A 57671-nucleotide genomic window follows, 5' to 3' on the forward strand; every position below is an offset into this window, starting at 1 on the left:
GTGGCCAACCTATCGGCTGTCGCTGCCGGGCCCCACACTGGAATCCGTCCGCGGTGCCAGCCGTTCGGGCTCCACCGGAGTTGCTGTAGAACCTCTACAGCAACACCAACCGCCCTTCATGCAGCAACTCAACTACCGTAAAGTAGCGCGAGTATTAGCCCAGGGTCAGTCCTAGTTAGATCAGGACTAGCCTTCGCCGCCAGCGTTACCGGTGGTGCCGGCATTGACGTTGAGCAGATCGTACTTGGCGATCGCCTGACGGGGTGCGTCGGCGTCGACCTTGCCGTCCTTGGCCAACATCTGCAAGGTGCGAACAACCACTGAGTGGCTGTCGATCTTGAAGAAGCGGCGGGCCGCGGCGCGGGTATCGGAGAACCCGAATCCATCGGCGCCCAAGGTGGCGAAGTCGTTGGGCAGGAACTGACGAACCTGATCCGGCACAGCCTTCATGTAATCGGTCACGGCAATGACCGGACCGTGTGCGTCTGCCATCTTGGCGGTGATGTACGGAACACGAGGCTCATTTTCCGGGTGCAGGAACGCGTCCTCTTCGGCGGCAACTGCGTCGCGGCGCAGCTCGTTCCATGAGGTGACGGACCAAACATCGGCGGCCACACCCCACTCGTCAGCGAGGATCTGCGCAGCTTCCAAAGCCCACGGCACAGAGACACCAGAAGCCAGCAACTGCGTGCGCGGTCCCTCGTGCTCGCTCTTCTTGAGCAGGTAGAGGCCCTTGACGATGCCTTCGACGTCCATGTTCTCCGGAGCCTTGGGTTGCACAATCGGCTCGTTGTACACAGTGATGTAGTACATGACGTTAGGATCCGTAGAATCCGGCCCGTACATGCGCTCCAGACCTGACTTGATAATGGCGCCAATTTCGTAACCGTACGCGGGGTCATAGGTGACCACGGCAGGGTTGGTGGAGGCAAGGAGCGGGGAGTGACCGTCAGCGTGCTGCAGGCCCTCACCGGTCAAGGTTGTGCGGCCGGCCGTGGCGCCAATGATGAAGCCACGGGTCATCTGGTCACCGGCGGCCCAGAAGCTGTCGCCGGTGCGCTGGAAACCGAACATGGAGTAGAACACGTAGATCGGGATCAACGGTTCGCCATGGGTTGCGTAGGCGGTTCCGGCTGCGGTGAACGCAGCTACGGAACCGGCCTCGTTGATGCCTGCGTGCACAATTTGTCCGGAGATGGACTCCTTGTAGGCCAGCACCAGATCGCGGTCCACGGACAAGTAGTTCTGACCGTTGGGGTTGTAGATCTTCGCGGTCGGGAAGAAGGCGTCAATACCGAAGGTACGTGCCTCATCCGGGATGATCGGGACAATGCGCTGCCCGATTTCCTTGTCTCGCATCAAATCCTTGAGCAAACGCACAAACGCCATGGTGGTAGCTGCCTGCTGCTTGCCGGAACCGCGGTTAGCGACCTCGTAGGTCTTCTCGCCCGGCAGGGTCAGCTCGGTGTGTTTGCTGCGACGCTGCGGAACAGAGCCGCCCAATTCGCGACGGCGATCCATCATGTACTGGATCTCCGGTGTGTCCATACCCGGGTGGTAGTACGGCGGACGGTACGGATCGGCTTCCAAAACCTCATCAGAGATGGGCAGGCGCAGGTGCGTCCGGAAGTCCTTCAAGTCCTGCAAGGTCAGCTTCTTCATCTGGTGCGTAGAGTTACGCGCCTCGAAGTGTGTGCCCAGGCCATAGCCCTTGACCGTGTGGGCCAAGATGACTGTCGGCTTGCCCTTGAAGTCCATGGCTGCCTTGTAGGCGGCGTAAACCTTGTGGTAATCGTGGCCACCGCGCTTGAGGTTCCAGACCTGATCGTCGCTCAGGTGAGCGGCGAGTTCCTTGGTCTGCGGCGTCTGGCCGAAGAAGTGCTCGCGCACAAATCCGCCGGACTCGGCCTTGTAAGTCTGGTAATCGCCGTCGCGCGTGGTGTTCATGACGTCCACGAGTGAACCGTCGGTGTCACGCTCGAGCAGGTCATCCCACTCGCGGCCCCAGAGGACCTTGATGACGTTCCAGCCGGCACCGCGGAAGAACGCTTCGAGTTCCTGAACGATCTTGCCGTTACCACGCACCGGACCGTCGAGGCGCTGCAGGTTGCAGTTGATCACGAAGGTCAGGTTGTCCAGCTTGTCGTTGGCGGCAAGCTGGAGCAGGCCGCGTGATTCGGGCTCGTCCATTTCGCCATCGCCCAAGAAGGCCCAGACGTGCTGGTCGGAGGTGTCCTTGATGCCGCGGTTGTGCAGGTAGCGGTTGGACTGCGCCTGGTAGATGGCGTTCATGGGGCCAATGCCCATGGAAACCGTGGGGAATTCCCAGAACTCCGGCATGAGGCGCGGGTGCGGGTAGGAGGACAGCGCGTGTCCTTCCTTGGACTTTTCCTGACGGAATCCGTCCAAGTCCTCCTCGCTGAGGCGACCTTCTAGGAACGCGCGTGCGTACATGCCGGGGGAGGCGTGGCCCTGGAAGAAGACCTGGTCACCGCCGCCAGCATGGTCCTTGCCGCGGAAGAAGTGGTTGAAGCCCACTTCGTACAGGGTTGCCGCACCGGCATAGGTGGAGATATGTCCACCGACGCCAATGTCAGGATGCTGTGCACGGTGCACCAAGATCGCGGCATTCCAGCGCAGCCATGCGCGGTATTTACGCTCGATCTCTTCGTTGCCGGGGAACTCAGGTTCCTGATCGACTGGGATGGTGTTCACGTAGTCGGTGGTCGTGACCATAGGCACGCCGACGCTCTGCGCGCCGGCCCGCTGCAGCAGGCTACGCATGATGAACTGGGCACGTTCAGTGCCCCGTTCCTGAATCAACGTATCCAGGGACTCAAGCCATTCGGCTGTCTCTTCCGGATCGCGATCAGGCAGCTGGTTTGTCAACCCGCTGAGGATATGGGAGCTTTCGTCTCCTGCAGCCACGTCCAACCTCTCTTAAAAGCAGTGTGGGGCGCCCAAAGCTGTGGCCATGGGCGTGTTCTAACACTGTAGACCGGAGGAAGCGCTTGTGCGTAGCTGTGGCTCTTGCATGAAGTTGCTTCGGCGCACTTGCCTGTGTCGTCGGTGCGCCCAATGTGGGGAACCGTGAACAAACCCTGAACAAAGTAGGTAAGGTAAATCACAACATTCCCCAAGGGGGGTGAGTTCGGTAGCCGCCAGCAACACGTTAAGTGGAGGCAAGGTGGGCTCACCCCCTAGACTGGGGTTCATTGACCAACAATCCAGCGCGCAAGCGTTGACCGCAGGAGGAAATAACGTGAGTGAGGCCGACGCCGGCACTGTTGCCAAGGTGGCAGGCAGTTTAGGGTTCAAGGATGGCGATCTCATCCAGGAGCTCGGATACGACGACGACGTTGATTTTGACCTACGTGACAGCATTGAGGCCCTCATTGGGTCGGAAATGTTTGATGAGCAGGATCATGACGTCGTAGATTCAGTCATCTTCTGGTGGCGAGAGGACGACGGCGATCTCGTGGACGCCCTCGTCGACTCGTTGACCACCTTGGATGAAGGCGGGGTGGTGTGGATTCTGACACCGAAGCAAGGCCGCGATGGTTACGTCCCGCCGTCGGACATTCAGGAAGCTGCCCCCACCGCTGGCCTCCATGTCACCACCACCGCTGGCGTGTCCACGGACTGGGCTGCAACGCGGCTTGCTCCGCGCAAACGCCAGTAGGTCCGTGTCACTGTCACGAGGCGAGTTCAGACAGGATTCTCCATGATGGACGACGGCGTCGGGCACCTAGGAGTGAAGCTCGGGGACATTGCCCCTGAGTTTTGTTTACCCAACCAGTTTGGGGAGCCAGTTTCGCTGGCTGGGTTGCGTGGCGCCGCTGTCATGGTGGTGTTCTATCCCTTTGCGTTCTCCGGTATTTGCACAGGGGAATTAGCTGCGTTGCAGGAAAGTCTGGGCGACTTTGATGACGCCGGAGTGCGCCTGCTGGCCGTCTCGATCGACACCAAATACACACTTCGGGCCTACGCGGCAGCGCAGGGCTACACCTTTGACCTGCTGGCTGATTTTTGGCCGCACGGCAAGGTGGCGCAGGAGTACGGCGTGTTTGATGCTGCTCGAGGCATGGCGGGGAGAAGCAGTTTTTTGGTCACCGCCGACGGAATTATCGCCGATATATTCAGCACTTCCACGGGAGAAGCCCGTCCTTTGGCTCGGTATCGAGCGTCACTGGAGCGGTTGTAACGATGGATAGTGTGCGCCCGGGCATTGGCCAAACTGGGTTTGTGCAGGAGTCGGTGGACGGTAGAGCGCGCGAGAGTAACGCGACCCCGTTGAGCCGTGCTGATATGAGCGCCTTGGACGGTGTTGCCGCAATGCTGAGTAACAAACCGTTCGCTCTGCTCACCGGTGCCGGCATCAGCACCGATTCCGGTATTCCTGACTATCGCGGGCCGGCCGCGCCGCCCCGAAATCCACTGACGTACCAAGAGTTTATGGGGGATCCCCAGCTCCGACGCCGGTATTGGGCCAGGAACCACGTGGGCTGGGCGAAAATGCGCTCAGCCACCCCCAACACCGGGCATCTTGCCGCTGCAGCGCTGGAACGCGCTGGGCTGCTAAGCGGCATTGTGACCCAAAATGTGGACCGGCTTCACGAAGCTGCCGGGGCCGAAAACGTGTTGGACCTCCACGGTCGCTTCGATCAGGTGCTGTGCACCGATTGTGGCACAAGCTATTCACGGTCTTTTCTGGCCATCATTCTCAAGGAGCTCAACCCCGGATTTTTGGATGCCGTCGAAGCTGCGGGTGGGGTTTCTGCGGCGCCAGATGCGGACGCCGATCTGGCCAGTGAGCAGCTCATTGCAGAGTTCAACGTAGCCAAATGCCCACTATGTGGTGGGCTGCTCAAACCGGACTTTGTCTTCTTCGGTGAAAATGTTCCCAAGGATAGAGTGGCGCGGGCCTTCAGCATGGTCGATGCCGCAGAGGCGTTAGTGGTTGCCGGTTCTTCCCTGACGGTCCTCTCGGGCCTGCGATTCGCCAAGAAAGCTGCCAAGGATGGCAAACCCGTCATCATCATCAACAGGGGTGAAACCCGTGGGGATTCGCTGGCAACAGTAAAGCTGGAGCTTGGCGTAGGGGAGACTATGAGCCATCTCACACGGCTACTGGGGGCTCGATTGGCGTAAACGGTAAAACGTCGTGTAAAGTAGTTTCTCGTTGGTCAGGCCAACAAGCGCAAAGCTTGAAAGTCTGAACAGTGAATGGGTCTTTAGCTCAGCTGGTAGAGCGCCACGTTTACACCGTGGATGTCATCGGTTCGATCCCGGTAGGACCCACCAAGGAAATGCCCGTTATTCCCTGCCAATCTGGCAAGGTATAGCGGGCATTTTGTTGTCTGGGGTTAGCGGCCAGAATGTGTGTATGGCCCGGGCGTGTCATCGGCTTCTTCCGCCCCATCCTTGTTGGATTCCGTTTCCGTCTTCGGGGCTGAAGGCTGTGTCGTAGAGGGCTGGCCCGATGGGCTCTTCGATGGTTTTGGTCTGTTTTCTTTGGGGCTGCCAGTGGCTGGGTTTCACGAACGTCCAGGGGTCTTTCGGGGACTCGCTGTGGAGGTAGAGGTACCAGTCAACGGCTCGTTTGGCGTGGTGGTCTGTGAGACCACGGTGATCGCGTAGAAGGTGCTTGAGGCCGGCATTGATTCCGCCTTCCAAGGGGCTGGTGGTGCGGTCGATCTTGTGCTCGTTAGCGGCGGCGGTGAGCCAGGTGAACAGGTGCCCATTTTTCAATACCGTGGCCAGTGTTCCGCGGGCCCGACGCAGGCGTAGATGTGTAAACCACCATTGCTGGTTCGTGCCGATATGGGAGGGCCTCTCGCCGTTCTTCTTCGCGTAGGTTCGGGTCTTCAAGAAGGACTCCCAGCGTGCTTCCCAGGAAGCGAATTCCCCGGCCCAGACAGCGGCTTGGTCAAGGTCTTGGATCGGTGTCAGGGCCTTGGCTAATGCCAGTAATTCCTTGCCGGCATCGAGGTTTGGGCGCATCGTGAGGTGTGTTCGAATGTTCTGCTGGATATGAAAAAGACACCGTTGCACCTTCGTCTCTGGCCAGTGCTCGCGCAGCGCACTTTCCAGGCCTTTATGCCCGTCAACGATGGCGACCGCAGGCGCCGGGATTTGTTGCAGCAGGGCAGACCAGGACGCATGTTTTTCTCTGTCGCACCACTGCCAGGCGATGACGTGGTTGCCGGTGTAGGCGACCAGCACGCACCAGTCGTTGAAGTACGTTCCGTCGAGCATGATCTGGGGGTGTATTTCACCGCTCAGGACGGCTGTAGGGGACACGTCCCAGCACCATGCACTCTGACGCCTAAAGGTGCGTGCGGAGCCTGCATGGGCTTCCTGACGGTCCTTGCCGGTGATCCAGGACAGGAACGCTGTGAACTCTGCTTTCTTGCTGACATCGACACGTGACTGGGTGCTGGAAGCACCACAGGACTTGCACCGCCACCTAGTTCTTCCCGCGCTGGTCTTGCCATTCTTTACGAGCTTCTTGGTACATACACCACACCTGGGGTGATTCTTGGGAACTGTCACCATACATGCTTTCAAAGCATGTACAGGGCCCTGCATCCCATATGATTACTGGCCGAAAGCCACTTTTCATACACACATTCTGGCCGCTAACCCGTTGTCTGCGTCGATCCTTGGTTAGCGGCCAAAATGTGTGTACAGTCCGGGCGTGTCAGTGGGTTCCACGATCGCCATCTTCGAGTCGCCATGTCTGGCCCCGAAAATGCGATTAAACGGGCCATATCTGGGGACTCGAGTGCGGCCAAGGTCATGCAGCCACAGAATAGATTCCGAGTGGATGCTATCCCTTAGCGCGAACACGTTCGATGAGATCCACGATAGCGTCAGCGACGATGCGCGGTTGTTCCTGGTGCACGATGTGACCGCTGTCGGTGTCGCCGATAATCACGGTATCCGGTAGGAGCGCGGCAACTGCTGCCCGCGACTTGACTAAAACTGCGTCGAGTTTGTACCCAAAGTCAGCAGGCACCTCAGGCGGTTGTCCGCCGGCCGCGACGGACTCCTCGACGAGCGGCCCCCATGGGTGGTCTGCAGAGATGACGGTAAACGGCATGGGCTGCATCGGCGGAGCTTGCCGAACCTGATCGAAGCTAGCCTGGATATCGAATCGTTCGATATCAGGGTACTCCACGAGCATCTCGCTGGTGTCACCATTGATAAGCGCAAGTTGAATCGCCCAGTCCTCAGGGCTGTACGCATCCTGCATCTCGATCGAGGTGGCGTCCACGAGCACGAGCCCGAGCACCTGATCGGGGTGGGTTGAGGCATATAGGCGCGCTACGAGTCCACCGATCGAGTGCGCGACGAGCGCGAACTGCTCGCTTTCTCCCGCTGCGGCGAGGAGCGCATGCAGGTCATCGACGGCCGCGCGGGCGTTCGTCGGCATTGGTGCGGGGTCGCTTCGGCTGAAGCTTTCTCCGACAGGAGTTCCTGGACGGTCGAAGGCGCACACCCGAGTGTGCTGCTGGACATCTTCGAACACGGCTGGCCCATCGACACCGTCGGCGACCTCCATCCAGTCCTGAGCCGACGCTCTTTGCCCCGAGACCAGCACGACAGTTGGGGACCCCGTTCCCCGGCATTCGAGATACATTTGCCGACCATTACCGACATTGAAGAGGCCCGCCACCTCTGTACTTGGGTTGGCTGGCTCGGGCGACGTCGGCGCGTCAGTCAGGGGCGGCGCACATGAAGTCAGCAAGGTAGAACTCAATAAGGCAGCGAGGCACGCCGCGTAAAGTGTGTGGATGTATCGTCGCTGCATCGACATGGAAAGTCCCGTTCGTCAGGGAGCAACCGCCTCACCGTGTTCAGTACATGTCACCCGTGACAGCGGAAGCCTCCAATGTCGAGACCACTACCTCGTCATCGTACGCTCATGGACGAAAATTTACAGCCCACCGCGACGAGACTCAACAGACCCAGCACGAGACTCATCTAAAAAGTCCGGGAACTCTCACGCTTGCCTCACGAAGAAATATCCGCGTGAAATTTCGGGGTACCTGGCAGAGTGAGCAAGGAACTTGGGATGGCCACGCGCCGCGATATGACGAACAAGTGGCAATCCATGTTGCTGCCGTGATTACGCGGGTCCGGCATGGTTCCGCACGCCAAATTGGCGCGAGATCCGTACCGGACAACAATCAGGCGCAGTTCTTTTTGGGTGCGGGGGTTGTCGTGGACAGTCGCCCCGGTGTACCGTGCGCGACTGGTAATAGCTACCCCCATCAGGGGTGTCCGCAATGGCAGCGAATGACCACAACGCACCCCTGCCCGACACCTCGACGAGCCCGACACCTTGACGAGCCCCTCACCTTGAGGAGGTCAGGTGCACCCACCAGGCGACGAGCACGCCAACCCCACCCCAGGAAAACTGCATGACCTGCTCGACGTGCGATCACGCACGCCGTTGCACGGTGAATCTTGAAGCTCGCCTCCAACTCACGCACAGGCACACCGTCTGCGTAACCGGAGGGCAGTTCAGCACAATTCGAGGCACTCAAAAGGGATTGAGAAGCACCTACGGAGGCCCACCAAAGAAGAACCCCGCCATTCAACACCGTCACGGTGAAGAACAGCGGGGTTCCTTGCCTTGGCAGACACTAGGATTGTCTGGACCACACGCTTAATAGGGGAGTGCATGCAGGACATCTCGTTCACCGCAATCGACTTTGAAACCGCCAACAACTTCCGGGCCTCCGCTTGTGCCGTCGGCATGACAAAGGTGCGCGCCGGCGTCGTGGTTGAACAGGTTTCCTGGCTCATGAAGCCGCTGCCTGGCTACGACGACTTCCACCCTGTTAACGTTGGCATCCACGGCATCACCGCAGCCCAAGTGCGCAACATGCCCGACTGGCGCCGCATCCACGGACCGATGATGGACTTCATCGGCAGTGATGCGCTGGTTGGCCACAATGTCAGCTTTGAGAAATCCGTGATTTCCAAGGCGAACGAGGCGTGCGGGCTCCCGGCCCCGGCAGCGGACTTTCATTGCACCCTGCAGTTGGCCAGGACGCACCTTGAGCTGGGCCACTACACGTTGTCTGACGTGGTCGGTGCCCTGGAACTTCCCGCCTTCAACCACCACGACGCCGGAGACGACGCGCGTGCCAGCGCGCTCATCGCGATTGAACTCGCCAAACGCAATGGCGCATCGAACCTTGCCGCCCTATGGCCTGCCACAGCGAAATCAACCCTGCCCAACTATTATTCAGCGGGCTACACACGCAAGCTGGCGGACCTGCCGCAGGCCAACATGCAGGCCAACCCCTATGGGCCGCTTTATGGGCAGACCATTGTTTTTAGTGGTGACCTGGTGGCCATGCCACGTGCGGAGGCCCAGAACGCTGCCGCAGCCAAGGGCGCAACCATCGCCAACGGCACCACGAAGAAGGTCACCCTGGTGGTCAGCGCCGACGGAGCTGCTGTTGCCCGTCCCAGCGCCAAGATCAAGAGGGCGCAGGAGCTTGCGGCTGCCGGCCAGGAAATCATGGTCATCAATGAAGTGCAGTTCCTGCGCCTCATGGCATTCAAATAACACGGAGCGCCATGTGTAGGCGGAGCAACGCGTCTGGGCGGCGTACGGAGTGCCGGAGGTGAGCCTGTGCGCGAGTGACAAGCCTGTGCGCGCGGCGTGCCAGCGCTGGGCGTTGCCAAAGCTGACATTCACGGCGTAAATGTGGCGCTCCCGCTTGGGGCCGCCGTCGCACTTGGCGTGCACAAGATGGACAGTCACAAAAGGACGGCGTTTGCGGAAACGGCGGGTGTTAGCCCGGAGCCCGCCGTTTTCGCGAACGCCGTCCTTTCGCCGTCTGAGACAGGCTGGCACCGTCTGAGGCGAGAGGCTGCCAGAATGTCACACCCACTCCATAGCGTCCTTCCCATGATTGAACTTGCGGAACAAGTGTTGGTGGAAACCACGAGTGAGGGGGCCTGTGACGGTGCGGCGCAATGGCAGGGTGTGGACGGTGGATGCCGAACCCCTGCGCTGGTATGAACGCACGCCATGGTGGAACCAAGTACAGCGGATGCCCGAGGGGCAGGGGCGTGTGGATGTGCAGGTTTGGCGGGTGCAGGCGCGATGGCGGCGCAATCAGCGCAACGAACTTGTCACCATGGACCTTGAACGTGACCATCATGGTGGGACGTGGCGCATGGGGGATGGTTAACGTGAAAGGTTCCCCGCCACAGCTATTGGGGGACGCTGTGGTGGGGAACCAGTACTAAAAATATAACGCTTGTTTCGATGGGATGCAAACTGACACGCAGAATTTCCAGATCGTTTCTGATCGGAGTTTGCGACGGCGTTAACCGCCATCGAGTGGACTAAACGCGCTGAGTTGAAAACGCAGATGATGCGATGAAAATCGCGAATTTGTCGCGTCTTCTGCAGCCTCGAACAGGTTCAGCGCATCATCTGCTGTTTCCAAGCAGAAGCCACTGACACGCCCGGACGGTACACACATTTTGACTGCTAACCCGGATCTCGAATTTTGGCCGCTAGCCCCTGTACTCGAGTCCCCAGATATGGCCCGTTTAATCGCATTCTCGGGGCCAGATATGGCGACTCGAAGATGGCGATCGTGGAAGCCACTGACACGCCCGGACGGTACGCACATTTTGGCTGCTAACCCACTAACCCCTGAGAATGCAGAGTTAACGTGGAGGACCTTCCACTGTGGCTATTGGGGGACGCCACAGTGGAAGGTCTGCAAACGAATATACCGGCATGCCGGAAAAAACACAAGAGTGGACGTTCTACCTCTTTGCCTGAACAGTATGATGAAAACTGTCCACTTCAATGTACTGTAAGTGAGCGGTAGAGCACCGCTCCGGGCTCTCCCGGGAACCTTCAGCGTCGAGGATAACTACGTGAGCGAAATTCAGGCCATACCCAGCAGGAACAGTGAAGTGCGAGGCCATGGATCTCCTGCCCCTGCCGTGACCCGCGCTTCCGCAGTGCTTGACGCCTTGGCACAGTCGGTCACGGGCCGGTTGACGCTCAGTGATCTTGCCCGCGAGCTGGGCATCCCCAAATCCTCCACGTCCAACTTGTTGCAGGCGCTTGAGGATGCCGAGCTCATTACCCGCGTCGGTTCCGACTATGCCCTGGGTGTGAAGCTGGTGGAGCTCGGGGCTGCCTACCTGAGCCGCCGCGACGAGGTCAGGGAGTTTTACCGCTTTTGTGAAGCCGCCCCAGTGCTCAAGGGCGAGACGGTGCGCATTGCCATGCTCGACGGCGAGAATGTCATTTACTTGGCCCGCTATGAAGGGCATCCTGCCGTGCGGCTGACCTCAAACATTGGGGACAAAATGCCCGTCTCTTTGTGTGCCGTGGGGAAGGCCCTTATTGCCAGGCTGCATGACCATGACCTGGATCGGCTGTACCCCGACGAGTCTGCGCTCCCTGTTCTGACACCCAAGTCACTGCGGACCGGTGCAGAGCTCAAGGCCGAGATCGCAGCCATCCGCGCCCAGGGTTATGCCTTTGAGGATGAGGAGTCCACCTTGGGCGTGGTGAGCCTTGGCGTAGCCGTTCCTACTCGTGGCTCGCACGGCCCCAGCCTCGGCGTGTCAGTGACGGCTCTGCAGGCCACGTTCTCCGATGTGCAGCGCGCAGCAATGGTCCAAGAGCTCGTGGAGCTGTCCAAGATGTTGGGCAATCCCATGGGCTAGTGAGCCACATAACATTTTCCTCTTGGCCTTCCGTTCAACATGTTGTACGCTGTTCAACATAGTGATCGACCTTAGGGTCGTTGTCGCCTGCCTGAATCAATGGTGGTTCGGTAAGTTTCAAGGGAGAATCAGTGACTACACAACCGCTACGCCCAGCCCACGGCGCCGCCTCGACAGTAGACGAGAAGGTGGATCCGGATCAGCTGCGCCGGGCCACCCTCGCCAGCTCCGTTGGTTCGGCGCTCGAGTACTACGATTTCTACATCTACGGCCTTGCCTCGGCACTGATCTTCGGCCCCCTCTTCTTCGCTCCTCTGGGCGACACGGGCGCCTTGATTGCATCCTTCGCCACCTACGGCGTTGGCTTTGCGGCCCGACCCTTCGGCGGCCTGGTATTCGGCTACATTGGCGACCGCTTCGGCCGCAAGCAGGTACTCCTGCTAACCATCGCGCTCATGGGTGGCGCATCCTTCGCCATCGGCCTGCTGCCCACCTATGAACAGGCGGGAATGGTGGGCGCCGTGCTGCTGGTACTCATGCGCATCCTGCAAGGTCTGGGCGCCGGAGCCGAGCAGGCCGGTGCCACAACCCTCATCTCCGAAGTTGCTCCGCGCAAACGCCGCGGCTTCTTCGCCGCCCTGCCGTTCGTCGGCATCCAGGTGGGCACCCTGCTGGGTGCCGGAACCTTCGCGCTCCTCGGCCTGGCCCATCCCGAAGTGCTTGAAGGATGGCTGTGGCGTGTGCCGTTCCTGGCCAGCATCCTGCTGATCGGCGTTGCCGTGTACATCCGCCTCCAGCTCAAGGAAACCCCGGTCTTCCAGGAGCTGGAAAAGCACAAGAACGTCACCAAGAACCCGCTCGGCACGCTGTGGCGCACCTCCAAGAAGAACGTCCTGATCGGCATTGGCTTGCGCATGGGCGAAAACGGCAACTCCAGCATCTACTCCACCCTCCTGGTCGGCTTCATGGCTGCCAAGGGCGGCGTCTTTGAAGGGGACAAATTCATCGGTCCCGTGGGCCTGCTGATCGCGGCTGGATTCGCCGCGGTCATGGTCATTTCCTTCGGTGCGATCTCCGACCGCGTTGGCCGCGTCAAGGTCTACCGCTACGGTGCACTGTTCCAGCTGCTCTTTGCCTTCCCGGCGTTCTATCTGATCACCTTGGGTAACGTCTGGCTTGTCTGGGCTGTCATGGTGGTGGGTATTTCCATCGGCGTGCAGTCCATGCTTGGCCCGCAGTGTGCCATGCTTCCCGAGCTCTTCGGGGCCACCCACCGCTTCACAGGCGTCGCCATGAGCCGTGAAATCTCCGCCGTGTTTGCCGGTGGCATTGCGCCGATCGTTGGAGTCGCCCTGTTGGCTGTCACCAACCACTCCTGGCTGGTGCTCGCCGTGTACTCAGCGGTCTTGGCCGGTATCTCCTTCGTGACCACGTTCTTCACACCGGAAACCGCGGCCCGCGACCTGAACCTGGTTGAGGACGCCTCCTAGCCTTCCGTTGACCAAGTGGCACCTGCTCCGGCGGGTGCCACTTGGCGTTTAACCGAGTTTGGTGATGGACGACGCCGGTCCCGTCCGGCGCTGGCAGCCAGCCTGTCGCCGTCGTACTTTAAGAGGGCAAGTCACCACCAGGGTGCGGGCAAAACAGGGTGCGGGCACGCAAAAGGGGAGCCTTCCGCGAACGGAAGGCTCCCCTTGAGCAAGTGCGGTTAGTAGAAGTGGACGGGATCCACGGTGTGCAGCAACTCGGTGCCGGTCTGGAAGCGCGCCAGGTTCTCCATGAAGCGCTCGGCGATCAGGCGGTTCTCGGCGGAGCTCAGGGCCGAGGTGTGGGGGGAGACCATGACGCGCGGGTGCTCCCAGAGCGGGCTTGCCTCCGGCAGCGGCTCGACGGCAAACACGTCCAGGCAGGCGTAGGAAACCTGGCCGTTGTTGAGAGCCTCAAGGAGCGCATCCTCGTCAATGACCGTGCCGCGGCCCACGTTGACCACGATGGTGCCCGGCTTCATGGCGGCGAAGATCTCGGCGTTGATCATTTTTTCCGTGTAGGGGGTGCCGGGGAGGGTGTTGATGAGGATGTCGGCCGTGGCGACGAGGCCGGGCAGCCCGGCGGTGTCGGTGACAGTCTCGATTCCCTCGATGGGCTCCACGGTGCGCTTGGTGCCGCTGACGTTCATGCCAAGGGCGCGGGCCAGACGGGCGGTTTCGAGGCCGATCTCGCCCAGGCCGGTGATGACCACGTTGGAGCCGCGGGCCAGGCGGGTGGGGGTGCGCAGTTCGGGCCAGTGCTTGGCGGCCTGGTCAGCAGCCAATTCGGCGCTGCGCTTGAGGCCGTTGAGGGCGCCCATCATGGCGAACTCACCCAGCGGCAGGCCGTGCACGCCGGCTGAGCTGGTGATCTTGATGCGGGCAAGGTCCACATCGGAGAGTTTGGCTGCCTTGACGGCTCCGCCGGCACCTGCGGCCATGGCCTGGATCCACTGGAGCTTCTCGCTGGAGGCAATTTCGGCCAACCCGGCCGGGCTCTCGTTGGGGAAGCCGTAGAGCACGTCGGCACTGCGGAGCATCTCCCAGTAGCGAGCTTCCTGCTCCTGCGTGCGCTTGAACGCCGGATCGCCGGCGTGATCGGCGGGGAAGCGCTCCTGGGGGAGCAGCTCGGGTTCGTACAATACGGTCACGGACGGATTGGCGGCACGGATGGCCTCCACATGCTCGGCTTCGAGCGGTACGGCAATCGCAACGGTGAGATTATTAGGCGTCATGATGTTCATCATACTGAATTGCGGATAGAATACTGAACAAATGTGGCGATGAGTCACTTTAAGAACCAAACCACAAAGTTGTGAGGACTGGTGTTCAATGACGCAAACCACTGATTCCCCCCGTCAGGCCCCGCCCGCCATTGGCTTTGTCGGCCTGGGCCACATGGGTGCCCCCATGGCCGCCAATCTGCTCCGCGCCGACTGGGACGTGACGGTGTGGAACCGTTCGGCTGCAGCGCTCGAATGGCTAGCCGCAGAGGGTGCCCGGACCGCGTCCGGCGTGGCCGAACTGCGAGATGCCAACGTCATCATCTTCATGCTCCCGGACTTGGGCTTTATTGAAGAAGCTGCGGAGCCGCTGCTAGCCGCATGGCGAGAAGCGCCCCCGACACAGGGAACCGTCGTGGTGATCATGAGCAGTGTCTCCCCGCAGGCCGTCCAAGTTTTTGGTGCCCGGGTAGCGGAGGCCTCCGGTGGCCGGGCGACCGTCATCGATGCTCCCGTCAGCGGAGGCACGGTCGGTGCCGAAAAAGGCACCCTGGCCATCATGGCCGGAGGAGACGCTGCCGACTTTGAGCGCATCGCCCCAGTACTGGACAGCATGGGCACCACCGTGCGCCTGCTGGGTCCACTCGGCAGCGGATCCCTAGCCAAGGCCTGCAACCAGTTGTTGGTGGGAACCACCATGGCAGCCCTCGCCGAGGCGGCGGAGCTCGCCGAATCCTCAGGCATGGACGTTCCGGCGCTCTTTGAGGTGTTGGCCGGCGGTCTGGCCGGCAGCAACGTCTTGCGGCTCGGCGGGCCAAAGATCGCGGCCAAGGACTACACACCCACCGGCCCGGCGAAATTCATGCACAAGGACTTGGGATTCGTGCTGGAAAGTGCCGCCGCAGTTGGTTCCGCGACCCCCATGGCTAGTGCGGGACACGCCTTGTACGGCACCCTGAAGGATCAGGGCTTGGGGGACCAGGACCTGACAGTGGTGCGGGAAACCATCGCGCGGCTCGGCACCGGGAACAAGCCTTCGCCGCGATGACACGTGCGCGGTGACATGCTCGTGTGCCGGTGACACGTGCGCGGTGACCACCGCTTGGGTGAGCCGTACGCCGTCGGACCTTTGAAAGTCTTCAAAATCATTGAAGCCCGAGATCGACTAAGACTAGAAAACCATTAAGGACAGAATTGATGAGTGGATTGTTTGACTTGACCGGCCGGGTGGCCCTGGTGACTGGTTCAAGCCGCGGAATTGGCAACGCCTTGGCGCGTGGACTGGCTCAGGCCGGGGCAACCGTGGTGCTTCACGGAATTGATCCGACGCGTCTGGCAGCAGCCGAGGCCGTCATGGCCGCGGATTTTGCCGAGGGGCAGATTCGCTCCGTCGCCTTCGATGTGACTGACGGTGTGGCGGCCGCGGAAGGCATTGCCTGGGTGGAGGAGAATGTGGGGCCGCTGGAGATCCTGGTCAACAACGCCGGAATTCAGCACCGGGTTCCGTTGCTTGAGCTAGATGTGAAGGACTGGGATCGGGTCATCAGCACCGACCTGACCAGCGCCTTCCTCGTGGGCCGCGAAGCTGCCCGCGGCATGCTGGCACGCGGACACGGAAAGATCATCAACATTTGCTCGGTGCAGACAGATCTGGCCCGCCCCACCATCGCTGCCTACACCGCGGCCAAGGGTGGACTGCGAAACCTGACCCGTGCCATGACGGCAGAATGGGCCAGCGGTGGCCTGCAGATCAATGGCATCGCGCCCGGATACATTCACACCGAGATGACGCAAAACCTGGTCGATGACGAGACGTTCAACTCCTGGATCCTGGGCCGCACCCCGGCCAACAGATGGGGCACCGTGGAAGACCTGGTGGGGCCGGCCGTCTGGTTGTCCTCCGATGCCTCCAACTTTGTCAACGGCCAGACCATCTTCATCGATGGCGGCATGACGGTGGTGGTCTAAATGGCGAACGAACAACTCCCGCTTCCCGTGACAGCTGCGGCCGTCGTGGCTCACGGCAAGGACGATCTGCGGATTGACCAGGTGACGTTGGGTGAACCGCGTGCCGACGAGGCCGTCATTGAAATTGCCTACGGCGGCATCTGCGGCTCTGATCTGCACTACTGGCTGCACGGAGCTGCCGGGGAATCCATTTTGAAGGACCCCATGGTGCTGGGCCACGAGGTGGTTGGCGTCGTGGCCCGTGCGGCCGCGGATGGCACCGGACCTGGCGTAGGAACCCCCGTCGCCGTGCATCCGGCCACCCCGGCCCCGGGTGCGGCGAGGTACCCGGCTGATCGGCCCAACCTTTCCCCGGGTTGCACCTATCTGGGGAGCGCTGCACGCCATCCGCACACCGATGGTGCGTTCCTGCGCTACGCGAACTTGCCTACTCGCATGCTGCGGGTGCTGCCGGATTCCTTGCCCTTGCGCTTGGCAGCCTTGATCGAACCGGCCAGCGTGGCCTGGCATGCCGTCTCTCGGGCCGGTGACGTGCGTGGAAAATCGGCGCTCGTAGTGGGCTGTGGCCCCATTGGAACCCTCGCAATTGCCGTTCTCAAGCGCGCTGGGGCTAGCCATATCACTGCTGTCGATATGCATCAGAGGCCGTTGGACATTGCTGCGGCCGTGGGCGCTGATGTGTTGCTGCTGGCACCGGATGCCGAGAGAATTGCCGCAATCGAGGCCGATGTGGTGATTGAATCCTCCGGAAACCATTTTGGTTTGGGAACGGCCATCAATGGCGCAACGCGCGGTGGTCGAGTTGTCATGGTGGGCTTGCTCCCATCCGGTGCGCAACCGGTTGCCATCTCACTGGCGATCACGCGCGAGCTTGAGCTCCTGGGGTCATTCCGCTTCAATGAGGAAATTGCCGAGGTGATTGCCGCTTTGGCTGACGGTTCCCTTTTTGTGGAACCCGTGATTACGCATGAATTCGCACTCAGCGACGCCTTGGCTGCATTTGATATGGCTAAGAACTCGGCTCAGTCGGGGAAAGTTCTGCTCAACTTCGCCGATTGAGTCTGAATTTTGGCATCCGATTGCCAGCTTGCCCATGTGGCTTGCGTAATGTTACGTATCCAAATCATGGAATGAGGTGGGGAACTGGACCCATTACCGATAAGCTGTAGGAAACTATTCAATTCACCCTGGAGGTAGTATGTCTGAACTAACTGGCACTGCACAGATCGGTGTTACAGGTCTGGCCGTTATGGGCGCCAACCTGGCACGCAACTTGGCTCGCAACGGATACACCGTTGCGCTGCACAACCGCTCGGTCGCCAAGACTGACGCACTGCTCGAAGCCCACGGCAGCGAAGGCGAATTCGTTCGCACGGAGACCTTGGCCGAACTCGTTGACTCCCTCGAAAAGCCGCGCCGCGTGCTCATCATGGTCAAGGCTGGCGGCCCCGTTGACTCCGTCATCGATCAGCTCGTTCCGCTCATGGAAGCTGGCGACATCATCATCGATGGCGGCAACTCGCACTACCAGGACACTCGCCGCCGCGAAGCCGCACTGGCCGAGAAGGACCTCCACTTTGTAGGCGTTGGCGTTTCCGGTGGTGAGGAAGGTGCTCTTCTGGGCCCATCCATCATGCCCGGTGGTTCCAAGGAATCCTACGATGCTCTTGGCCCGCTGCTGGAAAAGATTTCCGCGAAGGTTGATGGCCAGCCGTGCTGCGCTTGGATCGGCACCGATGGCGCCGGCCACTTCGTCAAGATGGTTCACAACGGCATCGAATATGCCGACATGCAGGTTATTGGTGAAGCTTTCGACCTCCTGCGTAGCGCCGCTGGCATCGAGCCGGCCGAGCAGGCAGAGATCTTCGGCAAGTGGAACGAAGGCCAGCTGGCCTCCTTCCTGATCGAAATCACCGCTGAAGTTTTGGGCCACGTTGACGCCAAGACCGGCAAGCCGTTGGTTGACGTCATCGTTGACTCCGCAGGTCAGAAGGGCACGGGCCGCTGGACGGTTCAGTCCGGCCTGGACTTGGGTTCGCCCATCTCCGCCATCGCCGAGTCTGTTTTTGCTCGCGGTCTCTCCTCACAGCGTGATCAGCGTGCCATCGGCCAGGAAGTTCTGGCCGGCCACGAGGTTGCTGTTGAACTGGGCGCCGACTTCGTTGAAGACGTACGCCAGGCACTCTACGCTTCCAAGCTCATCAGCTACGCACAGGGCATCGACATGCTCACCAGCGCAGCTACCGAGTACAACTGGGATCTGAAGCTGGATGAGATTGCTTCGCTGTGGCGTGGTGGTTGCATCATCCGTGCCGAGCTCCTCAAGGACATCACCAAGGCTTACGCTGCTGATGAGAAGCCGGCCAACCTGTTGTTCGCTCCGGCGTTCCAGGCAGAAATCGCCGAAGTCCTCCCGGCTTGGCGTCGCGTGGTTGCAACCGCCGTTCAGCTGGGTATTCCGGTTCCGGTGTTCTCCTCCTCGCTGGCTTACTACGACGGCCTGCGCCGCCCGCGCCTGCCCGCCGCACTGACCCAGGGCCTGCGCGACCTCTTCGGCGCCCACACGTACAGCCGTGTTGACGTTGAAGGTACCTTCCACACCCAGTGGAGTGGCGACAAGTCCGAGATCGAAGCAGTCGACACACACTAGTCCCCACCCGCTCCCAAGTTGAAGACGCTGGCGCGTCTTTAACTTGGGGCCCTCGCGGGCGTGGGCCCATTGGTTCGGGGGTTCTTTGAGCCTGTGGGCCCATCTGGCTGAGAACGACGGCGGCCGGTGACCTTCCCTAGGAAGGTCACCGGCCGCCGTCGAACTTTAAAACGAAGTTAGATCCACATAGCAGGGTCAATGTACTCGGCAGGATCTACAGCCGGGGCCATTTCCTTGCGGGCGTCGCGATGCCGAATGGTGGCAGGGATGCCGGTCAAGATTGAAGCGGCTGGCGCGTCCTTGACCACGACGGAGTTGGCGCCCACGGCAGAGTCGTCGCCGATGTTGATAGGGCCCAAGACCTTGGCACCGGCACCAATGGTGACCCGGTTGCCGATAGTGGGGTGGCGCTTGGTTTTCTCCAAGGAGCGCCCGCCCAAGGTGACACCGTGGTAGATCATGACGTCGTCGCCAATTTCACTGGTTTCACCAATGACCACACCCATACCGTGGTCGATAAAGAAACGCCGGCCGATCGTGGCGCCGGGATGGATCTCAATACCGGTGAGGGAGCGGGTGATCTGCGAGAGGAGCCGTGCGGGGAAACGCAGGGCAGGAACGGCCCACATTTTGTGTGTCAGCCGATGCACCCAGATGGCGTGCAGGCCGGAATAGACAAACAAGTTCTCCATGGAGCCTCGGGCCGCCGGGTCATGTGACCGGGCCGATTCGAGGTCTTCACGCATTCTGCCGAAAAATCCCACAGACTTCTTTCAGTTTATCGCCGTCACCATGTGAGGGCGGAGCTTGCATGTATTTGGGGCCACAGACCAGAAGACCCGCATTACCGACATAGCGTCAGTAATGCGGGAAAAATTCCGGCTAACCACAATGTGGACACTTGGGTCCACAATTTGGGCCTACAGCCCGGGCCCAATGTTCCGGCGCGCCAGCGGCAGAACAAAAGAACATCGGGAGACGTTAGGAGGCTAGCCCCGGATGTCGTCGTAGAGCACCGTGGAAATGTAGCGTTCGCCGAAGTCGGGGACCACGGCGACAATGAGCTTACCGGCGTTTTCTTCACGCTTGGCGAGCTCGATGGCAGCCCATACTGCGGCACCGGCGGAGATGCCGCCGAGGATGCCTTCCTGATTGCCCAGTGCGCGGGAGAAAGCCACGGAATCTTCCAGTGTGGCGTCCAAAACCTCGTCGTAGATGTCCTGGTCCAGGATTTCGGGGATGAAGTTGGCGCCCAAGCCCTGGATCTTGTGCGGGCCGGGTGCGCCACCGTTGAGGATTGCTGAATCGATGGGCTCAACAGCCACAACCTTCAGGCCCGGCTTGCGGGACTTCAGGTACTGGCCTGCGCCGGTGATGGTGCCGCCGGTGCCGATGCCGGCAACGAGGATGTCTACGGCGCCGTCGGTGTCTTCCCAAATTTCCACACCGGTGGTGGTGCGGTGGATGTCAGAGTTGGCCTGGTTGGCGAACTGCTGGGCCCAGATGGCGTTCTCGGTGGTGGCGACGATTTCCTTCGCCTTTTCCACAGCGCCGCGCATGCCCTCAGAACCCGGTGTCAGGACGATCTCGGCCCCGTAGGCGCGCAGCATGACGCGACGCTCAGTGGACATGGTCTCCGGCATGGTCAAAATGACCTTGTAGCCGCGTGCGGCGCCGACCATCGCCAAGGCGATTCCGGTGTTGCCGGAGGTGCCTTCAACAATGGTTCCGCCGGGCGTGAGTTCGCCGGAGGCTTCGGCGGCGTCGACAATGGCGACACCGATCCGGTCCTTGACGCTGTTGGCCGGGTTGTAGAATTCCAGCTTCACAGCGACCGTGGCGGCAAGGCCCTCGGTCAGGCGGTTCAGGCGCACCAACGGTGTGCCGCCAACCAGCTGGGTGACATTGTCATAAATACGTGCCATGTGTGGTCCTTAATCAGTCTGTGAAGCGGGGGAGTGCGTGAGTTCGATGCAAGAAACTCGACGCTGTGCTTAGTCGTCAGCGTATCGAGTACCTTAGTTTGGTTCTAGGCGGTGAGCCACTTCGCGTAATGTTTTCTAACTTTCGCAATTTTTGGGTTGATAATGACCTGGCAATATCCAACCTCGGGCCGCTGAGCGTAAAAGTCCTGATGGTAGTGCTCGGCCTCATAGATCACACCGAGTCGGCTGACTTCGGTGACGATCGGGTGCGAGAACAGCGGCTGGTTACGCTCAATCGCAGCCCGGAACTCCGCCTCCTCGGTCTCATCGCGGTAGTACATGACCGAGCGGTACTGAGTGCCGACGTCGTATCCCTGGCGGTTCAAGGTGGTGGGGTCATGCTGGATAAAGAACATGTCCAAAATGACGTCCGCCGGGATGATGGTCTCGTCAAAAGTGACGGAGACAATCTCGGCGTGGCCGGTCATTCCTGTGCAAATTTGTTCATAACTCGGGTTGGGAATGGCGCCGCCGGTATAGCCGGACACCACAGATTCCACGCCGCGGGTCATCTGATATACGGCATCGAGGCACCAAAAGCAGCCGCCGCCCAATACAAAAGTCTTCATGGTTATTTATAAGTCATTAATGGCTCTCAAGATTCCCGGGCGGCGCTGATGTGTGCTGCAGCTCCTGCCCGACAGTAAGGTAGAAGTATGAGCAAGGAACCAACTTTTCCCACGTCCGACGCCGGAAGTGATGCAGGTGCCCACGTCGCCGACATTCCGGAACAGCCGGTAGTTGGCGCAGACGCCGCTTTTTCAGGCGCGGAATCCTCTGGTGAAGATGGCTTCGCTGATCAGGCTGGCGATGGCACTGGCATGGACGGCACTGGCATCATCGGTGACGATGAGGGTGGCACGGACGTACTGGAATCGGAAGAAGACGTAACGGACGATTCTTTCGTCACTGAACGCGTCACTGAACTCCTCACTGTGCCCGAGCCTGGAGTAGAGGCGGATTCGGAACTCAACGCTGAGCCTGTGAATCCTTTACAGAGCCCTGTCCTTTCCGATGTCCTCCTGGCGGCAGAAGAACTGTGGCCGGAATCGCTCGCCGAGGACTGGGACCGTGTGGGCTTGGTGGTGGGGCGCCTCGAAGCCAGAGTGGACCGGATCATGTTTGCTGTGGACCCCACGCTTGAGGTCATTGAAGAAGCGCTGGAGTGGGGAGCGCAACTCCTCATCACCCACCACCCGTTATTGCTCAAGGGTGTTAATTCAGTGGCCGCCACCACCGGGAAGGGTCGGGCCATCCATAGCCTGATTGAGGGCGGCTGCGCTCTGTTGACGGTGCACACCAACGGCGACAGTGCCGTGGGCGGTGTCTCTGATGTCCTGGCCGACATCCTGAAACTCGACGACGTTCTGCCGCTCATGCCGGCACCCAATGGATTGGCTGAAGAGGGGATTGGCCGGGTGGGTTTCCTGCCGACTCCAGAAAAGCTCGGTGACCTTGCCGCTAAGGTGTTCTTGACCCTGCCCGCCGTGGCCGGGGGCGTGCGCGTCTCAGGGGACAAAGACGCACTCGTTCGCAAGGTTGCTGTTTGCGGTGGCGCCGGGGACAGCCTCTTTGATGCGGTGCGAGCCAGTGATGCGGAGGTGTTTGTCACCGCAGACCTGCGCCACCACCCAGCTTCTGAAGCCCGCGAGGCACGGCTTGATGGACGTCCATACCTGATTGATCTTTCACACTTTGCCAGCGAATGGTTGTGGCTACCTAACGCCATGGTGGCTCTTGGCAATGTACTCGGTGACCAGGGGTTTGCCGCGGAACTAGCACTAAGCCAGACCAACACGGACCCCTGGGACTTTATTCTGACTCCCGGGAACTAGGCTCTTACCAAGAACAATCACAGCACTTGATGCAGCAGGAGGAGTTACATGGCTAAGGCAGCACCGGCCGAACAAATGCGTTTGCTGGAGGTCCAGGTATTGGATGGCAAATTGCGGGCACTAGATGTCCAGGCGAAGGCTTTGAAGGAAGACCCCAGACTTCCGGACCTGCACGCGGGCGTCACCGTGGCCAAGAGCGATCTGGTGGTCTTAGACACGGCCGTCAGCGACTGCCAGCGGGCCCTGACCAAGTCTGAAGATGATGTGGCCGCCGTGGTGGCCCGGATTGAGCGCGACGAAGCCAAGTTGAACAGTGGCACCGGCCTGTCCAAGGACCTCATGGCGTTGCAGAGTGAAGTCGAGTCGCTGACACGGCGTCGCAGTGAGCTTGAGGATACTGAGCTCGAAGCCATGGAAGCCTTTGAGGAAGCCACCGCTAAGGCTCAGGCCGAGCGGGATCTGGTGACCCAGATGCAGAGCGTCCTCGACGAGGTTCTGGATGAGGTGCGCAGCAAGCTAGGCGGCCTCAAGATGGAACGCGATGCCATCCTGGCAGAACGTGCCGAGCTGGCAGCTACCTTTGACCCGGCGCTCATGGCCATCTACAACCGTTCGCTGGCCAAATACGGTGTGGGCGCAGCGCGTTTGTTCCATGGGAAGTCTGAAGGCTCCGGCATGCACATTAGCGCCGGTGACTTGGCTGAGATCAAGAAGGCTAGCCCCGACACCATCGTGATGTGCCCGGATTCCGGTGCCATCTTGGTCCGCTCGGAGGAATGGAGCTAACTAGCTCCTCAGGTGCGGGCGCTCAGGAGCGAGCGCTGCGACAGCAACTAAAAGCTGCGGCCGGTCCGGCATATGCCAGGACCGGCCGCAGCTTTTCGCGCTACTAGTTCAGAATCAGTCGGTCAGGATGATATTCAAGGTATGGGCCTTGCGCGCCGTCCCTGGAACAAGCTCCACCACCCACTTTTCCGCGGCTGCCTTCGCCAGCTGAGCGGGTGTCTCTGGCGCCTTGCCGCGACGGGTCAGCAAATGCCGGGACAGTTCTCCACGAGTATGTTTGGCGAAGTGCGAGACTACTTTACGGACGCCGTCGCGCTCGGTGAAGACGTTAACCGCCACGGTGTGGGCCGGATCCGGAACCCAAGCGGCTGCATACGTGCTGGAACGGCAATCGACCATCAAATGCCCCTCCGTGTGGCTGTTGATGGCTTCGGCGAGTTTAGGCTTCCAATAACTGGCCAGCTTGCCTAGGCCAGGCAGACCTACCGACATGGACAGCCTGTACGCCGGAATTCTGTCGGCAAAGCCCACTGCACCCCACAGCCCCGAGACAACCACGACGGCGGCGTCGGCCTTGCGCTGTTGCGTTGCGCTCATGTTCTGATATCCCAGAGCGTCGAACAGCACGCCCGTGTAGATGCTGTGGGCTGGTGCGGCAGGCTCGTGGGCCAACCGGGTATTTCGGCTGACTTCATGCACCAAGGTGGCACCCACGCCCAGCTGTTTCAGCGCGTCGTCTTGACCCGAAACGGTGGCCAAGGCTTCGGCAACTTCCTGTCGGGCGGCGTTGAGCTCAGGAAAACTCAGCTCGGCCAGATCAACGGGAGCGCCGGCGTCGGGCGGGGTCTTACCTTCAGAGGGGGGAAGCAAAATTAGCACCGTTCGAGCTTATCGGTTCGGTGGGCCCGACATTTCCGCTCCGCCCTTTGCTCGCCTTTGCTCGAAATGTGAGTAGATGACAATCCTGGACATCAGCATTGTCATCTACTCACCCTTCGCGGGGCAGAAGCGGGCGAAGTCTAGACCGGTCTAGTGAGAGCGCTCACTGAACTCGCCGGTAATATGTGCCTCCTGAGACACTGGGGGTGGCTTAAACCAAGGGTGTTTTAAGCTAGAAGAGGGTAACTACAGTGGTGCAAGAACTCGTGGCTAACAACTCCGACGCCGTCCTGGATTCCTGGATCGGACGCGAGACCATGGCCGAGGCCATGATCCCGCTCATCGGCAAGCTCTACCGGGAAAACAATGTCCTAACCAACATTCACGGCCGTTCATTGATCAACCAATCGGTGATCAGTCTCTTGAAGGCTCACCGCTTTGCCCGTCAGATTGACGAGGTTGAACTGCCCCTGGAGGAGACCCTGCCACTGCTGCGTGCCCTAGTGACTTTGCAACTGGGCGCCGCTTCACTGGATCTGGCCCGACTCAACGCCTGCTTCAAAGCCTCCGGACAAGCCGATCTCGAAGCCTTCCTGCGTACCGAATTGGCCGACATCGTTGACCGATTCGGCGCCGACGAACGCACCAGCACCGACGTTGTCCTGTACGGCTTTGGCCGCATCGGCCGCCTCCTGGCCCGCATCCTCATTGAACACTCCGGCGGTGGCCACGGCCTGCGACTGCGCGCCATTGTGGTCCGCAACGGTGGCGACATGGACCTGACCAAACGTGCCAGCCTGCTGCGCCGCGACTCCGTCCACGGCCCGTTCAACGGCACCATCACGGTTGACCACGAGAACAACATCATCCAAGCCAACGGTACCGCCATCCAGGTCATTTACTCGGACAGTCCGGCCACCATTGACTACACCAGCTTCGGCATCAACAACGCCCTGATCGTGGACAACACGGGCCGCTGGCGCGATGAGGAAGGCCTGTCCCAGCATCTTAAGAGCACGGGTGTGGCACGGGTACTGCTCACCGCTCCGGGCAAGGGCACGCTGAAGAACGTGGTGCACGGCATCAACCATGGCACCATCACCGCCGAAGACAAGATCGTCACCGCCGCTTCTTGCACCACCAACGCCATCACCCCGGTGCTGAAGGTTCTCAACGACAAGTACGGCATTGTGCACGGGCATGTGGAGACGGTTCACTCGTTCACCAATGACCAGAACCTGACGGACAACTTCCACAAGGGAGATCGCCGTGGCCGCTCGGCAGCCCTGAACATGGTGCTGACCGAAACCGGCGCCGCCAAGGCAGTAGCCAAGGCCCTGCCCGAACTCGAGGGCAAGCTGACCGGTAACTCCATCCGCGTCCCCACCCCCAACGTCTCCATGGCGATCCTGAACCTGACACTGGAGAACGCCACCACCCAGGACGAGGTCAACACCTACCTGCGCGAGATTTCGCTGCACTCGGGCCTGCGCAAGCAGATCGACTACATCGATTCTCCCGAGGTGGTCTCCAGCGACTTCGTGGGCTCGCGCCGCGCCGGTATTGTCGATGGCCTGGCCACCATCAGCACCAACAAAAACCTGGTCCTCTACGTCTGGTACGACAACGAGTTCGGCTACAGCTGCCAGGTAGTGCGCGTCATGGAGGAAATGGCCGGGGTCCACCCACGCGCATTCCCCACACTTGATGCGTCGGCCGAGCTGGCCACAGCGCAGGCCTAGCCTCGGCACCCAAAGCAGGCTCCGGCGTCGAACATTAATGTCCGACGCCGGAGCCTTAGCTTTTGTACCGAGCGCCACCTTCGCTCCGCTCGCTCGGGGCCGCTCGCCCTGTACACTTGATAACTGGATAGGGCAGCTAGGCAACCGCGCGTCACGCAAGTGGCTCGAGGAACGTCCGGGCTCCACAGGACAGGGTGGTGGGTAACGCCCACTCGGGGTAACCCGCAGGACAGTGCCGCAGAGAATAGACCGCCCGCACGGCTTCGGCTGGAGCGGGTAAGGGTGAAACGGTGGTGTAAGAGACCACCAGTTCCCTAGGTGACTAGGGAAGCTAGGTAAACCCCACCCGGAGCAAGGCCAGACAGGGCATGTTTGAGGGCTGTTCGCCCGAGTGCCTGGGTAGGCTGCTAGAGGGCGTCGGCAACGGCGTTCGTAGATGGATGGTTGCCTCTCCGCCACGGGTAACTGTGACGGATGACAAAACCCGGCGTAACGGCTGCCCTATCCAACACACATCACCTTTATGGAAAATGCCGCAGTTTGACGTTGATGCCAGGGTTTGAGCTATGGCATTTGCGTCAAACGGTGGCATTCTTGGGTCTCGAAGACTTTTGGGTCTCGAACGCCTGTGGATAACCGGGCGCACGTTTGCCCGCCAGTCCCTAGACTTAAGCCCATTGCGATTCACCGTTTCTTAGAACACCCAACAGGTGGATCAGAACCCACGGTGGGTCAGGGGCGGGGTGGTTGATGTCACGGCATGCGCAACAGCTCCCTGTGCGCCCGCTACCCCCAGCGCGTCCGCCCCTCACAGCCGCTGCTGTGCTTTTTGTTCTCGTTGCGGTGATCCTTCTTGGCTGGCTCCATACCTCCGGCCGTTGGCCATTTACGCCCGACGCCGGTCCGCCGCCTGCCGTGGGCATCTCACCTCCGGGTTTGGGACAGCCGGTGGCCGTGGTGGGCCCAGGAACTGCGCTGGCGTTGTTGGAAACGCTTGTGGTGAAGGGTAAGGCGCCCCGTAGTGACTACCAGCGCAGTGCGTTCGGTGAGGCGTGGCTGGATGCCGATGCTAACGGCTGCGACACCCGCAACGACATCTTGCGCAGGGACATGCAGGGCCTCACTTTCACGGACGGTTCCCTGTGCTTGGTAGCTTCCGGAACACTGCAAGAGCCCTACACGGGGCATGGGGTTTCTTTTCAACGTGGCAAGGACAGTAGCGGGGCGGTGCAGATCGACCACGTGGTGGCACTCGGCAACACCTGGCAGACAGGAGCCGCGGCGCTGACGCCCATCCAGCGGCAGAGTCTGGCCAACGATCCGCTAAATTTGCTGGCCGTTGACGGTCAGGCGAATCAAGACAAGTCCGACGGCGACGCCGCGACGTGGCTGCCGCCGTCCAAAAAGTTTCGGTGCCATTATGTGGCCCGCCAGATTTCCGTCAAGGCCGCCTACCGGCTGTGGGTCACCCCTGCCGAGAAGTCCGCCATGGTGCGTGTTTTGGGCCTGTGCCCGAAACAGCAAAGCCTGCCCTCTGGCTACCTCCCGTAGGGGAGGAGGCGTGAGGGCAGGCTCAGGGCCGGAGTGATCCGGGGTTGCTACATCGTGGTGCCGATTTCGCTCAGCGGCAGGTCCGGGTGGTTCTTTTCCACGCGGCGCATGGCCCAAATGTCATTGAACAGAGCCAGGAATTCGCCGTCACTGCGCTCCAGTACCTCAGCGCCGTGGACATTGGCCAACACGGCTGTTGCCTCCGGCGTCGTCAATCTCGCGAGCGAATAGCTGAGGCGTTCCAGACGCATGGGGGCGTTGAAGTCGTGGTGCATGCGGTCTTCGACCACCTCGAACTGCATGGGTCCGACGGCGGCCAGCACCGGTGCTTGATCACCACGCAGATCCGAGCGCAGCACCTGGATGACGCCTTCGTGTTCGAGCTGTTCGATGCCGCGGCGGAACTGCTTGTACTTGCTGGGGTCTTTGGACCGCGCTACCTGGAAGTGCTCGGGTGCGAACAGCGGGATGGCCGGGTATTCCACGGGTTCCTCGACAAATAAGGAATCGCCAACGCGCAGCGCCGAAGCGTTGACGAGGCCCACCACGTCGCCAGGGAAAGCCGTATCGATGACTTCGCGGTCGCGGCCAAAGACCTGCTGCGCATACTTGGTGGCGAAGGACTTGCCGGTGCGGGTCTGGGTGACCACCATGCCGCGCTCAAACATGCCTGAGCACACGCGCACAAAGGCCACGTGGTCGCGGTGGGCCTGGTTCATGCCGGCCTGGACCTTGAACACAAAGCCGGAGAACGGGGCGTCAATGGCGCGGTCGCTGCCATCAACATCGGGTCGGGGTGCGGCCGGCGGCGCGAAGTCCACCAGGGTGTCCAGAATCTGCTTGACACCAAAGTTCAGCGCCGCCGAGGAGAACAGCAGGGGGGTGGCCTTGCCGGCGTAGAACGCTTCCAAATCTAGGGGTTTGTCCTCGTCGATGACCAGGGACGCCTCGTCGATGGAATCGCTCCACGCAACACCTTCAGACGCGGCAGCTTCCTCGGGGGTCATGATTTCGGTCAGGGCGATCTGGGCGCCGGAGCTGTTACGGGCAAACTTCGCGAACTCATTGCGGCGAACATCCCACACGCCACGGAAATCACCGGCGATGCCAATGGCCCACGTCAACGGCATGGGGGTCAGGCCCGTGCGCTCGGTGATCTCATCCATCAGTTCCAACGGGTCAAGTCCCGGGCGGTCCCACTTGTTGATCACGGTGATGATGGGCAGGTTGCGCTGACGGCACACCTCGAACAACTTCATGGTCTGTGTTTCCAGGCCCTTACCGGCATCCACGAGCATGACGGCGCAGTCCACAGCCGCCAGCACGCGGTACGTATCTTCGGAGAAGTCGGCGTGGCCGGGGGTGTCGAGCAAGTTGATGACGGTGTCGCGGTAGGAGAACTGCAGCGCAGCCGAGCTGATCGAGATGCCGCGGTCCTTTTCCATCTGCTGCCAGTCAGAAACCGTGTCCTTACGGTTGGACTTGCCGTTCGTGGCACCGGCCGTACCGATCACTTTGGCGTGCAGCGCCAGCGCTTCGGTCAGCGTGGACTTACCGGCATCGGGGTGGGAGATGACGGCGAACGTTCGCCGGCGCTCGGCCTGGCCGGAAATTTCGGTGGCACGGGCGGGGGACTGGGCCGGAGAGGACACAAGACTACTTTCTAGCGGTGAAGAATTTGTGCAAGCAAGATAAAAGGTAAAGAGGGCGCAACTACCTAGTTTACCGCAGCCCGCGGCTCCCTTTGGTGGTGCGCACGACGGCGGCTTCCCTGGCTTGGGTGCGTGGGCTCAGCGTGGGCTAGTCACAGCTCAGGCGATGCTCAAGTGCGCGCTTTTCATGGAGGGTGAGGCTGCCAAAGCCCAGCTGCCAAGCACCTCCGCCATCGATGCGGTTAAGGACAATTTGTTGCAACGCCGTCGTCCGGGGGAGGGAAGTGAGGTTCTCCATGCTGCGGGTGCGGAAGGTGAAGTACACGGCGTCGGTGGGCTCGGTGCGCGGTTCGCCATAGGGAGTGAAGAGGGCAGCAAAGGTGGCGATGTTGGAGGCAGGGGCCAAGTGGGATGACAGGTATGGATCCAGTAGCCAGGACTCGCAATTGGCGGTCCGGACGGGTTTTTCGGGGAAGTGTTTGGCAAAGAAAGGGGCCGCTAATGACAAGCTGTGGGCCACCGCGTCTGCAGGCAGGCCGCCGTCCTCGGGAATATGAATGCCTAGAATCCACTCATCGGAGCCAACGCCGGGGATCTGTGCTGCGGGCTGGTGGATGAGATATTGCAGACGGCCCAGCTGGTAGATGCGGCCGGCGAAAACATGGTTGAGCCACTTGTAGGTGTCCATGCCGAAGCGCTGGTGGACGCGGCGGTTGATGGCCATGTTGCGGCCGAAGTCAGCCAGCGTTTCCCGGGAGGTGGTCTCGGGAATACCGCGTTCGCTATGCCAGGCCACGATTTCGGGCACAAAGTGGAGCATGGCAGTGAGCCAGTCGAGCTCCGTGATGGGTGCCTCGGGGCTGCTCAACTCAGGAAGTGAGTCATCGGAGCTGCCCAGGCGCGCTGCCAAATGAGCCAGCACGGCTTCCACCGCCGGCGTCACTGGATTCTGCAGCAGCGCCAAAGCCTCGGCCCGATCCTCCGGAGCAATGTTCAGGTACTCAAGTGTTTGGTCTGGGCTCATGGCAGTGCGCAAGGTCATAAGCCCAGCTTAGCGACCATAGTGGGGACCCGGCCGGCCTTGCTGGATCCGCCTAGTTTGCTCCTGCGCGTGGTTAAACCTTAACGGCGCGCCACTCCAGGAGTGGCGCGCCGTTAAGACGTAACCGAACGCAGCTTCAGACTGCAGGGTTCAGCACAGCACAGATCAGGACTGCTTGGCAGCCTTGGGCTTCTTATCGAACAGGGTTTCAGCCTGCTCCAGTGACATTCCGTTGGTCTCCGGGATCTTGAACATCACGAAGAAGAAGGACGCCACGGCGAACAGGGCGTACATGCCATAGGTGAGCGGCAAGGAAGCGGCGGCCATGGACGGGAAGGTCAAGGTGATGGCGAAGTTGGCAATCCACTGGGCGGCAGCAGCCAAACCGAGAGCGCGGGCGCGGATCCGAGAGGGGAAGATTTCGCCCAACAAGACCCAAACCAGCGGTCCCCAGGAAGCGCCAAAGCTGACAACGAACACGTTGGCTGCAACCAGGGCAACGGGGCCCCAGGTGCCGGAGAGCGAGACATCAGAGCCGGTACCGGTGGCAGTGGAGAAGGCCAATGCCATGGTGCCCAGAGACAGTGCCATACCCACTGAACCGATCAGCAGGATGGGCCGGCGGCCAACTTTATCCACCAAGGCAATGGCTACCAAGGTGACCAGGATGTTCACAATGGCAGTCACCACGGAAATGGTCAGCGAGTCCTTCTCCTCGAAGCCCACGGCCTTCCACAAGGTGGTGGAGTAGTAGAAGATCACGTTGATGCCCACGAACTGCTGCAACATGGACAAGATGATGCCGATCCAGACCACGGGCATCAGGCCAAAGCGCTTGCCGCGCAGCGTACCTTGGCGTGCGGCCATTTTATCGGCGTGGACAGCGTCCAGGATTTCGCGGATGCTGATTTCAGCGTCCTCGTTCGGTGCGATGGTCTTGAAGACCTTGGCGGCTTCTTCTTCCTTACCGTGGAGGACCAGGAAGCGTGGGGACTCCGGCAGCACCATGGCAATGACGAAGTAGACCACGGCCGGCACGGCGGCGGCAAGGAACATCCAGCGCCACGCCGGCAAACCAAACCACAGCTCCTGAGCAGCGCCTCCGGCAGCATTGGCGAACAATGCATCGGAGAGCAGGGCAGCAAAGATACCGATCGTGATGGCCAGCTGTTGCAGCGATGCCAAACGGCCGCGGTGCTTGGCTGGGGAAATTTCAGAAATGTAGGCCGGCGCAATCACGGAGGCCAGGCCAATGCCCAAACCGCCAATGAGGCGCCAGAAGATCAGGTCGTAGACGCTGAAAGCAAAGCCAGTGCCCAAGGCGCTGACCAGGAACAGGATGCCACCAATTTTCATGGCGGGAATGCGGCCCTTGGCATCGGCGATGCGGCCGGCGAGGTAGGCGCCTACGGCACAACCCAAAAGTGCGACGGCGACAGCGAACCCGGTGAGGGCATCGCCAAGAATGAAGTGATCTTGCATGGCGTCAACGGCTCCGTTGACTACCGATGAATCAAAGCCAAAGAGGAATCCTCCCACCGCACCGGCGATGGCCAGCCCCGCAACTTTTCTAGGTATCCCCGTTGCTGGCTGTTTTTGCATAGTTGTCCCGGACATGGTTCCCCTTTGAAGCCGCCTCGCTCATTAGCGTGGCCCATTTGAAAAAAGTGCTTAGTAATTCCAAATGGTAAAACTACTCCTAGTGGGGCGTTTCTAGCCGTCTTAATCGCTGATTAGAGCCGTGAGATATGACTCATGGGAGCTGTGCCACAGTAAGGGGGCGGCTGCACTGGGGAAGAAAGCGCGTGGATGGGCCCACAATTCCGAGGGGCCCCGGCCGAGGAACGAGGTTGGGGAGGAATTGGGGATTAGTGGCCGAAGGGGTCCGGGTCAACGCCGGGCATCCAGGTTAGCCCCGGAACGCCCCAACCATTGTTCTTGGCGGCCCGTTTGGACTTTTTGGAATAGCGGGCGTTGAGCCGGTCCACATAGAGTTTGCCGTCGAGGTGGTCGTATTCGTGCTGCATGCAGCGAGCAAACCAGCCAGTGGCTTCAAAGTCGAGGGGGTTGCCGTCTACATCGAAGCCACGTACTCGAACCCACTCGGCGCGTTTGAGTGGATAGTCGATGCCGGGAACGGAGAGGCAACCTTCCACCTCGTCGTCCACGCTGGGCGGGTTGCCGGAGATCTTGCCCACGGTGAGTGTGGGGTTCACAACAACGCCCCGGGCGGGAACGTCGTCGTCGTTCTCCATTTGGTAGGTGAAGAGGCGTAAACCCACACCAATTTGCGGGGCCGCCAGGCCCACGCCATGGGCGGCATCCATGGTCTCGTACATGTCGGCGACAAGGGCCTTGAGGTCTGCGTCGAAGGCCTGGACCTCATCGGCGCGGCGGTGGAGCACGGGCTCACCCAAAATGGTCACGGGGCGGATGGTCATGACGGATTCCTTTTCAGGCTCGAAAACGTTTTTCAAGTTTTAGCGCACTCAGGCAATGAAAAACACCCCGATCAAATGACCGGGGTGTCTTCGTGATTCTCAGCGAACCACATAAGGGGTGAGATACGGGGGTTGAACCCGCGACCTCCTGGACCACAACCAGGCGCTCTGCCAACTGAGCTAATCCCACCATGTCCGCCGCAGTCTCTTGGAGCATCTTGCGATGTCCGCCTTGCTTGTGGCAACGACAAATAGTCTACCCGAAATAAAAGGGGGTCAAGACCAAAGCTGTCCCTTTTGCAGTATTTGTGATGCAAGTCGCAGCACGGCCGTGGCGGAGGGGCGAAAAGACGCGGAATTTATCCCGAGAATTGTGCCGAAATCTTCTTGGCCGTTTTGGTATCGGGGCCCGGAGCCGGCACGAATACCGCCTCGCGGTAGTACTTGAGCTCGTTGATGCTGTCGATGATGTCCCCCAGTGCCCGGTGGTTTCCGGTTTTAGCGGGCGACTGGAAGTAGGCGCGCGGGAACCAGCGGCGTGAGAGCTCCTTGATGGTGGAGACATCAACCACCCGGTAATGCAGGTGTTCCACCAGTTCGGGCATGTCACGGGCGAGGAACACCTTGTCTGTTCCGATGGAGTTCCCAGCCAAGGGAGCCTTGTTGGCCACGGGGACATGTTCGCGAATGTAGGCCAAAACCTGCGCCTGCGCGTCCTGCATGGTGGTGCCACCGGCCAGTTCGTCGAGCAGTTTTGAGGTGGTGTGCATGTTGCGCACAAAGTCGCCCATCTGCGCCAGAGCCTCGTCACTGGGCTTGATGACCACATCAACGCCCTCGCCCAGAATGTTCAATTCGGAGTCTGTGACAAGTGCCGCAACCTCGATCAGGGCGTCATTGACGGCATCCAAGCCGGTCATCTCACAATCAATCCACACAATGCGTTCATTAGTTATAGCCACCCGTCCAATGTACCGCGAACCCGGCTCCTGCCGCCCCGTGCGCTAAAATTGGGGCTTCGGGGTTGCTGTACCGCCGACATGATATGAAACTACTTTTTGATGGCCGGAGGCGTGGGATGAAGTCGGCACCGTCTGCCGCTGCCCCTGCGGGTACTACCGTTCAAGGGCCTTGGTTCGCGTGGTTGCAGTTACTACAAGGGTTTATTGGCTCCTTGATGATCTTGGCCGGTTCTGTGGGTGTGGGTTGGATTGCCAATGGCTCACCCATGATCCGGAATCAGCTGGTGATAGACATGCGCACGGAAGGCGTAGGGGTCATCACCTCCACCATTCTTTTGACGTTGGGCGCCATTATTCTCCTGCGCTCCTGGCTGCGGCTGGGACAGCGGCTTCGTGCATGGCGCCCTGGGTCGCTGCACACCGTGGTCACGGCAGTGTTGCTCTGGGGTGCTCCGCTGTTCGCCGCCGTGCCCATCTTCTCCCGTGACGTGTACGCCTACACTGGCCAAGGCCGGCTCATGGCAGCGGGCCAGAACCCATACACCACCGGAATCTCGGCACTGAGCAACTGGTTTATGCTCGGCACTGACCCCTCCTGGGCTGAGAATCGGACCCCCTATGGGCCCGTGTTTTTGTGGCTGAGCCGCGGCGTGGTGGCCTTGACCGGTGGGCAACCGGACGCCTCGGTGCTGTTGTTTCGGGCACTTGCGTGTGTGGGTGTGGCGCTGTGTGTCATCTATGTTCCCAAACTGGCCGCCCTGCATGGTGTTGATGGTGCCAGGGCCCTGTGGATCTCTGTGGCGAATCCCTTGTTCCTTATCTCGTTCGTGGCCAGCGCCCACAATGACGCGTTGATGGTGGGTCTGGCCGTGGCCGGCACCTACTTTGCGGCAACACGGCGGGGTGTGCTGGGTGTGTTGTTGGTGACGCTGTCCATTGCGATCAAGCCCATTACGATTGTGCTGCTGCCGTTCATCGGCCTGCTGTGGGCTGGGCACAAGGCCGGCTGGGGGAGGCGCTTCCTGTTCTGGGCAGGGACAGGAACTCTGAGCCTGCTTATTCTGTGGCTCCTAGGCCTGCCGGGAAACTTGGGCTTCGGCTGGACCTGGGCTCTGTTGGATTCAACTCCTGGCTACACCGGATACTCACCCTCAGGCTTTGGTGGCCAAATGGTAGGGGCGCTCAGCAACGCGTTGGGACTGGACGGGGCGGCCCTTGAAAATGGGTTCCGGACGCTGCTGACAGTTCTCAGTGTGGGCCTGGCTGTGTGGTTCATGTTCCGAGGGAACCCGCAACATGTGGTGCGTCGAATGGCGTTGGCGTTTGCCGCCGTCGTGCTGTTGGCGCCCATCATCCAGCCCTGGTACATCCTGTGGTTCCTGCCCTTCTTGGCGGTGACGGGCATCCGCAACAACTGGCAGATCAAGATCTGCTACGTAGTGATTGCCTTCTTCGTGGGGTTTGGGGCGCAAGACCAGTTGTTTGTGTGGGGCTTTGTGGAGCTGCCGGTGGGCACAGCATCGCTGTCCATGGCAGTGGCCTTGGCCGGTGTGCTCTACCTGCTGGTGGTGGATGTGTATACGCGCAAGCTGCTGTTTAGCCGTGAGGCTGCCCTCAGCACTGAGAGTGTTGAGGGCACTGCGAACTAAGCCGGCGCTAGTTGACGGCTGGCTTTGCGGGGACAGCTGCGGGCCGTGTCGCGGTGCGGCCCAGTTCCACGGTGCGGCGTACAGCCCAGACCAGCAGTGTCACCAGCAGCACGTTGCGGCTGGTGAGAACGGCCGCCATGATCGGGTTCGCGTGGATCAGCGGGGTATAGAACAACGGGTAAATGATGAAGGTCGTGAAAGCGATGCCCATCAGGAGTGTGGCGGGAATTTTCCACCGATCCCAGTGGTGCACCAGACCGGCGACTACCACTGGCAGCAGCCAGATGATGAACTGCGGGGAACCGACTTTGTTGAAGACAATGAAAGCTGTGACCATCAGCAACGAGCCTTCAAGGAGCAGCTCTTGGCGTTCGGCGCCGCGGCGCAGAGCCCACACCATCAGTAGCGCCCCAGCCAGTGCAGCGACAATGAGCAGCGGCTGCATCAGGAACGCGGCCACTTCGGCGCCCGGACCATAAACCTCGGTGGAGTTGATAGCCACGTTGTCGGCAATTTTGGACCCGCCAATGTTGAACACGCTGAGCCAGACCCACGGCGTAGAGAACGTGGCCTCCAACTGCATGCCACGGTCACCTTGGTTAATGGCAAAGTCCAAGAGGTGCGAGCCCGCGCCGGTCAATACTGCAAAGGCGGCAACGACTGCGCTCACAGCCACACCTGTGAGGAAAATCTGGACTCGTTTGGCGCTGGCAATCAGCAAGGGCGCAATGACTGCCGCCGGCCAGACCTTGATCCAGGTGGCAACTGAGAGCAGCAATGCGGCCACCAGGGGACGTTCCGCCGCGTAGAGCAGCGCAATCAGCACCAACGAGGTGGTGATGCCTTCCACCCGGGCAAAACTGAGAAAGCCCATGAACATGGTGAAGAAGAGCCAAAACCAAGCCGGTGCGATGCCGCTGACAGAGCGTTTGCCGCGGGTTAAGAAAACAAGACCCAGAGCATTGAGGGCAATGATGATCAGCGTCCAGCCCAGCAGATAGAGCGTGGGACCAAAGACATTGGCGGCAAAAATTGGTAGTTGAGCCAGCAGGGGGTACACCCAGGGGCTGATCGTATCGCCCAACGAGGAAGGGTTGTAGCCCAACAGCGCCCACTGCCGGTACTGCTCGGTGTCGCTGAACGTGTCCCCGTGGACAAAGAAGCTGAACATCCACGCCAAGAAAAATGCGTGCACGGCGGCAAATCCCCACCAGACGCTAGCTGGCGTCCGGAACCAGGCAATCACCGGCGGTGGCAGGAAGCGGCCACGCACGGCAACCGCTCGTTCTAGGACTCGATCAAACAACGGCGCAGAAATCTTAGTGTTCCTTGTTTAGGGGATTGTTAGCGGGATTGTCCGCAGGATCAGTCGCAGCACTCGTGGCCGAAGCCGTACCGGTGGCCGAAGCGGTGCCGGTGTCCGCTGAGGAAACCACAGCGGCAGTCTCGGAAACCACGGGGGAGGCCCCGGCGTCGTGCCTGGGAATAGCCAGGGGATCGCGGCCCATGATCACAAGCTGACGCACGCTCCACACAAAGAGGACAACGAGCAAAAGGTTCCGCAAGGTCAGCACGCCGGCCATGATGGCGTTGTTGTGCGCAAGGGCGTTGTAGAAGAGCGGGTAGACCACAAAGGTCAGCATGGCCACGGCAATGAGCATGGCGGCCGGGACCCGCCATGCCTTCCACTGATGGGTCAGGCCGACGGCGACAGCGGGGGCCAGCCACACCATGAACTGGGGTGAGCCCACCTTGTTGAACACAATGAAAGCGGTGACGAGGGCGAGCGAACCGAACAGGAGCAGGGCGGTGCGGTCGGCGCCACCATTGCGCTTTCCAGTGTGCAGGGCCCAGAAGATGAGGGCCGCGACCAGCAGTGCTGCGACGATCAGCAGCGGCTGCATGAGGAAGCTCATGACATCGGATCCGGGGCCATCGACTTGCATGGAGTTGATGTCCTGGTTCATGTACATGCGCGCCCCGCCTATGCCGAGCACGCTCATCCAGAGCCACGGGGTAGTGAAGGCGGCTTCGAGTTGCATGCCGCGGTCGCCCTGTTCGAGCAGGAAGTTCAACAGCAGCGGAAGTGCGTTCATGGCCATGGCCAGCGCCACCACAAATGCGGTGACCAACATGCCAGCCAGCACCACTTGGATGCGTTGTTTCACAACCGTGAAAAGCGCCAAGATGATGGCGGCCGGCCACACCTTGGTCCAGGTGGCCACACTGAGGATGAACGAGGTCAGGAACGGGCTGGCGACGCCGAAGCACAAGGCAATGAGCACCACCGGAGCCGTGAGTCCGTCAACGCGGGCAAAGCCGAGCCAAGCCATCAGTGTGGTGAAGGAGATCCACCAAAGCGCTGCCGGAATGGCCTTGTGGTTGCGGCCCCAGCTGGTGAGTTTGCCCACGGCCAAGGCGTTCAGGCCGGCGATCATCAGAACCCAAATAAACAGGAACGGACCGAGACCGAAGATGTAGGCCACGGCCATGGGCACCAAGGCCAGAATCGGGTAGACCCAGGGGCTGGGACCATCCACGCGGGAGCCATCAAAGTCCACATAAGCCCACAGGCGGTAGAAGCTGGTGTCGCTAAACGCTTCCCCATGGAGGGACAAAAGGCCCGCCAAGGTGAGGAAGACCAAGTGGATGGCAGCAAAGAAAGTCCACATGCCACGAGGGGTCTTGAGCCAAGACTGGGCCCGTGGGGGCAGCACAGCATCCCGGCATTGGGTGAGGGTGGCAAAGAATTTGTCCGTGGACATGGTCCGGTCCTTCTCAAGTGTGGGGGCGCCTGGGCCGGGCCCGGGGCGGTGCAGATGCTGCGTGTTGCATGGCGTCTTTCCAGCGGTCTGCCCTGCTGGAGTGGGTAGAATGCCAAGAACGGTGTCCGCGGCTGCTTATATATTAGCGCAGGCGCCTTGTGTTGCCCGGGTGTTGCCCTTGTGTTGCTCGGGTCTCGCCCGGTGTTGCCCGGGTCGGTCCGCTTCGCCGCAGGCCAGCCATTGCCGCCATGATCGGCGGAACAAGTTCAGGAGTTAGTTGTTGACCAGCACGCGCAGTGTCCATCCGGAGGTGAACGCCAAGGTGTCTAAAAGGCTGCCGTTCCGCCTAGGAACAGCTGATTCGGCCGTGTGGCAGGGTTTTGCCGGTTCCCTGATGCTGCTGTTGGGCTCACTGGGAGTGGGCTGGTTGGCCAGCAGTTCGGTGCTGATCCGGAACCCGTTGTTCATTCTGGCCCGGACCACGCCTGTGGCCGTTGTCACCACCACCGTGCTGTTGTGTTTAGGTGCAGCGCTGATGCTGAGAGCCTGGTTGCGGCTGCGCCAGCACTTGGCCGGCTGGGATGCGAGCAGTGCTCCTGTCCTGAAGAAGGCACTGATCTTGTGGGTGGCGCCGATGATGCTGGCACTGCCCCTCTTCAGCCGGGATTCTTATGCCTATATTGGCCAGGGCCGACTCATGCAAGAGGGGCTGAACCCGTACACCGACGGGATTTCTGCCCTCAATAACTACTTTTTGCTGGGCCCGGACACGCTCTGGACCGAGGCGCCCACACCGTACGGCCCGCTGTGGCTGTGGCTGGAACACTTCGCGGTCATTTTGCCTGCCAACAGCCCCGAAATTGCGTTGATCCCGTTCCGGATCGCCTGCCTGGCCGGTGTGATCTTGCTGGCCTTCTACGTGCCAAAACTGGCCGCCCGCCACGGCTTCAACCCGCACCGCGCCTTGTGGCTGGTGGTCTTAAACCCAGTGGTGCTGATCAACTTCATTGCCAGCGTCCACAACGATTCACTCATGCTCGGACTGGTCGTGGCGGGCCTTTACTACGCCTCCGCGAAGCGCCCTGTGCTGGGCATTTTGCTGGTCACCGCATCCATCGCTATCAAGCCGATCACGTTGATTGCGCTGCCGTTTGTTGGCTTGCTCTGGGCTGGTTCGCAGGCCGGCTGGGTGCGAAAATTTGCTCTATGGGCGGCCACCTTGGGCATCTCGACGGCCGTGATGGCGATCATGGGAGCCATCAACGGATTGGGCTTTGGCTGGTTGGCTGCCCTGCAGACGCCCGGCACAGTATGGATTTGGTACGCACCTGTGGGGCTTTTCTCCAACGCCGTGGGTTTCGTGGTCACGCTCCTAGGAGGAGCCGGGGCTGTGGTGACCGACGTCATTCAGAACATTGGACAGGTGGCCTCGATTCTGATCGTCATGGCCTTAGCCTTCCTACCGGTCAGGGCGCGGATACGACCCCTTTCCGGAAAGTACGACGCCGGCACTCCTGTTCTGGACGAAGCGCAGCTTTACAGCCTGGCCGTCATGCGACGAATGGCGTGGGCTTTTGCCGCTGTCGTGCTCATGGCATCCATGATCCAGCCTTGGTACATGCTGTGGCTGCTGGCCTTCTTTGCGGTGACCGGGATTGAAGAAGGCTGGCAGACACGTACGGTGCTGTACTTGACGGCCTTCTTCACCGTGATCGCTTTGACCGACCAGCTGAGCGTCTTTCCCTGGATTCCGGTGGTGATGGTGCGGGCTGTGGCCATTGCGGTGGGCCTCGCCGGGGTGCTGTACATCATGTATGGCGACAAGAAGACACGGGTGTTGTTTATCCGCCAGCGTGAGCATCAAGATGCCAAGGGTGCTGCGCCACTGAGGTCCTAGGTCTTTAACTGGATATTGCCATAGGGATCTAACGGCTCAAAGCTGCTTGAGCGCCTCGCGGCGGGACAGCGGGCTGAGCTGCTCTTCATGAACGGCTACATAGTGGCGCACCCAGACCGGATCGGTCCGTGCGTGCTGACGCAGTGCCCAGCCAATAGCCTTGCGGATGAAGAACTCGCGGTCTGCAAGATTGGGAGCGATCACCTCACTCAGCAGTTGAGTATCGGTAGATGATTTTGCCGCCAGCTGGGAAATGATGGCGGCCCTGCGGAACCAGAAATTGGGATGCGTACTCCATTCCCGAAGCACCTCTTCCATCGCTGTCCGGTCCCGTTGTAATAGTCCGCATAGGCGAGGCACCACAGAATCCACATAGTCCCACCACTGGCCCGTCCTGATCACGACGGCGTAAAACGGCAGGAGCGTTGGTTCGCCTCGGCCCAGCTTGGAATCGGTGAGCATGATAGCGGCATAGCGTTCCTCGCGGTAGCTAGCCTCATCCCAAAGGTGGCTGACGGTGGCGAGGAGCTCGGCCACGCTGCTGAAAGGGTGTTCCTTGGCGAGCGCCCGCACCGTTTTGCGCACGGCGGGGGAGGGCACGCCCTTGAAGGGCATGGTCGATTTCATATAGCGGGCCATGCCGGCCGCTTTTTCGTGGATGGCCACGGTGTCAAGAGCGGGGCCCAAAGCGTTCAGGAATGCTGCGTTCGGGCTTGCCTGCTCGGGGGAGGAAATAACGGTTGTCATCTCCCCAGCGTAACTGTGACAGGGCTACCCTGAGAGGGTGATGGTGGATCGCGCGAAGATGCCCCAAGGAACACTTGTTGCTGCGCTGCGACATGCCGGTTGTGTCTTTGCCGAGGAGGAAGCGACCATCCTGCTGGAGCAAGCACGCTCTCAGGAGGAACTCGTCGCCATGCTGGCCCGCCGGATAGAAGGACAGCCACTGGAACACATTGTGGGCTGGGCCCAATTCCATGGTCAGCGTATTCAGGTGGGGCCAGGAGTTTTTGTTCCTCGACGGCGGAGTGAGTTTCTGGTGGAGCGAGCGCTCGCCGTACTTTTTGCTGATGATCTTTTTGACGGTGACGGTGACGGTGACGGTGCTCGAGCCGCCGTTGGCGGGCCTGCTGTATCCAGCACCCCAGCATCCACGAGTGAGTCCCACCGGGCAGTGGTCCTTGACTTGTGTTGCGGCAGCGGCGCCATTGGGGCGGCACTGGCTCAAGCGTTGGAACAGCGAAGGAGTGCAGGGCATACAGCCTACTCGGGGAATCTAGGGTGCCATCTGCATGCGGCGGATATTGACCCGGCAGCCGTGGCCTGCGCCTCCGAAAACATTGCCGACGTCCTTGGCGCGGCCTACTGTGGCGACTTGTTCGCAGCGCTCCCGGAATCGCTGCGCGGCAGGATCGATATGATCGTGGCCAACGCGCCCTATGTGCCTTCCGAAGCCATCGAGTTCATGCCTGCCGAGGCCCGAATCTACGAACCGGATGCAGCGCTAAACGGCGGAGTCGACGGGTTAGAGATGCACCGCAGGATCGCGGAGGAAGCACCACAATGGCTTGCTCCAGGTGGCGTGCTGCTTCTGGAAAGCAGCGAGCGGCAGGCAGCTACGACGGCCAGCATTCTTGCATCGCAGGGATTCTCAACCAGTATCGCCAGTAACAAGGGGCTGCAGGGGACAGTGGTTACGGGACGCAGGAAACTCACTCTTTCATAGCGGGCGCTGATGCGGGAAACTTGGGGGAGAGCCCGAACGCTATTGCCGGGCCCGGACGGAGTGGGGGCGCCATGAAACCTCGATTTGGATACGGCCCGGTGATAGTAGGGCTGCTACCGGAACAAGATCCTGCAGTGCTGAATCAGGCCGCCGCCTTGGCAGGGGCTCTCGGTGCTGAATTGATTGGTGCCTATGTTGATCCGGGCAGCTACCTGATTGAGTGGGACCCCAGCGGAAATGTCAGGGGCCAGTCTCTGGAAAGGGCGCTTGATCCGGACGACGAAGCCGCCAGTGCCGTGCGGGAACTGGGGCCGATTCTAGAGGAATTGGCGTTACGATATGGGCTGAAGCACAGCTTTCGTGTCCTGGGCGGGGAACCCAGCCTAGCGCTGGGACGTCTGGCGGATGCTACTGAGGCGGCAGCTATTGTTGTCGGGGCCCGCCGACCGGGGCTGCTGGCTGGCGTCAATGAGGTGCTTACCGGATCAGTGGTCCGCAAGTTGCTGGCCACACAGTCCGTCCCCGTACTGGCCATTCCACGTGTTGATGCGCGCTCTCCACTGCACGGCTGAGGCCGCGGAATGCCCGCGTGACGGATATTCTCGGCGGTGCGAGAATGCCTGTATGCGCACCTTCTTGGAGACTGAACGGCTTCTGCTCCGGCAATTCACCCCCGACGACGCCGATCTGCTGGTGGAACTGGACGGGGATCCGCGCGTGATGTGGTTTATCACCGGAGGCGCCCCCACGCCCCGGCCGGAGATAGAAGGCGAGGTCCTCCCGGCGTTTCTCGACTACTACCAGCGCCTTCCCGGCTACGGGTTCTGGGCCGCGCTCGAGAAGACGACCGGAAAATTCCTTGGCTGGTTCCACTTCCGGCCAGCCCCCGGTGATCCACAGGACCAACCGGAACTGGGCTACCGGCTCCGTCACGCGGCCTGGGGAAAAGGGTACGCGACGGAAGGAAGTCGAGCACTGATCGCCAAGGGGTACACCGAATTCGGGGTGCAACGGGTTGTCGCCTCCACCATGGCAGTCAACACAGCCTCGCGACGGGTGCTGGAGAATTCCGGAATGCGCCTCGTGCGGACCTTCGTCGCCGACTGGCCGGTATCGATTCCGGGCGATGAGCACGGCGACGTCGAGTACGCGATCACCCGAGATGAATGGGAGGCTGACTGTTCCCGCCCGAGCCCCCAACGGCCGCCGGCACCGGCCGATTCCACATAGGGCATCGCTGGATTGCCGGTCCGCCACGTGGCGGTCTGCCGGGTAGGGGTATTCCCGTGGACAGCAGGGGCTGGCCCGTCACCGTGCGCGGGGAAGTTCCAGAGGTTCCCGGCTTGTTCATTGTTGGACTGCCATTCCAGTTCGGGTTGACGTCCACTCTGTTGGGCGGTGTGGGGCGGGACGCCGCTCATATTGCCGGGCGCATAGCAGTGCGGGACGGTCAGCGTTCAGCAGCCACCACGGCAGCCAGATGAGCCAGACCCTTTTCAAAGTCACCGCCCACCAGCTTGTCCATATTCATGAACAAGGCAAACACCCGCCCAAAGCCTTTGTTTTCACCCGTCATGGTCCAGACGACGGTGGTTCCGTGACCGTCGGGGGCAAAGGTGAACGTGGTGGGGTTGACCGCTTTCATGGGCTTGGTAAATTCCAGCCGAATCGCAATCCGGGAGGGCTGCACCGCTTCAACAATCTCCATGGTGCCGGCGCCTGCTTTGCCGTTGCCCTTCCACGCATATTTGGCTCCCACGCCCTCCACAGGACCGGAATACGTCCGTTGCATGGACGGGTCTATTGCCTCCCACGGCGACCAATTGCGCCACCCTCTGAATCCGATGACGTGCGGGTAGATGTCTGCTGCCGGGGCGGGGATGAAGGCGCTGCGGGAAACACTAAAAGTGGACATGGGGACAGCCTATGCCTCAGCACGCACCAAGTCTTCAAGGAGCCGCACAATTTCGTTCGGCGCCGACAAGGCATTGAGCTAAGGTCGCAAGCTCGGCGGCCCGGGCAGCATGCCGCGGATCGGCCATGATCGCGGCAATGGCGCGGGCAAGTCGGGCCACCGTGGGCGTGCCGGTGCGCAAATCGATGCCAGCCCCGGAATAGGCCACCCGGGCTGCAATCTCCGGCTTGTCAATGTCCCGTCCGGTAACGATCAGCGGGACGCCGTGAGAGAGGGCGGCCAGCACCCCGCCCCAGCCGCCGTTGGTGATCATGAGGGAAACGTGCGGGAGCAGAGCTTCATAGGGAATCAAGTCCGTTACATGGGCGTTGCCGGCCAACGGCAGGCCCACATCGGTATGGCCCGCCCTGCCCGTGACGGCCACAGCCTGCACGTCCAGGGGGCCAGGGCGGCCAAGGCTGGCCGGATCAGCTCGGCTGGGCCAACGTTTAGCGTCCCCTGGGTGATGTGGACCAGCGGCCGCGGGGCAGTCAGCACCGCGTCCCACCACGGCGGTGGGTCCCAGTTCTCCACGGTGGTCTTGTGCACTATCTCCACATAACGGATGTGCGCCGGGCACTCCGGCCGGGGATAATCCATTTCCGGAGTGCCAAGGACACAGATCGGTGCCGGTGAGAACCAGGCCGTGTCGAGCCGGATGCGTGAGGGCGGCAGGCCGGCGTCGTGCCTGGTTTGGTTGTAGGAACTGTGGAGCGGGCGGGTCAACAGCGTGTAGGGACCGCGGGCCTTTGCTCCCCGCTGAGGCCGGAAAGGTGGCGGCTAGGTTGAATTCGTCAAAGTCGAGGGCGTGCTCCCACCCCAGCCAGATAGCCACTGCGGGGTGCACCCCGTCCTGATACGCCTTGCCCGTATAGACCCGGACCTCGTGCCCGGCTCGCACGAGGGCGGCGACTATCGGCAGCACCGAGGCGAGGTGCCCGGCAAAAGGGCATGACTGCCACCATGACGCGCATGGGCTTGGTTCCGGCTGGCTTCTGAAGGGCCGGGCCGGCTACTCGTCGGGCCCCTCGGCCGCTGCCTGCGAGTGCATCCGGATCTCCGGCAGGTCCAGTCCGTCCCTGCCTTCGGCCGCCGTTTCGCTGTGTTCGCGGGGGTTGCCCGCCTCGCGCTCGGCCGGTGTTGTCTGTGGGGCGACGGGGATTGTTGAGTTGTTCATGATGCGTGCCTTCCCTCGTGCCGGGCGGCAACTGGGCGCCGCGCGGCCTCACCTTCATTGTGATCCCTTCCCGCAGGTTTGTCATGAGGTTCAGCGGCGGCGGGCAAGCGGCGCAAGGTCCCATTCGTCGTCGGACATTTTCAGGACCGCGGCGGCGACCAGCAGTGAGCACAGGGTGGTCAGGCCCCATCCGAGGGTCAGGTCCAGCAGCCGGCTGGGGATGACGACGGCGGCGATGAAGTGCACGGGCTGGGAGGCTATGAGCGCGATCCAGACCCAAGGCTTCACCACTTTTGCCTTGCCCAGGGCCACCGCCAGGATGATCATGCCCGCGAGGTGGCCGAACAGCCAGAAGATGCCGGCGGCGGCGTTGACGGGGTCGTCAATGATCAGCGCATTGATGTGCACAATGGCTGCCGCGTCAAAGCCGTTGTTGCCCAGCAGGTTTGTCAGATAGTCGGTGCTGGCGGTGTTGGTGGTGCCCACCCAGGACACGAACAATAGGCCTGACCCCAGCGTTGCCAGGACGGGGGCGCTGCGGCGGGCAACGAATCCCATGGCCAGGGCGCCCAACAGCAGCGCCGGCATCAGGAGCAACCCCATCCAGTTCAGCACGGCCATGGCGCCGGGGCTGGCCAAAACGTTGTCCACGATGGTCTCCGGTGACTGGTCCGTCCAGTACGGCATGATGCCCCGCCCGATCGTGACGCCCAGCGGGCCCAGCGGGATCAGCACCGCGGCGCCGATGCGCCAGAACCGGCGCAGGTCCCGGACCGGCGGTACAGCAGTCTGGGTGGTGTTCAATGCTTGAGTGCGGCTCATGGCGGGCTCCTGCCAATCGTGGGTGCCGGCCACTTTGACCGGTGCCTTAAGCGTGGTCCGGCGGGCGGCAGTGCAGTAGGTGGCTGGCACCGGACAATGTCTCCGTGGCAGTACTGAAGACGGCGGGACGGGTGCGGGAATACACTGAAATATGCGGCGGCTGCGGGCTGAACCAGTGGGCATCGTGGTGGTTTCCCTCGGGGTGGCAGCCATGGGATTTTTGCTGCCTGCATTGGCAACGGGCCGGCCGCCGGAACTGTGGCCTGCCCTCTCCGCGGCTGCCGGTCTACCGTCCCTAGTGCTGGGTGTGGTGCTGCTGTGGCTGCGCCCGAACAACCGGACCGGGCTGCTTCTGGCACTCGCCGGGATGGTCGCCCTGCTGCTGGCTGGCATTGACAACTACCTGCAGGCTGCCCAGGTCCTGCAGGCTGCAGGCACCGGCAGCCTTCCCATCAGCGGCATCGCCGTCGCAGCCGTCCAGGGAAGCTGGATGCTGTACTACCTTCCGTGGGCCTGGCTGCTGCTGGTGTTTCCCGGCGGTGCCCCCACCCACCGCATTGACCTGGTCCTGGCGGCAGCCCTGCCGGGCATAGTGCTCCTGTTTGCCGTGCTGGCGGCGCTGGGCCCCGTGGTTTCGCCACTTCCCGGGGTGAGCCGGGATGCGGCACTCGTGCCGGGGGCGGATGTGGCGGCCGTGGCGTTGCTGCCGCTCTTTTTCGCGTCCCTGTTGGCCAGCGTGGTTCGATTTGCCGTCAGGTTCGGCCGCGCACCCGCGGCGCAGAGGGAGCAGATGCGGTGGCTGGCCGCCGCGGGGGTGCTGGTTCCGGCCACCTTGTTGCTGTGTTGGGCCGGTTATCTGCTGGGCGGTTCCTCGGATGTTGTGGTGGTGGGGCTGTGGCTGATCTACCTGCTCCTTCCCGCGCTGGTGGTTGTCGCCGTGCTGCGTGCCGAACTTTTTGACGTTGACCGGGTGCTTGCTGCAGGGCTTGTTGGGACTGGACTCGGTGCCGTCGCACTGGCGGCGCTGGCGGCCATTGGAGGCTGGGCCGGTGCGGCACTGGGGCAGGAATCTACCGCGGCCACGGCAGCTGCCACTGCTGTCATGGTGCTGGTGCTGCTGCCGGTGCACAAGATGCTGGTGCGATGGGTGGACAGGCGGCTTTTCCCCAAACGGTGGCTGATCATGGAGTCTGTTGCCGGCCTTGAGCGAGACGTGTATGCCGGACGGGCCCGCCCCGAAGACCTGGAAGCGAGGCTGCGGGCCGTCCTGTCGGAGCCGCGCTTGGAGATTGGCCATGTGCTCCCTGGCACTGGCGAGGTGGTCAATGCCAGGGGTGGGGCCATGATGCCGGACCCCTCAGCAATGGCCGTTGTGGTGGCGGGCCGGGCCGTGGGATTTTTGGGGCAGGTTCCCGAAGTGGGGTATCTGCGAGCGCCTGACAAGGAGGTCATGGCTGCGCTTGCCAGGCCCATGGAGCTGGTGCGGCTGCGTCTGGAGCTGTCCATGGCCTTGGCCGAGGTCGAAGCCAGCCGGGCCCGGATCCTGGCAGCGGGCTACGTGGAGCGCCAGCGGCTGGAGCGCGACCTGCATGACGGCGCCCAGCAGCGGCTCGTGACCCTAGGCATGTCGCTGCGCCTGGCCCAGCGCCATCTTGGGGCCGGCAATCAGCAATTACGAGGTGTCATGGATGCGGCAGTGGCGGAATTGGGCACGGTGGTGGCGGAGATCCGCCAACTGGCCCACGGGATCCGCCCCGGCAGCTTGGACGCCGGCCTTCCTGCAGCCTTGGAACAGCTGTGCCACACAGCACCCTTCCGCGTAGACCTCGAACTCCGACCGGCCGGGAACCCGGCGGACGTCATTCCAGAGATGGTGGGCACCACCGCGTACTTTGTTGCCAGCGAAGCCGTGGCCAACGCCGCAAAATATGCCGAGGCCAGCAGGATTGCCGTCCGTCTGGAGCACGGCGGGGGCATGATCCGCATCGGTGTGCGCGACAACGGAGGCGGGGGCGCCGTCGCACGCATCGGCGGGGGACTGGCAGGACTGATGGACAGGGTGGCGGCGCAGGGCGGCAGCCTGCGGGTGGTCAGCCCGGCTGGCCGCGGCACACTGGTGGAGGCGCAACTGCCATGCGTTTAGTCATTGCCGAGGATTCGGCGCTTTTCCGGGACGGACTCGCCCGGCTGTTGGCGGACGCGGGCCACGACATTGTCGCTGCCGTGCCCGACGCCGTCGCCGCCCTTGCTGCCATCCGCGCCCATGCCCCGGACCTGGCCATCCTCGACATCCGGATGCCGCCGGACTGCTCCGACGACGGCGCCCGTCTGGCGGTCACCGCTCGGGTTGAGTTCCCACACATGGGCCTTGTGCTGTTGTCCCAACACGTCCAGGCGCGCCTGTCGGCAGAACTGGTGGGGGCGGGGAGCTTCGCTTACCTGCTCAAGGACAGGGTCCTTGACATTGATGAGTTCCTTGACGTCCTGGAACGAGTCCGCGCCGGCGGCTCCGCACTCGACCCGGAAGTGGTTGCCCGGCTGCTGGGCGCCCGCCGGGCAGACAGCAGGCTGGCCCAGCTCACGCCTCGGGAACACCAGGTGATTGCCCTCATGGCGGAAGGCCTCACCAACACGGGGATAGCGCACAGGATGTGGCTGACGCCGCGAACCGTTGAAACCCACGTCGGCAACATCCTGGCCAAGTTGGAACTGCCGCTGGGTGCCGACGACCACCGCCGCGTCCTTGCCGTCATCGCTTACCTGGACACCCATGGTGCCGACCACGCCTGAGCGTGGCAGGCTGGCTACATAGGACAGACTGCCTGCATGGGACAGACTGGAAACATGGAGAACATCTTGGACAGCACGGTGGGCCGCTGGCGTAGGGAGTTGCGCGGGACGTTCAGCAACAATTCGCCCACCGTCCCGCAGTGGGAGCTTGACCTGGAAAAGGGCGACGACGGAGGGTACTTTGGGCCCGGATCGGCGGCCTGGGCGGTGCACGGCTCCATGACGACGCTCGTGGCCGGGATCCAGTCGCTGCTCATCCAGGCGCTGCACCCGGGTGCGCTCGCAGGGGTCCATGACCATTCCAACTACCGTGCTGACCCGCTGGGGCGGCTGGCCGGGACCATCCGCTGGATCTTCACCGTCAGTTACGGCGACACCGCCGCTGCCCGGGCGGCCTCGGAGAAGGTGCTGCGCATCCACGAATACATCCGCGGGAGCTACACCACCAACGCCGGTGCGGAGCGCCCCTACACTGCCAATGATCCGGACCTGCTGCGCTGGGTCCACCTTGCCTTCACCCAGGCATTCCTGGGCACGCACCAGGCCTACGGCTCATCCATCCCGGGCGGGGCCGACGCCTATGTTGCCGACTGGGCCGTGGCCGGGGCGCTCATGCGCGTGGAGCACCCGCCCACCACGGTGGCCGAACTGAAGGCACAGCTGGCCGCCTTCCTCCCCGAGCTGCGCCACGACGAGCGCGTGGCCGAAACCATCGCCTTCATCAAGGACCCGCCGCTGCCGCGCTCGCAGCAGGCCGGGTACAAGGTGCTCTTCTCCGCCGCGGTGGCGTCCCTGCCACCGGACTACCGGGAACTGCTCCGGCTTGCGGCGCCGTCCCTTGGCCCGGTGCCGCTGCCGGTGACGGTGCCCACGAAAGCCGTGCTCGGCGTCGTGCGCTGGAGTTTGGGATCTCCGGGACCCAGTGAGGCCGCGGCCCGTGCGCGCCGGATGCGGCTGGGAGTGGAGGCGGCTCCCAGCAAGCGCGGCTAGGATATTCACGGCGCCTTTTGCCGACTCTCTGTCACCAACTAGCCAAGGACTGCACCCAGCCCATGACACCCCGCACTTTTTACCGCGCATTGTCCATCGCCGAGGCCGTCACCTGGACGCTGCTGATTGCCGGAATGATCATGAAGTACGCGCTGAAGGTGGGGGACTGGCCCGTCACGGTGGGCGGTTTTGCGCACGGCTTGGTGTTCATCGCCTACGTGACCACGGCCGTTTTGGTGGGGCTGAACCAGCGCTGGCGCCCCCGGCTGATCGTGGGTGCGGCGCTGACAGCGTTTGTCCCGTACCTGACCATCCCCTTTGACAGGCGGCTGGAAAAGCAGGGCAGGCTCGACGGCGGCTGGCGCACCTCCGCGACCAGTCACCCGGGCGACGGTCACTGGATCCAGGTGGTGCTGCGCTGGATGCTGAACCGCCCGGTGCTGTTGAGCGTGCTGTTTGTGGTGTTTGTTGGCGGGATCATGGCCACCATGATGTTCGTTGGCCCTCCCGGCGGCCGCGCGTAACTTTTCTTTAGTCGGTTTCGGCCGGGTTCTGGCGGAACCCCACGAGCCGTGCCTGCAGGTCCCAATAGGGGGTGGCCGGCGGCAGTGGCGAACCGTCGCGCAGCGCATTGACAGCTTCGACGGCGGCGTCCACTGCCCGGCGGTACGGCAGGGATCCGGAGCTGATGCGCCGGACACCCAACGCTCCGAGCTCGGCCACCGTGAGTGTGGGGTGCGCCAACACATTCACCGGCAGGCTGGTTCCGGCGGTGACGGCCCGGATGTCTTCCGGACGGGCGAGTCCGGGTACGAAAATCCCGTCTGCCCCGGCCACTTCGTAGTGGCGGGCGCGGGACAGGACCTGGTCAACCGTGGCCTGTTCGGAGACCCAGAAGTTGTCCACGCGCGCATTGATGAAGATGCCCGGGTTGCGGTGTTTCACGGTGCTGATCTTGGCGGCGGCGGCAGCCGGATCCACCAGGTGCCCGTCGGTGCTGTCTTCCAGGTTGATCCCGGAAACACCCAAGGATGCCAGCTCGGCAACAAGGTCAGCGACGTCGGCCGGGTCATCGGAGTATCCGTCCTCAATGTCGGCGGTGACGTGGACGTCCATGTGGCTCAGTTGGGCAACCAGGGTGAGGGTGGCCAGCCTGCTGGAGCGGCCGCCGTCGGGCATTCCTGCGCTGGCGGCAATGCCGAAACTGGTCGTGCCCACCGCCGGGTAGCCCGCAGCTGCGAAGGCCAGGGCGGAGCCCACGTCCCAGGCATTGGGCAGCACCAGCGGGGCAGTGCCGTGATGAAGTTCCCGAAACGTGGCCATGATCATTCCTGTCTTATTCGTTGGCGGCGTAGGGGTTCACTGTCCTGCCGGCGAACGGCGTGAACCACTGTGAAAAGTCGAGGTTGACGATCCTGAGCTGGGCGTAGTCCGGGTTGCTGCTGATCCCGTCCATGGCGGGGTCGTACAGGAATTCGTGATCCAGATCCTCAAAGAGGGAATCTTCCAGGGAACCGCGCCAGTCCTCGGGCAGCTCCAGAGACGGGAGCAGCTCTGGCAGAATTTCCACGCCGTCCAGGACCAGCCGGAGCGCAAGCTCCTGCGCCACACAGCTCGGCGCGGTGAAGGAGGAAGCGAAGGCGGTGCCCAAATCGAGTGCCACGGCCAGGAACCTTTGTGCGAACAGTGGCCCGTAACTGGCACTGTGCAAGGGAGGCAGGCTGCTCAGTTGCATGGTCTCATCGATGGCGTCGGGTGCCTCGCGGAGCACTGAAATGTCGTCAAAGAGTTCATCGATCAACGACTCGTAGGCCCAGTGGATGGCACCACGGAGCATCGTGGCCCCATACAGTGAATTGGCGCGGGCATCGGGATCGCCCTCGTCCGCGTCATACCCCAGCCGTTCCAGATTCAGGCCCGGCAGCTTGTCGGCATCGGCAAAAATTTTCTCCAGCCAGTCTTCCTCACTGTCCAGCCCCTCGCCGGACGCCAGGGCATCCGTCCCGGCATCCTCCTGGTCCTCAGTGTCGTTGTCCGCAGCAAAGTCCTCCGCGCCCAAGTCGTCGCCGGCATCGCCTTCCGGACCCTCCACCCACATGGTGGCGCCCACCGCCATGACACCCGGAATGCCGCCGACCACGTCGGAGGGCTCCACCAGCATCATGAGTGCGGCGTCGGGTGCTTCACCGGCTTGCTCCAACATGGCGGCCTGTGTTTCCGGATTGTCGCCGGCGTTCTCTTTCGCCCATGAGCGGGCATGGTCCTGTACCGCCCCGGCGTCGGTGAATTCGAGGTCCAGTTCAAGGTGCAGCCGTGCTGTGCGGGTTGTCTCCATGCACGAAATCCTATCCCGCAACCGTGCCGTCGCCGCCCAGCCCGCCACCCTGTCAGCCGGACCGTCGCGGCTTCCCGCTGGCGGGGCGGGTGGCCAGGCGGGACAGGTCCATGCGGTTGGTGGCCCCGGTTTTGCGCAGCATGTTTGAGATATGTGAGCTGACGGTCTTCTCGCTGACAACCAGGGACCGGGCAATCTCGCCATAGGTGCGCCCGGCGACCACATGGTCAAGAATCTCTCGTTCCCGGGGCGTCAATCCGGGCAGCACTTCGTAAAGAGACCGCACAGCATCCTCCGGATGACTCGTGTCGATGCGGGCGCTGGCGGCCAGTTTCTCGAGCTGGTCCTTGAGTGGAAGGGCCTGCAGCCCTTCGGCCAGCTCAAGCCCGCGGCGCAGCCACAGGGCGGCAGCTGTGCGCTGGGTGTGGCTACGCAGCAGCATGGATTCCGCGGCCTGCCAGCAGCAATAGGCTTCCTCCCAGAGGAACGAGACCGAGTGGAAGGCGTCGGCGGCCGCGGCCCACTGGACGGCGTTGCCGGGCTCTGCCCTCGCACGTCCGACTTCCGCAGCGTACAAGTGGTTGAAAGCGGCCAGCTGCGCCCGGTACAGGGGTGAGTTGTAGCCCTCGTCGGAAACGACCTGTGGGAACCGCGTCTTCAGGTCCTCGAGCAGGGCAAACAGCTCCGCGGTGGGATTCCCGGCGTCCTGGGCCAGCCCGATCCTGTCGGCGAGGGCCCGGGCGGCCAACGGGATCAACCACTCACACATGGTTGGCGGCGCGCCGTCTGTGCAGGCCCCTTTCATGGCTGCCGCATAGGCGGCAGCCTGGTTCCCTCCGGCAAGGAGTACCTCGGCACGGACGGCGTCAAAACTCAGGTTCAGGAATGCCACGTTGGCGGCGTACAGTTCTTCCGCGCGGGCCAGGTGCGCCTCCGCCTCATCCTGTCTGCCTTGCCAGGCTGCGAGCCTGGCCGCCACGAGGCGGGTATCGACGTCGGCCATGACCCCGGGGTCGCTGCCCAGTGCAAGGCGGAGCGCTGTGGCGCAGTCACGCCAGCGCCCAACAGCCAAATAGCTGCCGGCCTCGTTGGCGGCCAGTTTGGCGACATAGGTGTGCGGGGCGCCAAGATCGAGAAGTTGCTGACGCCCGGTGCGCATGAGCTCGGCAAACGCCACGCTTGACCAGCAGTCTGTGGCGTTGGCCAGCCACATGGTGGCATGGACGAAGGCCCAGAAGTCGCGGGCCTGCACAGCTGCCTGCAGGCCCCCCGCCGCAAAATCGATGGCTTCCGGGGCCCGGTCCGCAAAAACCGCGGCCATGGCGTTCGCCGTCAATGCGTAGCTCAATGCGCGCTGATTCCCGGCGGCCGCGGCTATGGCGAGCGCCTGCCCGGCGCAGGCTGCAGCCTCGGGATCGTCATGCCACAGACCGGAATGGGCGAACTCGGCAAGCGCCAGCCCGTGCTGCCAACTGTCGGGCTCGACGGCAGCCAGCAGCACTGCCCTGCGTGCATCCTCCACGGGGAGAAAGGCCTTGCCTGTTGAAAAGCGCAGGAGGCTGCGGCGCACCAAAAGTTCAGCCTCGGCCAAAGGCCCGGAACCGCCGTCGGGCAGGGCAAGAAGAGCCTCCACCGCTTCAAGTTCCTCCTCCAGAGAGCCGGTTTCTTCGGCCGCGGAGCGCAGCCGTGACCACAGATCAGCAAAACTCTCCTGCGCTTCTGGAACGCTGCTACGCAAGTCGAGGGCGCGGCGGAGAAGGCGCAGCATTTCAGCCGCTCCGCCAACTTTTCCGGCGGCAGCCGAGGCGCGCAACGCCGCATAGAACGCGTCTTCGGCGTGGCCTGCTGCGTAGTGGTGGTCGGCCAAGGCTGCCAGCGACTGGAAGTTCGGATGTGCCAGCCCGGCCAGCTGGTCCTCGTAGTGTTGGGCAAACGCCGCATGCCAGCGCCGGCGCTGATCACCATCCAGTTCCTGCAGGAGAGCTTCGGCAATCATTGGATGGTGAAACCACCAAAGGGTGGCGTCGGGGCCGCAATCCAAGATGCCAGCCGCGGCGCTTTCGTGCAGGAGCTTCAACGCTCCGCCGGACAGCATTGCAGCAGGGTCCACGGCAGGCATCAGGGCCGCCAGATCCTGTGCCCCGATGGGGCGCCCGCCCACAGCAATGAGCTGGGTCAGCGTCTGGGCACCGGGGGACAGTGCCACCCACGAACGCAGCACAGCGACCTTCAAGTCTGCAGGCAGTGCGCTGGGCAGATGGCGTGAGCCGGTGCGCACATCGGCAACAACCAACCGGTTGAGATACGCGTTTCCGCCCGTGTGGTTGAAGACGTCCTGGACCAGGCTTTGGTGCGGGGCGCCACCCATCAGGCCCGCCAACTGGAACCCGGTGTTGAGCCGGTCCAGGGGGCCCAGCGCCATCCAATCCACGCGCGGCAGGCGGCGGATGTCAGCGAGCCAGCGCAGCAAACGGTTCCCCACACCAGACTCGCCGCTCCGTAGGGTGGCAATGAGGGCCAGGCGCCTGTCGGGTGGGCCGGCGATCAGGTACATCAGCACATCCAGGGTGCTGAGGTCCGCCCAGTGGAGGTCGTCGATGACAAGCACCACGGGACGGAGGGGACACAGCTGATCCAGCCACGCGTCAATGATGACGGGGGCGTCCGGGTGGGCCTGGCTGGAAATGATGTCCGTGGGGTGTTCCACTCCGTCAACCTGCGGCGCGTTCCGGAATGCAGCCCGCAGCGCCAGGAAGGGCACCGTCATGGAGGCCAGGGGCAAGGCGGCACCTGAGAAGATCCACGGTGCCGAGCCGGCGGCGCGGCAGGCTCGTTGCACCAGGGCGGTCTTGCCCACGCCGGCGTCACCGGAGATGACAAGGCTTCCGGCAGATCCGGCGGCCGCAGCGTCGAGAAACGTCTTGAGGGCAGCCTGTTCCCTCGCCCGCCCGACGAGCCCGGCCCCGGCTGTTCCCACGATTCCCTCCACGCCTCATTTTCCCACGAAGCACGCCCTGGTGTCCGGAAAATCTGAGGATAGAAATGGGCTTTCTCAGGGGTCTCCCCGGATGCAGGGCGAGCACTCCGCGGGGCACTGTTGAAGTACGAGAAATACCCCGCCAAGGAGGCAGCATCATGAACAAATCGCATCAGGGGCGCCGATGGGCCGGAGCAGCCGTTGCAGCACTACTGCTCGCCACCGCCATGGCGGCACCGGCCTCGGCCCGGCTGGATCCAGACGGCACCCCGCTCAACAACACGCAGCAGGTGTTCTCGCAATGTCCGCTACAACGGATTGACCAGCAGCTTGTCCACTGCGACAGTCTCACAGGGGGCGGAGTGCCTGCCCCGTCCTGGGTGCCGGAGCAATAGCAAGCAACCCCGTGGAAATCTTCGGATACCGCGGCACCTTCGGTCACGCACGGCATCAGCAGATCTGATGTGCTCAGGTCCGCTGGTGCCGTGCGTTTTGTGGAAGCCGAGCCGATGGTGATGCCAGAAGAGCTCAAAATCTGGAGCCGAGGGAGAGATTTCTGGCCGGCGGTGACAATAAAAATGAAATATTGGGGATTATTTCAATTCAGACTGGATTTATGCGGAGATTCTGTTGTAGTTTATCTAGTAGTCCCCGACGAGTTGTCCGGGATGTCCGCGTGCAACTGAAGGGAGGTCATGATGTTTACAAATATCAAGTCCGGAATTATCGGATCTCATCATGCCTTTACTGGCACGCCCGACAACCGCTGGCACATCTAACCACTGTCACAGCGTAGGGCCGCCACCGCAAGGCGTTCGGCCAGTGCCGCATTTATGCAGCAAGCTTCGGACCGATGATCCAGGTCATTCACCGCAACCACAGCCAGTAATTCTCTGCACCTCACATGCGTTGTGAGGGCTGAAACTGCTGCTTCTGCGGGAACCCATAATGTCCCGGTCCGATAAATTCGTACAAAACAAATCGCGCATTTTTGTACTCTTATGATGCCATTTTTCGTTTATTCAATAAAAGAAAAGAAGGCTTTATTTGTCGCGCCCCAATATGTCCACTTATTCACATCCAGCGTCGAAAGGAGGTGCCATCATGAACCCCAAGCCCACGAAGTCTTCCATCAAGAGGATCTTCTTTACGCCCGTGGATCAACAAAAGTTCAACCAGCTTCGCGAACGTCAGTATCGCGAGATCGTTCGAGTTGACCTCTTCAATATCCGGTAGTCTCCGCTGCTCCTGAAGCGGTGCCGGAGCCGGCGACGGCACCCCACTGAAAGGAGGCTCCGAAATGACCATTACGCATTTCGATCACCTCATCGTCCGCCTAGGCGCCCCTTGCCCTGGCGCAGGGCATCGTGCCCCTGCTGGACACCGTGAACAGCCCGTGCTGATATGCACGGGCTGTTTCGTTTAAGGGTCGCGCTGGAACTCAAGGAGCAAAGCGAGCATTTCGCCGTCGTAATGCGGTCAACCCCGCTACCTGATAGTTGAAGCTACAAGTAAAGGGTGTATCTTTAAGCTATTAGGCACAGTGCTGTAGCTGGCCACTACCCAAGGAGTTTGAATGAACACCACCCTGCGCGATGTGCGATCACCCGGCTGGAACACCACCGATACTCCTGAGGCGATGGTCCTTTTCCTGCATGGTTTCGGTTCCAATGAGCGCGATCTCACGCAGTTGGCACCGGCCCTGGGGCTGGAGCTGCCGTGGGCTTCCCTGCGGGCACCGCTGGAGGTGGGCAATGGGGGAGCGGCGTGGTTCTCCATTACCACCCCCGGAAATCCCGACGCCGCCCCGGTAGAAGTAGCCACTGAAGCGATTTGGGCCTGGATTGATGAAAACGTGAACTCGGAAACTCGCATTGTTCCCATCGGTTTCTCGCAAGGCGGGCTCATGGCCAGCCAGCTGTTGCGTACCCGGCCGCAGCGTGTGGTGGCGCCGGTGGTGTTGGGCGGATTTGTTTTGGGTGCCGCGCAGCCGGGGGACAGTCAGCTGATTGAACAACGCCCGGCACTGTTCTGGGGGCGTGGAGCCGAGGACCGGGTTATCGCACCGATTGCCATCACGCGCAGTAGCGAGTATTTGCCGCAGCACACCTCGCTGACCGAGCACGTTTATCCGGGGCTGGCGCATGGGATCAACGCGGCCGAACTCAGTGATGTCCGCGACTTCCTCACCCTTGAAGTCGGTGCCCATGGGGTGGTCTCGGCATGAGTGGCACCAAGCCGTTTGAGATCGGCATCTTCACTTTTGGTGAGCTGACCCGCGATGCCCATGGCCAACCCATCGACGCTATGACACGCACGCGCGACATCCTTGAGTGGGCCCGCGTAGCAGATGAGGCCGGGCTGGATGTATTCGGAGTGGGCGAGCACCACCGTGAAGACTTTGCAGTCTCCTCACCCGCTGTGGTGTTGGCGGCTGCCGCCGCGCAAACCAAGAACATCCGCCTCACCAGCACCGTCACGGTGCTCTCCAGCTCTGACCCCGTTCGTGTCTTTGAAGACTTTGCAACACTGGACCTCATCAGTGGCGGACGTGCGGAGATCACCGCGGGCCGGGGCGCCTATGTGGAATCCTTCCCGCTGTTCGGCCAGAAGTTGGAGC

52 protein-coding genes, 2 tRNA genes and 1 other RNA gene (1 of these 55 running past the window's edge) are annotated in these 57671 nt (G+C 61.8%); 31 read left to right on the forward strand and 24 right to left on the reverse strand.

The annotated features are described in order from the left end of the window. Positions 1 to 186: 186 nt before the first annotated feature. Complete coding sequence (gene aceE / locus AB0O97_RS11550) at positions 187 to 2928, reverse strand: pyruvate dehydrogenase (acetyl-transferring), homodimeric type (protein WP_363845502.1); 2742 nt, start codon at positions 2926 to 2928, stop codon at positions 187 to 189. A 334-nt stretch (positions 2929 to 3262) separates the two neighbouring features. Between aceE and AB0O97_RS11555 the strand changes: the two genes are divergently transcribed. The 4 genes from AB0O97_RS11555 to AB0O97_RS11570 all read left to right on the forward strand — a co-directional run bounded on the left by AB0O97_RS11555 (position 3263) and on the right by AB0O97_RS11570 (position 5304). Continuing rightward, positions 3263 to 3682 (forward strand): DUF3052 domain-containing protein, encoded by a 420-nt coding sequence (locus AB0O97_RS11555; protein WP_363882653.1) that lies wholly within the window; start codon positions 3263 to 3265, stop codon positions 3680 to 3682. A 42-nt stretch (positions 3683 to 3724) separates the two neighbouring features. Further along, entirely contained in the window at positions 3725 to 4204 is a 480-nt protein-coding gene (locus AB0O97_RS11560) for a peroxiredoxin (RefSeq protein WP_363845508.1), read from the forward strand. Positions 4205 to 4206: 2 nt separating this feature from the next. Beyond that, on the forward strand, positions 4207 to 5151 hold the full coding sequence (locus AB0O97_RS11565) for an NAD-dependent protein deacetylase (protein WP_363882656.1): 945 nt from the start codon (positions 4207 to 4209) through the stop codon (positions 5149 to 5151). Positions 5152 to 5228: 77 nt separating this feature from the next. Then, positions 5229 to 5304: transfer RNA gene (locus AB0O97_RS11570), tRNA-Val, on the forward strand. Between the two features lie 96 nt (positions 5305 to 5400). On the opposite strand, the gene AB0O97_RS11575 is transcribed toward AB0O97_RS11570, so the two are convergent. Further along, entirely contained in the window at positions 5401 to 6555 is a 1155-nt protein-coding gene (locus AB0O97_RS11575) for an IS1249 family transposase (RefSeq protein ID WP_363845531.1), read from the reverse strand. 277 nt (positions 6556 to 6832) lie between these two features. Further along, positions 6833 to 7822 carry an alpha/beta hydrolase gene (locus AB0O97_RS11580; protein ID WP_363882659.1) on the reverse strand — a complete coding sequence of 330 codons (990 nt, stop codon included), beginning with the start codon at positions 7820 to 7822 and terminating at the stop codon, positions 6833 to 6835. 870 nt (positions 7823 to 8692) lie between these two features. Here AB0O97_RS11580 and AB0O97_RS11585 point away from each other — a divergent pair. The 4 genes from AB0O97_RS11585 (at position 8693) to AB0O97_RS11600 (ending at position 13217) form a co-directional block, all read left to right on the forward strand. Continuing rightward, positions 8693 to 9589: an exonuclease domain-containing protein gene (locus tag AB0O97_RS11585; RefSeq protein WP_363845516.1), complete on the forward strand. Its 897-nt coding sequence runs from the start codon at positions 8693 to 8695 to the stop codon at positions 9587 to 9589. 430 nt (positions 9590 to 10019) lie between these two features. Next, the gene (locus AB0O97_RS11590) at positions 10020 to 10220 is read left to right on the forward strand and encodes a hypothetical protein (RefSeq protein WP_363882662.1); all 201 of its coding nucleotides are present in this window, start codon (positions 10020 to 10022) and stop codon (positions 10218 to 10220) included. Between the two features lie 712 nt (positions 10221 to 10932). Further along, complete coding sequence (locus AB0O97_RS11595; RefSeq protein WP_363882809.1) at positions 10933 to 11727, forward strand: IclR family transcriptional regulator; 795 nt, start codon at positions 10933 to 10935, stop codon at positions 11725 to 11727. A 131-nt stretch (positions 11728 to 11858) separates the two neighbouring features. Next, entirely contained in the window at positions 11859 to 13217 is a 1359-nt protein-coding gene (locus AB0O97_RS11600) for an MFS transporter (protein WP_363882665.1), read from the forward strand. A gap of 218 nt (positions 13218 to 13435) precedes the next feature. Here the strand turns inward: AB0O97_RS11600 and AB0O97_RS11605 are convergent, their stop codons facing one another. Further along, the gene (locus AB0O97_RS11605) at positions 13436 to 14500 is read right to left on the reverse strand and encodes a D-2-hydroxyacid dehydrogenase (RefSeq protein ID WP_363882668.1); all 1065 of its coding nucleotides are present in this window, start codon (positions 14498 to 14500) and stop codon (positions 13436 to 13438) included. An 85-nt stretch (positions 14501 to 14585) separates the two neighbouring features. Here AB0O97_RS11605 and AB0O97_RS11610 point away from each other — a divergent pair, with 85 nt between their 5' ends. The 4 genes from AB0O97_RS11610 (at position 14586) to gndA (ending at position 19094) form a co-directional block, all read left to right on the forward strand. Further along, entirely contained in the window at positions 14586 to 15524 is a 939-nt protein-coding gene (locus tag AB0O97_RS11610; protein ID WP_363882671.1) for an NAD(P)-dependent oxidoreductase, read from the forward strand. Positions 15525 to 15673: 149 nt separating this feature from the next. Then, on the forward strand, positions 15674 to 16444 hold the full coding sequence (locus AB0O97_RS11615) for an SDR family oxidoreductase (protein WP_363882674.1): 771 nt from the start codon (positions 15674 to 15676) through the stop codon (positions 16442 to 16444). Next, positions 16445 to 17503, forward strand: coding sequence for an L-idonate 5-dehydrogenase (locus AB0O97_RS11620; protein WP_363882676.1), 1059 nt, complete (start codon positions 16445 to 16447; stop codon positions 17501 to 17503). 139 nt (positions 17504 to 17642) lie between these two features. Further along, positions 17643 to 19094: an NADP-dependent phosphogluconate dehydrogenase gene (gene gndA, locus AB0O97_RS11625; protein WP_363840379.1), complete on the forward strand. Its 1452-nt coding sequence runs from the start codon at positions 17643 to 17645 to the stop codon at positions 19092 to 19094. A gap of 176 nt (positions 19095 to 19270) precedes the next feature. Here gndA and epsC read toward each other — a convergent pair whose 3' ends face one another. The 3 genes from epsC to msrA form a co-directional block, all read right to left on the reverse strand. Further along, positions 19271 to 19858 (reverse strand): serine O-acetyltransferase EpsC, encoded by a 588-nt coding sequence (gene epsC, locus AB0O97_RS11630; protein ID WP_363840375.1) that lies wholly within the window; start codon positions 19856 to 19858, stop codon positions 19271 to 19273. A 225-nt stretch (positions 19859 to 20083) separates the two neighbouring features. Next, a complete protein-coding gene (gene cysK, locus AB0O97_RS11635) occupies positions 20084 to 21019 on the reverse strand; it encodes a cysteine synthase A (protein WP_363840372.1) in 936 nt (311 codons plus the stop codon). Between the two features lie 104 nt (positions 21020 to 21123). Continuing rightward, a complete protein-coding gene (msrA, locus tag AB0O97_RS11640; protein WP_363882679.1) occupies positions 21124 to 21648 on the reverse strand; it encodes a peptide-methionine (S)-S-oxide reductase MsrA in 525 nt (174 codons plus the stop codon). Between the two features lie 414 nt (positions 21649 to 22062). Between msrA and AB0O97_RS11645 the strand changes: the two genes are divergently transcribed. Both AB0O97_RS11645 and AB0O97_RS11650 read left to right on the forward strand, forming a co-directional pair. Next, on the forward strand, positions 22063 to 22914 hold the full coding sequence (locus tag AB0O97_RS11645) for a Nif3-like dinuclear metal center hexameric protein (RefSeq protein ID WP_363882812.1): 852 nt from the start codon (positions 22063 to 22065) through the stop codon (positions 22912 to 22914). A 48-nt stretch (positions 22915 to 22962) separates the two neighbouring features. Beyond that, positions 22963 to 23700, forward strand: coding sequence for a DNA-binding protein (locus tag AB0O97_RS11650; protein ID WP_363840367.1), 738 nt, complete (start codon positions 22963 to 22965; stop codon positions 23698 to 23700). A gap of 114 nt (positions 23701 to 23814) precedes the next feature. Here the strand turns inward: AB0O97_RS11650 and AB0O97_RS11655 are convergent, their stop codons facing one another. Further along, complete coding sequence (locus AB0O97_RS11655) at positions 23815 to 24579, reverse strand: peroxide stress protein YaaA (protein ID WP_363882681.1); 765 nt, start codon at positions 24577 to 24579, stop codon at positions 23815 to 23817. 266 nt (positions 24580 to 24845) lie between these two features. Here AB0O97_RS11655 and AB0O97_RS11660 point away from each other — a divergent pair, with 266 nt between their 5' ends. The 3 genes from AB0O97_RS11660 to AB0O97_RS11670 all read left to right on the forward strand — a co-directional run bounded on the left by AB0O97_RS11660 (position 24846) and on the right by AB0O97_RS11670 (position 27872). Further along, positions 24846 to 26321, forward strand: coding sequence for a glyceraldehyde-3-phosphate dehydrogenase (locus tag AB0O97_RS11660; protein ID WP_363882815.1), 1476 nt, complete (start codon positions 24846 to 24848; stop codon positions 26319 to 26321). Between the two features lie 128 nt (positions 26322 to 26449). Continuing rightward, positions 26450 to 26829: RNase P RNA component class A (rnpB, locus tag AB0O97_RS11665), an RNA gene on the forward strand. Positions 26830 to 27143: 314 nt separating this feature from the next. After that, a complete protein-coding gene (locus AB0O97_RS11670; protein WP_363840358.1) occupies positions 27144 to 27872 on the forward strand; it encodes an HNH endonuclease family protein in 729 nt (242 codons plus the stop codon). Positions 27873 to 27919: 47 nt separating this feature from the next. Here the strand turns inward: AB0O97_RS11670 and AB0O97_RS11675 are convergent, their stop codons facing one another. From AB0O97_RS11675 to orn, 6 genes are all read right to left on the reverse strand, one after another. Continuing rightward, positions 27920 to 29524, reverse strand: coding sequence for a peptide chain release factor 3 (locus tag AB0O97_RS11675; protein WP_363882684.1), 1605 nt, complete (start codon positions 29522 to 29524; stop codon positions 27920 to 27922). A 148-nt stretch (positions 29525 to 29672) separates the two neighbouring features. Continuing rightward, positions 29673 to 30566 (reverse strand): acyltransferase domain-containing protein, encoded by an 894-nt coding sequence (locus AB0O97_RS11680; protein WP_363882687.1) that lies wholly within the window; start codon positions 30564 to 30566, stop codon positions 29673 to 29675. Between the two features lie 165 nt (positions 30567 to 30731). Next, a complete protein-coding gene (locus AB0O97_RS11685; RefSeq protein WP_363882690.1) occupies positions 30732 to 32183 on the reverse strand; it encodes a sugar porter family MFS transporter in 1452 nt (483 codons plus the stop codon). Between the two features lie 251 nt (positions 32184 to 32434). After that, entirely contained in the window at positions 32435 to 33007 is a 573-nt protein-coding gene (gene def, locus AB0O97_RS11690; RefSeq protein ID WP_363882693.1) for a peptide deformylase, read from the reverse strand. Between the two features lie 117 nt (positions 33008 to 33124). Then, positions 33125 to 33197, reverse strand: a tRNA-His gene (locus AB0O97_RS11695). A 169-nt stretch (positions 33198 to 33366) separates the two neighbouring features. Continuing rightward, positions 33367 to 33969 carry an oligoribonuclease gene (orn, locus tag AB0O97_RS11700; RefSeq protein WP_363882695.1) on the reverse strand — a complete coding sequence of 201 codons (603 nt, stop codon included), beginning with the start codon at positions 33967 to 33969 and terminating at the stop codon, positions 33367 to 33369. A 116-nt stretch (positions 33970 to 34085) separates the two neighbouring features. On the opposite strand from orn, the gene mptB (AB0O97_RS11705) reads away from it, so the two are divergent. After that, positions 34086 to 35618: a polyprenol phosphomannose-dependent alpha 1,6 mannosyltransferase MptB gene (gene mptB / locus AB0O97_RS11705; protein ID WP_363882698.1), complete on the forward strand. Its 1533-nt coding sequence runs from the start codon at positions 34086 to 34088 to the stop codon at positions 35616 to 35618. Positions 35619 to 35625: 7 nt separating this feature from the next. Here mptB (AB0O97_RS11705) and AB0O97_RS11710 read toward each other — a convergent pair whose 3' ends face one another. Both AB0O97_RS11710 and AB0O97_RS11715 read right to left on the reverse strand, forming a co-directional pair. Continuing rightward, positions 35626 to 36864, reverse strand: coding sequence for a hypothetical protein (locus tag AB0O97_RS11710; RefSeq protein WP_363882818.1), 1239 nt, complete (start codon positions 36862 to 36864; stop codon positions 35626 to 35628). Between the two features lie 73 nt (positions 36865 to 36937). Then, positions 36938 to 38383, reverse strand: a complete 1446-nt coding sequence (locus tag AB0O97_RS11715) for a glycosyltransferase 87 family protein (RefSeq protein WP_363882701.1) — start codon at positions 38381 to 38383, stop codon at positions 36938 to 36940. 280 nt (positions 38384 to 38663) lie between these two features. Between AB0O97_RS11715 and mptB (AB0O97_RS11720) the strand changes: the two genes are divergently transcribed. Then, on the forward strand, positions 38664 to 40280 hold the full coding sequence (gene mptB, locus AB0O97_RS11720) for a polyprenol phosphomannose-dependent alpha 1,6 mannosyltransferase MptB (RefSeq protein ID WP_363840334.1): 1617 nt from the start codon (positions 38664 to 38666) through the stop codon (positions 40278 to 40280). 36 nt (positions 40281 to 40316) lie between these two features. Here mptB (AB0O97_RS11720) and AB0O97_RS11725 read toward each other — a convergent pair whose 3' ends face one another. After that, positions 40317 to 41027, reverse strand: coding sequence for a DNA alkylation repair protein (locus AB0O97_RS11725; RefSeq protein ID WP_363882704.1), 711 nt, complete (start codon positions 41025 to 41027; stop codon positions 40317 to 40319). A gap of 40 nt (positions 41028 to 41067) precedes the next feature. Between AB0O97_RS11725 and AB0O97_RS11730 the strand changes: the two genes are divergently transcribed. From AB0O97_RS11730 to AB0O97_RS11745, 4 genes are all read left to right on the forward strand, one after another. Next, on the forward strand, positions 41068 to 42006 hold the full coding sequence (locus AB0O97_RS11730; RefSeq protein ID WP_363840476.1) for a methyltransferase domain-containing protein: 939 nt from the start codon (positions 41068 to 41070) through the stop codon (positions 42004 to 42006). 71 nt (positions 42007 to 42077) lie between these two features. Continuing rightward, on the forward strand, positions 42078 to 42578 hold the full coding sequence (locus AB0O97_RS11735; RefSeq protein WP_363840328.1) for a universal stress protein: 501 nt from the start codon (positions 42078 to 42080) through the stop codon (positions 42576 to 42578). Positions 42579 to 42630: 52 nt separating this feature from the next. Further along, the gene (locus AB0O97_RS11740) at positions 42631 to 43236 is read left to right on the forward strand and encodes a GNAT family N-acetyltransferase (protein ID WP_363840325.1); all 606 of its coding nucleotides are present in this window, start codon (positions 42631 to 42633) and stop codon (positions 43234 to 43236) included. A gap of 56 nt (positions 43237 to 43292) precedes the next feature. Further along, positions 43293 to 43490 carry a hypothetical protein gene (locus AB0O97_RS11745; protein ID WP_363840323.1) on the forward strand — a complete coding sequence of 66 codons (198 nt, stop codon included), beginning with the start codon at positions 43293 to 43295 and terminating at the stop codon, positions 43488 to 43490. On the opposite strand, the gene AB0O97_RS11750 is transcribed toward AB0O97_RS11745, so the two are convergent. From AB0O97_RS11750 to AB0O97_RS11765, 4 genes are all read right to left on the reverse strand, one after another. Next, positions 43457 to 43921 carry an SRPBCC family protein gene (locus AB0O97_RS11750; protein WP_363840320.1) on the reverse strand — a complete coding sequence of 155 codons (465 nt, stop codon included), beginning with the start codon at positions 43919 to 43921 and terminating at the stop codon, positions 43457 to 43459. The genes AB0O97_RS11745 and AB0O97_RS11750 overlap by 34 nt on opposite strands. Before the next feature lie 34 nt (positions 43922 to 43955). After that, complete coding sequence (locus AB0O97_RS11755) at positions 43956 to 44885, reverse strand: nucleotide disphospho-sugar-binding domain-containing protein (protein ID WP_363882706.1); 930 nt, start codon at positions 44883 to 44885, stop codon at positions 43956 to 43958. An 87-nt stretch (positions 44886 to 44972) separates the two neighbouring features. Next, the gene (locus AB0O97_RS11760; RefSeq protein ID WP_363882708.1) at positions 44973 to 45137 is read right to left on the reverse strand and encodes a hypothetical protein; all 165 of its coding nucleotides are present in this window, start codon (positions 45135 to 45137) and stop codon (positions 44973 to 44975) included. 90 nt (positions 45138 to 45227) lie between these two features. After that, positions 45228 to 45959: a hypothetical protein gene (locus AB0O97_RS11765; protein ID WP_363882711.1), complete on the reverse strand. Its 732-nt coding sequence runs from the start codon at positions 45957 to 45959 to the stop codon at positions 45228 to 45230. Positions 45960 to 46110: 151 nt separating this feature from the next. On the opposite strand from AB0O97_RS11765, the gene AB0O97_RS11770 reads away from it, so the two are divergent. The 4 genes from AB0O97_RS11770 (at position 46111) to AB0O97_RS11785 (ending at position 50263) form a co-directional block, all read left to right on the forward strand. Next, on the forward strand, positions 46111 to 48102 hold the full coding sequence (locus AB0O97_RS11770) for a histidine kinase (RefSeq protein ID WP_363882714.1): 1992 nt from the start codon (positions 46111 to 46113) through the stop codon (positions 48100 to 48102). Beyond that, positions 48093 to 48749, forward strand: a complete 657-nt coding sequence (locus AB0O97_RS11775) for a response regulator transcription factor (RefSeq protein WP_363840306.1) — start codon at positions 48093 to 48095, stop codon at positions 48747 to 48749. Before AB0O97_RS11770 ends, AB0O97_RS11775 begins: the two co-directional genes overlap by 10 nt. Before the next feature lie 36 nt (positions 48750 to 48785). Beyond that, positions 48786 to 49739, forward strand: coding sequence for an oxygenase MpaB family protein (locus AB0O97_RS11780; RefSeq protein ID WP_363882717.1), 954 nt, complete (start codon positions 48786 to 48788; stop codon positions 49737 to 49739). A 62-nt stretch (positions 49740 to 49801) separates the two neighbouring features. Next, complete coding sequence (locus tag AB0O97_RS11785; protein ID WP_363840300.1) at positions 49802 to 50263, forward strand: DUF3817 domain-containing protein; 462 nt, start codon at positions 49802 to 49804, stop codon at positions 50261 to 50263. 7 nt (positions 50264 to 50270) lie between these two features. Here AB0O97_RS11785 and AB0O97_RS11790 read toward each other — a convergent pair whose 3' ends face one another. The 3 genes from AB0O97_RS11790 to AB0O97_RS11800 are packed head-to-tail and all read right to left on the reverse strand — an operon-like array spanning position 50271 to position 55051. Then, positions 50271 to 51062 (reverse strand): isocitrate lyase/phosphoenolpyruvate mutase family protein, encoded by a 792-nt coding sequence (locus tag AB0O97_RS11790; protein WP_363882718.1) that lies wholly within the window; start codon positions 51060 to 51062, stop codon positions 50271 to 50273. A gap of 13 nt (positions 51063 to 51075) precedes the next feature. After that, the gene (locus AB0O97_RS11795) at positions 51076 to 52074 is read right to left on the reverse strand and encodes a hypothetical protein (protein WP_363882721.1); all 999 of its coding nucleotides are present in this window, start codon (positions 52072 to 52074) and stop codon (positions 51076 to 51078) included. A gap of 52 nt (positions 52075 to 52126) precedes the next feature. Then, positions 52127 to 55051: an AAA family ATPase gene (locus tag AB0O97_RS11800; protein ID WP_363882724.1), complete on the reverse strand. Its 2925-nt coding sequence runs from the start codon at positions 55049 to 55051 to the stop codon at positions 52127 to 52129. Positions 55052 to 55209: 158 nt separating this feature from the next. On the opposite strand from AB0O97_RS11800, the gene AB0O97_RS11805 reads away from it, so the two are divergent. From AB0O97_RS11805 to AB0O97_RS11820, 4 genes are all read left to right on the forward strand, one after another. Next, entirely contained in the window at positions 55210 to 55446 is a 237-nt protein-coding gene (locus AB0O97_RS11805) for a hypothetical protein (protein WP_363882727.1), read from the forward strand. Between the two features lie 709 nt (positions 55447 to 56155). Next, positions 56156 to 56287 carry a hypothetical protein gene (locus tag AB0O97_RS11810; RefSeq protein ID WP_363840289.1) on the forward strand — a complete coding sequence of 44 codons (132 nt, stop codon included), beginning with the start codon at positions 56156 to 56158 and terminating at the stop codon, positions 56285 to 56287. A 340-nt stretch (positions 56288 to 56627) separates the two neighbouring features. Further along, on the forward strand, positions 56628 to 57278 hold the full coding sequence (locus AB0O97_RS11815; RefSeq protein WP_363882730.1) for a hypothetical protein: 651 nt from the start codon (positions 56628 to 56630) through the stop codon (positions 57276 to 57278). Then, on the forward strand, positions 57275 to 57671 hold the 5' portion of the coding sequence (locus AB0O97_RS11820; protein ID WP_363882733.1) for an LLM class flavin-dependent oxidoreductase. It continues 638 nt past the right edge of the window; only the first 397 of its 1035 coding nucleotides appear in the window; its start codon is at positions 57275 to 57277; its stop codon lies beyond the right edge, outside the window. The genes AB0O97_RS11815 and AB0O97_RS11820 overlap by 4 nt, the downstream gene beginning before the upstream one ends.

This window comes from Specibacter sp. NPDC078692 (assembly GCF_040686835.1).
Taxonomy (GTDB): Bacteria; Actinomycetota; Actinomycetes; order Actinomycetales; family Micrococcaceae; genus Specibacter.

Bases quoted from the DNA above. Each gene is read 5' to 3' on its own strand.
- AB0O97_RS11560 (WP_363845508.1), top strand. From the start codon at position 3,725: ATGATGGACGACGGCGTCGGGCACCTAGGAGTGAAGCTCGGGGACATT.
- AB0O97_RS11565 (WP_363882656.1), top strand. From the start codon at position 4,207: ATGGATAGTGTGCGCCCGGGCATTGGCCAAACTGGGTTTGTGCAGGAG.
- AB0O97_RS11580 (WP_363882659.1), bottom strand. From the start codon at position 7,822: ATGTCGATGCAGCGACGATACATCCACACACTTTACGCGGCGTGCCTC.
- AB0O97_RS11585 (WP_363845516.1), top strand. From the start codon at position 8,693: ATGCAGGACATCTCGTTCACCGCAATCGACTTTGAAACCGCCAACAAC.
- AB0O97_RS11605 (WP_363882668.1), bottom strand. From the start codon at position 14,500: ATGATGAACATCATGACGCCTAATAATCTCACCGTTGCGATTGCCGTA.
- AB0O97_RS11610 (WP_363882671.1), top strand. From the start codon at position 14,586: ATGACGCAAACCACTGATTCCCCCCGTCAGGCCCCGCCCGCCATTGGC.
- AB0O97_RS11615 (WP_363882674.1), top strand. From the start codon at position 15,674: ATGAGTGGATTGTTTGACTTGACCGGCCGGGTGGCCCTGGTGACTGGT.
- AB0O97_RS11620 (WP_363882676.1), top strand. From the start codon at position 16,445: ATGGCGAACGAACAACTCCCGCTTCCCGTGACAGCTGCGGCCGTCGTG.
- gndA (WP_363840379.1), top strand. From the start codon at position 17,643: ATGTCTGAACTAACTGGCACTGCACAGATCGGTGTTACAGGTCTGGCC.
- cysK (WP_363840372.1), bottom strand. From the start codon at position 21,019: ATGGCACGTATTTATGACAATGTCACCCAGCTGGTTGGCGGCACACCG.
- msrA (WP_363882679.1), bottom strand. From the start codon at position 21,648: ATGAAGACTTTTGTATTGGGCGGCGGCTGCTTTTGGTGCCTCGATGCC.
- AB0O97_RS11650 (WP_363840367.1), top strand. From the start codon at position 22,963: ATGGCTAAGGCAGCACCGGCCGAACAAATGCGTTTGCTGGAGGTCCAG.
- AB0O97_RS11680 (WP_363882687.1), bottom strand. From the start codon at position 30,566: ATGACCTTGCGCACTGCCATGAGCCCAGACCAAACACTTGAGTACCTG.
- AB0O97_RS11685 (WP_363882690.1), bottom strand. From the start codon at position 32,183: ATGTCCGGGACAACTATGCAAAAACAGCCAGCAACGGGGATACCTAGA.
- def (WP_363882693.1), bottom strand. From the start codon at position 33,007: ATGACCATCCGCCCCGTGACCATTTTGGGTGAGCCCGTGCTCCACCGC.
- mptB (WP_363882698.1), top strand. From the start codon at position 34,086: ATGAAGTCGGCACCGTCTGCCGCTGCCCCTGCGGGTACTACCGTTCAA.
- AB0O97_RS11715 (WP_363882701.1), bottom strand. From the start codon at position 38,383: ATGTCCACGGACAAATTCTTTGCCACCCTCACCCAATGCCGGGATGCT.
- AB0O97_RS11725 (WP_363882704.1), bottom strand. From the start codon at position 41,027: ATGACAACCGTTATTTCCTCCCCCGAGCAGGCAAGCCCGAACGCAGCA.
- AB0O97_RS11730 (WP_363840476.1), top strand. From the start codon at position 41,068: ATGGTGGATCGCGCGAAGATGCCCCAAGGAACACTTGTTGCTGCGCTG.
- AB0O97_RS11735 (WP_363840328.1), top strand. From the start codon at position 42,078: ATGAAACCTCGATTTGGATACGGCCCGGTGATAGTAGGGCTGCTACCG.
- AB0O97_RS11740 (WP_363840325.1), top strand. From the start codon at position 42,631: ATGCGCACCTTCTTGGAGACTGAACGGCTTCTGCTCCGGCAATTCACC.
- AB0O97_RS11750 (WP_363840320.1), bottom strand. From the start codon at position 43,921: ATGTCCACTTTTAGTGTTTCCCGCAGCGCCTTCATCCCCGCCCCGGCA.
- AB0O97_RS11760 (WP_363882708.1), bottom strand. From the start codon at position 45,137: ATGAACAACTCAACAATCCCCGTCGCCCCACAGACAACACCGGCCGAG.
- AB0O97_RS11765 (WP_363882711.1), bottom strand. From the start codon at position 45,959: ATGAGCCGCACTCAAGCATTGAACACCACCCAGACTGCTGTACCGCCG.
- AB0O97_RS11770 (WP_363882714.1), top strand. From the start codon at position 46,111: ATGCGGCGGCTGCGGGCTGAACCAGTGGGCATCGTGGTGGTTTCCCTC.
- AB0O97_RS11775 (WP_363840306.1), top strand. From the start codon at position 48,093: ATGCGTTTAGTCATTGCCGAGGATTCGGCGCTTTTCCGGGACGGACTC.
- AB0O97_RS11780 (WP_363882717.1), top strand. From the start codon at position 48,786: ATGGGACAGACTGGAAACATGGAGAACATCTTGGACAGCACGGTGGGC.
- AB0O97_RS11785 (WP_363840300.1), top strand. From the start codon at position 49,802: ATGACACCCCGCACTTTTTACCGCGCATTGTCCATCGCCGAGGCCGTC.
- AB0O97_RS11790 (WP_363882718.1), bottom strand. From the start codon at position 51,062: ATGGCCACGTTTCGGGAACTTCATCACGGCACTGCCCCGCTGGTGCTG.
- AB0O97_RS11795 (WP_363882721.1), bottom strand. From the start codon at position 52,074: ATGGAGACAACCCGCACAGCACGGCTGCACCTTGAACTGGACCTCGAA.
- AB0O97_RS11805 (WP_363882727.1), top strand. From the start codon at position 55,210: ATGAACAAATCGCATCAGGGGCGCCGATGGGCCGGAGCAGCCGTTGCA.
- AB0O97_RS11810 (WP_363840289.1), top strand. From the start codon at position 56,156: ATGAACCCCAAGCCCACGAAGTCTTCCATCAAGAGGATCTTCTTTACG.
- AB0O97_RS11815 (WP_363882730.1), top strand. From the start codon at position 56,628: ATGAACACCACCCTGCGCGATGTGCGATCACCCGGCTGGAACACCACC.